Below are 56,799 nucleotides of genomic sequence, written 5' to 3'. Positions count from 1 at the left end.
TCAGCCTTGATTTGTGTCGTCGCCACGTTGGCGCCAGGAATATCGCAGGCTGCCGCTGCGAATGCGCCAGCCGATGCCAGCCAACTGCTGGCCGCTCGCCTGGAAGGATACCGGACCTTTTCCGCCAGTTTTCAGCAGAAAGTGGTGGATAAGAGCGGGGCGGTCGTACAGCATTCCTCGGGAACCATGCTGGCGAAGCGTCCCGGCTATTTCTATTGGCATACCAATCCGCCAATGGAGCAGTTCATCGTGGCGGATGGCAAGCGGGTAAAAGTCTACGACCCCGACCTGATGCAGGTGACCATTCAGGATATGGACCAGCGCCTGTCTTCAACGCCCGCCCTGTTGCTGAGCGGTAACGTCAAGAATCTGGATAAGGCCTACCGGGTGCAGCGTACCGAGCGGGCGAACGGCGTGGTGTTTACCTTGGTTCCCAAGAATCCGGACTCCCTGTTCGAGTCGCTGGCACTGCGCTTCGAGAAGAACACCCTGGTGGAGATGCGCCTGCATGACTCGCTGGACCAGCAGAGTACGCTGCAATTCAGCCATGTGGTGACCAATCAGCCGATTGCGGACAGCAAGTTCGAGCTGCAGGTTCCTCCTGGCACGGATGTTATCCAGAGTTCGAACTGATGGCCCAGCAGGAGCAGCTGTTCGCTGCCGACCCCGCATTGCAACCACTGGCGGCACGGATGCGTCCGGAATCGCTTGCCGATTATGTCGGCCAGACGCATTTGGTAGGTCCGGGTAAGCCGTTGCGACGGGCGGTTGAAATGGGGCAGTTGCACTCCATGATCCTGTGGGGGCCGCCCGGCGTGGGCAAGACGACCTTTGCCCGCCTCTTGGCAGAAACCGCCGACATTGTGTTCGTTACGCTGTCGGCGGTACTCAGTGGCGTCAAGGATATCCGCGAGGCTGTGGAACAGGCCCGGCAGCGTAAGTTAGCGGATGGCCGGGAAACGCTGTTGTTCGTGGATGAAGTACATCGCTTCAACAAGTCGCAGCAGGATGCCTTCCTGCCCCACATTGAAAACGGCACGGTGATCTTTGTGGGTGCCACGACGGAAAATCCCTCCTTCGAACTGAATAGCGCCCTTCTGTCGCGTACCCGGGTCTACGTGCTGAAATCGCTTGAGAACGGCGATATCGTGCAGGTTCTTGAGCGGGGCCTGAGCTCACCTGCCGGGTTGAATCAACGCGTTGCGGTTGATGCAGACATCCTGGCGGCGATGGCCCAGGCGGCCGATGGGGATGCCCGTCGGGCGCTGAATATACTCGAGGTGGCCGCCGATCTGGCGGAAGACGACGGTTCCGGTAAACCCCGCATCGATGCGCGTATTCTCGAGCAGGTCCTGCAGACGTCGCTGCGTCGCTTCGATAAAGGCGGGGACCTGTTTTATGACCAGATCTCGGCGCTCCACAAGTCCATTCGTGGCTCTGACCCCGATGCCTCGCTGTATTGGTTTTGCCGGATGCTGGATGGGGGTTGCGATCCGCTGTATCTGGCCCGGCGCCTGGTGCGCGTGGCGAGTGAGGATGTCGGTAATGCTGATCCGCGGGCTCTGGAAATGGCATTGAGCGCCTGGGACGTCCAGGAGCGCCTGGGGAGCCCAGAGGGGGAACTGGCACTGGCGCAACTGACCATCTATCTGGCGATGGCGCCCAAGAGCAATGCTGTCTATAAGGCCTTTAACGCCTGCCGGGCGGCCATTCGTGAACAGCCGGATTACACGGTTCCCGTGCATCTGCGTAACGCGCCCACATCCCTGCTCAAGGATATGGGGCATGGCGCGGAGTACCGCTATGCCCATGATGAGCCGGAAGCCTTTGCCGCCGGGGAATCCTATTTCCCGGAAGCGCTCGACGGTACCCGCTATTACCATCCCGTCGACCGCGGTCTGGAGAAAAAGCTGGCTGAAAAGCGCGCTTATCTCGATGCGTTAAATGCGAACAGCCCTCTGCAGCGCTATCCCAAGTCCGATAAATCCTGATCTGGCTGCCCTGAGGACATGAAGCCGGCGGCATTCCGGGCTAGAATAGCGGTTTTTCGCCAAGCCCCATGCCGGGCCTGTTCTAAACTCCCAACTCCGAAAGTGCAGGATTACCATGCTTGATCCGAAACTGGTCCGCTCTCACACCGCCACAGTCGTCGAACGGCTTGCCCGCAAACAGTTCCGATTTGATCTGGAGACCTTCGAAACTCTGGAATCCCAGCGTAAGGCGCTCCAGGTTCGCACCGAAGAGATTCAGGGGGACCAGAATCGCCGTTCCAAGGAAATTGGCAAGGCCAAGGCAGCTGGCGAGGACATTGCCCCGTTGATGGAAGCGGTCAATGCGCTGAAACAGCAGCGCAGCGAAGCGGAAGACAGCCTTCGTGATCTTCAGGAGCGTATGAATGCCTTTGTCGCGGGCATTCCGAACCTGCCGGACGATGATGTTCCGGAGGGCCGCGATGAGGAGCACAACCTGGAAGTCCGGCGCTGGGGCGAACCACGCCAGTTTGACTTCGAACCGCGCGACCATGTGGATATCGGTGAAGGGTTGGACGGGCTCGATTTTGCCAAGGCCGCGCAGATTTCACGGTCGCGCTTTGCTGTGATGCGGAAGGGGATCGCCCGTCTGCACCGCGCACTTGCCCAGTTCATGCTCGATCTTCACACCGAGGAGCATGGATATGGCGAAACCTACGTGCCTTATCTGGTCAATAGCGAGGCGCTTTTCGGTACAGGACAGCTGCCGAAATTCGAGGAAGACCTGTTCCGCATGACGGGCGACGACGGCCTGTACCTGATTCCTACCGCAGAAGTGCCGGCGACCAACCTGGTGCGCGACAGCATCATCGAAGCTGATCAACTGCCCCTGCGCTTCGTTTGCCACACGCCGTGCTTCCGCAGTGAGGCCGGTTCTTACGGCCGGGATACCCGGGGTATGATCCGGCAGCACCAGTTCGACAAGGTGGAGCTGGTGCATGTGGTGCGGCCTGAAGACTCCGAAAAGGCCCTGGAAGAACTCACCACCCACGCCGAGCGTGTTCTGCAGCTTTTGGGATTGCCGTACCGGGTCATGTTGCTGTGCGGTGGGGATATGGGCTTTTCCGCTGCGAAGACCTATGACCTGGAAGTCTGGCTCCCTGGCCAGGGTAAGTACCGCGAGATTTCGTCCTGCAGCAACACCCGCGACTTCCAGGCCCGCCGGATGCTGGCGCGCTGGCGCAATCCAGAAACGGGCAAACCCGAGCTGGTCCATACGCTGAACGGGTCCGGCCTGGCCGTCGGACGTGCGCTGGTGGCGGTTTTGGAGAACTATCAGCAGGAAGACGGCTCAGTGGTCGTTCCGGAAATTCTGCGTCCCTACATGCGCGGTGTCGACGTTCTGCGTTGAGAGACCCGCGGATAACGTTGCAAAGGAATAGCGGATGACATCTGCGGCTGAAGGTGAAGTGTTTCTGGTGGGAGCCGGGCCCGGCGATCCTGATCTGCTGACCGTGAAGGCATTGCGACTGATCGGCATGGCGGACGTGGTGCTCTATGACCGGCTGGTCTCTCCGGAAATTCTCGCCTTGATCAATAGCGGGGCCGAACGTGTCCACGTGGGAAAGGCACGTTCCAATCATTCGGTCCCGCAGCATGCGATCAATCAGTTGCTGGTCGACTATGCGCGCCAGGGAAAGACGGTCGTGCGTCTTAAGGGCGGAGACCCGTTCATCTTCGGCCGGGGAGGCGAGGAAATCGAAACCCTGGCTGAGGCCGGCATTCGGTTCCAGGTGGTTCCGGGTATTACGGCGGCATCAGGGTGTGCCGCTTATGCCGGTATCCCGCTGACACACCGCAATTACGCCCAGTCTGTCCGCTTCGTCACGGGGCACCTGCAGGATGACAGTTGCGATTTGCCCTGGCACGACCTGGTTCAGAATCGCCAGACCCTGGTCTTTTACATGGGGCTGGTCGGTCTGCCGGTGATTGCGCGTGAACTGATGGCTCATGGGATGGCGCCTTCTATGCCGGTGGCCCTGGTATCCAGGGGAACGACGCCGGAGCAGGTGGTGGTTACGGGAACACTGGACTCTATCAGCGGGCGCGTCGAAGCATCGGGCGTGCATGCGCCCACGCTCATTATCGTGGGGGAAGTGGTTCGGCTCAGGGGTAAACTGGACTGGCTGGGACTGCGAGATGAGGGTGTGGACTCACCTGACGGCACGGTGCTGAGGCGTTGATGGCGTGGACGGGAAAGGACGCACAGCGATTGTCGTCACTGTGCGTCAGGATATGACTTAGTGCCGGCCTGCGAGCACTGGTTTCAGCTTTTGATCCAGGTCGCGCAGAGCCTTTTCGGTGGTTTCCCAGTCGATACAGGCGTCGGTGACAGAAACACCGTATTTCAGGTCTTTCAGGTCCGCCGGCAACGCCTGGCTGCCCCAATTCAGGTTACTTTCCACCATCAGCCCGATAATGGACTGGTTGCCTTCGATAATCTGATGTGCAACATCCTGCATCACCAGCGGCTGTAGCGCCGGGTCCTTGTTGGAGTTGGCGTGGCTACAATCGATCATGATGGCCTGGCGCAGCCCGGCTTTTTCAAGCTCCTTCTCGCACAGCGCAACACTGACCGAATCGTAATTCGGCTTGCCGCCACCACCACGCAGGACCACGTGACCGTATTGGTTGCCACGGGTGCGGATGACTGACACCAGGCCTTGCTGATCGATACCCAGGAAGCTGTGCGGATGGGAGACGGACTTCATGGCGTTGACTGCGACTTCCAGGCTGCCGTCAGTCCCATTCTTGAAGCCGATCGCTGTCGACAGGCCACTGCTCATTTCGCGATGTGTTTGCGATTCGGTGGTACGGGCGCCGATGGCCGACCAGGAAATCGTATCCTGCAAATACTGGGGGCTGATAGGATCGAGCGCTTCTGTCGCAGTCGGCAGCCCGATTTCGGCAATATCCAGCAGCAAGCGACGACCGATGTGCAGGCCTTGCTCGATGTCGAATGAGTCATCCAGATGCGGGTCGTTGATCAGGCCTTTCCAGCCGATGGTGGTTCGCGGCTTCTCGAAATAGACGCGCATCACCAGATAAAGGGTTTCGCTCAGCTCTTCGCTCAGTTTCTTCAGACGCTGCGCATACTCGCGGGCGGCTTTCACGTCGTGAATCGAGCAGGGGCCGACGACGACGATAAGGCGAGGGTCCTTCCGGTCCAGGATGTTGTTAATAACCTGGCGGCCTTGGGTAACAGTGGCTGCGGCTGTATCGGACAGCGGCATTTCGCGCTTCAGGGCCTCCGGGGTGATCAAGGGCTCCTGGCTGGCGACATTGAGATTCTCGAGTTGTTCGCCGGACATAAGGGTTCTGTTCCTGATGATATTCCTTCACCAGAGCTGGACCGCCTTGAGGGTCTTTATTCCAGTCGGGTGTCGGGGCAATACCTGCCAAAGACAACTTTCAGGGCCGGCCGCCGCGTCGGTGCTGGCCTGAAGTGGGGCCCACAAGTCTGCTTTATTTGGCGCTTCAATGCAACGGCCCCGCATGCAGCAAGGCGCCACATGCGAGGCTTCAGTGTATGTCGACCGTCGGAATTGCCGAACTCGGTGAAGTTGATTCTCAACGCATGCTGTGCGGCAGGAAGGGGAATGCCGACAACGGTCGGCAATCGGTGCGTCTGTCGCCATTTCGGCGCTCGTATCCCTGAACGCGATATGTGTCTTTCGCCAGCGGGCTCTGCTGGCGTCGGGCGTATTTTCGTCTGTCCAGCGTTAGGTCGTACATGTATCAACTCCTTCTGATCGATGTAACATCTTTGCCTGGATTCCATGGCGGTCGCGGAATACTTCCGCATCTAACAGGCTAGCTCAATGGCGTCTTATGTGCTGGAATGATTTGGTATAAGACGCTATGCCATCATGGCAAATTCCGACAGTGGTCGCGCGGGGGGACCGATATCCTGTTGCGGTGCTGTCATTCACGAAACCTACGGGCCCGATACGATTATTCCGAGTCAGCGCGGGTGATGCCGTCAAACCGATTCCTGCGGCTATCGTCTCTGCCTGGCGTGATGTTTTTCCGCGTCTTTTCTATGACGCCGATGTGGTGAAATCCTGTGAGTCTAGCTGACGACATACTGGCTGAATTACGTGTTCCGGACTTGCCTTATCCTGTAGGCCGGAGCGCGGAGCCTGAAACTGAATGGCGACCCATTCTGGCGGACTGTTGGCGGAGCCGTTGTGACGAAACGGTCGTTCAGGTGCTAAAGGCACGTAGCGAAACATGGTCTATGCGTCAGGTAAACGCGGCCTACCTGTCAGACCGCATGATGGATGTCTTTGTTCGAAAATCCGGCCTCAATCCGGCGCTGATAAAGGCCGTCGCGCGCTTGCGCTTCTGGCTCGCCTGGAAGCTGGCAGAGCAGGGCGCCGAGGCGCTCGCTGTTACGGCGCCGATTAAACGCTGGCTGGACACGCTTGATGACCTGCGAGGCTGGAGCGATACCGGCGGGCGCTCCTCAAAGCAGGTTCTGGAGCGTCTGGAGGCGTTCTATAAGGCGGTGCAGTCAGCCTTCGACGCGAACGACGAAGGTCCGCTGGCCGCCTTTGTCGACAACTGGCATCAGGAGATGGAGGTCCAGCGCGAGCGCCGGGACAAGTTGCGCAAGCGACTGCTGGAGACCGAAAGGGGGGCAGCGCGCCAGCGAGCGGCTGAGCAACGGGCAAGGGCGCTACTGGGGCGGGTACTTCAGGGCCGACGGATTCCCGAGTTGATGACCGAATGGATCGATCGCTACTGGCAGCCCCTGCTGCGCCAGATCGCGCTCGAGCAGGGGATGGAAAGCGATGCATGGCGTCATGCCGGACGGCTTCTGGAATGGATGGTCTGGGTGGCGGATCCTGCCTTGTCGGATACCGATAGAGACCGTCTCTATCAGGTAGGCGAGCAACTGACCGACCGTATTGCCGATGTCTGGAAAGGCGTGACGGGTACCGCTTTTGACAGTGGTTACCTGGATCGCATCCAGTCGTTGCTGGTCGCGCGTTTGCAAGGGCAGGCTGTCCCGTTGGTTCAAGCACCGGTTATCGAGTTCGATGGAGCCTGGCTGGAGCCCGAAGTAACGCCAGTGCCGGGCGGGTTCGTCGGACAATGGTTTGTCGAAGGTCAGGGAGTAGGAGAGCAGCGCCGTTACCTGTTTGCGGAACTGCGCGAGTCGGGCGAATTGCTCTGGACCAATGGTAATGGCGTCAAACTGGCAGTCACCTCTGTCGAGGCGTTCCTGGGGGCCCAGGGCAGCGGCCAGCTCCGGCTATTGCCACCGCTCAACAGTTTTGCCGACGTTTTACAGGATACGTTGGCCGGCCTGGGAAAAGTGCTCGAGGCGCAGCGACAGCAGCGTAAGGCCGCAGTCGAACATGCCAGGTTGCAGGCCGAATCGTTAAAAAAGGCACGCGAGGAAGCCGAGGCCAGGGCCCGGGCAGATGCCGAGCGCCGGGCGCTGGCGGAAGAGCAGGCCCGGTTGGCGGCGGAACGCGAAGCGGCAGAGGCGGAAGCACAGGCGGAGGCCGCTGCACAGCAAAAGCGGATCAGCGAACTGTATGCCCAGATCGATGGGATCAAGCTGGGCGGCTGGATCGAATTGAAAGACGATGACGGTGAGGAGGGGCTTCGCCTCAAGCTGGCAGTGCGAATCAATGCCAGTGGGAAGTTGTTGTTCGTCGATCGCCTGGGCCTGAACCGTCGGGAGATTTTGCGTGACGAGATGCTGAAGTACCTGCAGGACGGCAAGGTCAGGATTCTCAGCGGGGGCGCGGAATTTGAGGACACACTGTCCCGTGTGGTGGGGCGCATCAGGGTAGGCAAGCAATGACCGATAAGCATCTGGAACCTGACAGCAATCGCCAGGACGCTGACTTTGCGCCGCTTCTGGACGACAGCCGTGAACAGCGCCGAGAATACCGTTTGACCGGTCGCGTGCGGGTGGAAGTGGAGGTGGAGGCCGCCGATCCGACGGCAGACCAGCCTCGCCGCCTGTTGTCCTGTGTGACCAGCGATATCTCCGCCAACGGCATCAGGGTGCATTCTCAGGAAATGCTGCCCACGGGAGCCCTCCTGCCGATGACGGTGCATGTCAACGAGCGGGCGTATCTGTTGACCGTTGAGGTCATGTGGTGTCGAGAGGAGGCTCGGGGCTATACCATCGGATTCCAGGTCTACGAATCCGATGATGCCTCTGTCCTGGAATGGAAGGAAGCGGTGGCGCACCTCCTGACATTGGGCTAGTCCAGGCGCTAGGTGGAGCTTCCCAGCGCCGTATCTGGCGCCGGGTCGTATCCCTCGGTGTGGCTACTGGGCCGGACTGGGTTGGGGCGTCGCGGGGTTGTTGTTCGTGTTCCCGCCATTCTGTTCGATCTGGTTGGTATCGAACGGTGCCATGTCCGGCATGGCTGTACCTGTGTCGTCCTTTGGCTTCTCATGGGACTTGTCGAGGGCGGCAAAACCACCTGCCAGGAACGGCTCTGCATCCCTAAGCGTCGTTTCCGGCACCTCTTCCATGGGAATGTGGCCGACTCCGGGATACACGATGAGTCGCGAATTGGCAATGTCGTCCAGCCATTTCTTGGAAATCTTCTCGGGAACCCAGTCGTCTTTGCCACCCCACATCAAGAGGGTCGGTGCCTTGATCCGGTAAAAAGGCAGCGGCTTTTCGGTGTCCGCCTGCTTCTTGATCATATCCAGCGTGCGGACGTAGATCTTCCTGGCCCCTTCGCGCTGGCTCATACGGACATAGCGATAGATATTATCATCCGTGATACGCCTCGGATCGCCGTAAACCCAGCGCACATTCAATGTCACAATCACAGGCGGCAGGCAATATTCGCCCAGGAACTCCACAGGCGGGAAGGTCGCCAGGCTCATGATCCAGGGCAGGTTCTGCGGGTAACCAAAAGGGTCGAGCAGGATCAGCCGGTCGACCCGTTCGGGGTAATCGGCGGCATAGGTGGCGGCAACGTACCCCCCGAGGGAGTTGCCCACCAGGGAGAAGTGTTCGAGTTGCAGTCGGTCAACGAACTTGGCAAAGGTGTTGACGATATTCTGCTCGCTGAAATCGTCGATATCCTTGGGGGCTCCCGTCAGCCCGTAGCCGGGCATGTCCAGTGCGATAACCCGATGCGTCTTGCTCAGGTCGCCGATCCAGCCGTCCCAGGTCTGCAGCGAAGAAAAGATGCCGTGTAACAACACGACAGGTGGCCCCTGACCGACATCCCGATAGTGAATGTTGTAACCGTTGACCTGGATGAAATGGTCGTTGTCAGACACGTACCATTTTTTCAGGTCGCTCATCGGAATATCTGCAACCCCCATGGCGTTCGCCAGGGAGGGGCTGGCTTCCAGAGCGGCGCCCATGCTGGAGCAACCACTGAGCAGGCCGGAGACCAGGCAGAGTTGGAGAAGAGCCAGGAAAATCCATTTACTAGTTGATTTCATGCGCCTTTCACCTGTTAAAGCGAGCGCGTCAATGTTACAGACTCTTACTGATCGTGACAGTGACGCAGTTCGAGTAACGTCGTGAAAAATCCGGCTTTCCCGGTGGCTGGCCCGCAGGGACAACGGATATGAGGTGGGGGCGGAAGGTCTTCCGCCCCCGGAGAGGCTTAATCCTCGAGATTACCCATGGCAGTAATGTTGAAACCGGCATCGACGTAAAGGATTTCGCCGGTAATACCGGAAGCCATGTCGGAACAGAGGAAGGCGCCGCTGTTGCCTACTTCTTCCGTCGTGACGTTACGGCGAAGGGGCGCACGGTTGGCATTTTCGGACAGCATCTTGCGGAAGCTGCCGATGCCGGAAGCGGCCAGCGTCTTGATCGGGCCGGCTGAAATACCGTTGACCCGGGTGCCATCCGGCCCCAGGCTCGCCGCCATGTAGCGTACGTTTGCCTCCAGGCTCGCTTTGGCCAGCCCCATGACGTTGTAGTTGGGCAGCACTTTCTGGGCACCCAGGTACGTCAGCGTCAGCAGGGAACCGTTGCGGCCGCGCATCATCTCCCGCCCGGCACGAGCCAGGGCGACAAAGCTATAGGAGCTGATGTCGTGGGCGATGCGGAAGCCTTCGCGAGTGGTGACATCCACATAGTTGCCTGCGAGTTCGTTGGCGGGCGCGAAACCGACGGAGTGAATCACGATATCCACGCCGTCCCAATGCTTGCCCAGCTCCTTGAAGACATTGTCGATGTCGCTATCGTTGGCAACGTCACAGGGCACAACGATCTTACTGCCCCAGCCTTCCGCAAAACCTTCGACGCGCTCGCGCAGGCGTTCGTTCTGATAGGTAAAGGCCAGTTCAGCGCCTTCCCGCTGGAATGCGGCTGCAATACCGCTGGCGATCGAATGTTTACTGGCGACACCGACGATCAGCGCCTTTTTGCCTTCGAGCATTCCCATGATTCAAATCTCCCCTGTGACTAATCCGCGTAGTATCCCACGGGAGACGCTACCGGATGATTAACCGTTCGTCTAAGGCCTTTGTTTTCAGAATCCCGGGATCGGTGACCGCGGGGTTTCGGTGTTGTCTTTCTGGTAGAAAAAGGCGGCGTCCATCAACTCCCGGGTATAGGGATGACGGGGGCTGTCGAAGACCTGACTGGCTTCGCCTTCTTCGACAACCCGGCCCTGGCGCATCACGATGAGTCGGTGACTGAGGGCTCGCACCACAGACAGGTCGTGGCTGATAAAGAGAAAACTGAGCTGGTATTTGCGCTGTAGCTCGCGCAGCAGACGAATCATTTGCGCCTGTACGGTGCGGTCGAGCGCGGATGTCGGTTCATCCAGGATAATAATGTCCGGTTGCAGAACCAGAGCTCGGGCGAGCGCGACGCGCTGGCGTTGACCGCCGGAAAACTCGTGCGGATAGCGGTGGCGGGTTTCAGGGTCGAGCCCGACGTCCTCGAGCGCCTGAATAATGCGTTGCTCGCGCTCCGCAGGCGTACCGATGCGGTGGATGCCGAGGCCTTCGCCAATGATCTCCGCAATGGACATTCGGGGGCTCAGGCTGCCATACGGGTCCTGGAAAACGATTTGCAAGGCGCGGCGGAACGGTCGGAACTGCTTCTGGTCTAGGCCATCCAGGCGTTGGTCTCTGAAGGTTACGGCGCCTTCGCTGCGGATCAGTTTCAGCAGTGCCAGACCCAAAGTGGTTTTACCGCTACCACTTTCACCGACGATTCCCAGGGTTTCCCCCCGGCGTAGCGCCAGGCTGATGTGATCGACAGCAACAAAGTAATCCCGGGCTTGTCCGAAAAGACGCTTTCCGACCGGAAAACGGACGCTAAGGTCGGTGACCGACAGCAGCGTCTCGGCGTCGTCCTCCACGGGCTTTGGCGCCCCGGAAGGCTCAGCCGCGAGGAGCTTCTGCGTGTAGGGGTGCTGGGGATTCTCGAAGAGAGCATGGCATTCGCCCTGTTCAACCACTTCACCCGACTGCATGACGACGACCGCATCGGCATAGCGCCGCACGATGGAGAGGTCGTGGGTAATCAGCAGGATGGACATGCCGAAACGGCTCTGCAGGTTCTTCAATAACTCCAACACCTGCTTCTGGACAGTCACATCAAGCGCTGTGGTGGGCTCGTCGGCGATCAACAGGTCCGGTTCGTTGGCCAGCGCCATGGCGATCATTATGCGTTGCTTCTGGCCGCCGGAAAGCTGGTGGGGATAGCTCTTGAGCCGGGAGGCCGGCTCAGGGATGCCTACCAACGTCAGCAAGTCGATGATGCGTTCGCGAGCGGCAGCGCCGGTAATGCCTTTGTGGACCGACAGTATTTCACCGATTTGCTTTTCAACGGTGTGCAGCGGGTTCAGCGACGTCATCGGTTCCTGGAAGACTACGCTGATGCGGGCGCCGCGGATTTGCCTAAGCCGTTTTTCATTGGCGCGCAGCAGGTCCTCGTCTTCGAGCAGAATACGGCCACTGGGATAGGTCATGGCCCGCTCGTCGAGCAGACGCAATATGGAAAGTGCCGTCACCGATTTCCCTGAACCGCTTTCACCCACGAGCGAGACAATCTGGTTGTGCGGAATGCTGAAACTGACCTTCCGTACGGCCTCGGTCGGGGCATTATGAAAACGGATACTGAGATCCTGGATATCGATCAATGGCAGGGCGTCGCTCATGGCGTGCTACTTCCTTGGATCAAACGCATTGCGGACACCTTCTCCGATATACACCAGCAGTGTCAGCATGATCGCCAGCGCCGCAAAGGCCGATATTCCCAACCAGGGCGCCTGAATGTTGGCCTTGGCTTCGGCGATCAGTTCACCCAGCGAGGGCGAGCCGACCGGAAGGCCGAAACCGAGAAAATCGAGAGAGGTCAGGCCAACGATGGAGCCGGTCAGGATAAAGGGAACATAGGTCAGGGTGGTGACCATGGCGTTGGGCAGCATGTGGCGAAACATAATGCCCCGGTTACCGAGGCCGAGCGCTCGGGCGGCCCGGACATATTCGAAATTTCGTGCCCGAAGGAATTCGGCCCGCACCAAGTCGACCAGGCTGGTCCAACTGAACAGCAGCATAATACCGAGAATCCACCAGAAATTCGGCGTGATGAAGCTGGACAGGATAATCAGCAGGTAGAGATAGGGAAGGCTCGACCAGATTTCCAGGAATCGTTGCCCGAACAGGTCGATCTTGCCGCCGTAGAAGCCCTGTACGGCGCCGACGGTGACCCCGATGATGGTGCTGAGCACGGTCAGGATCAGGCCAAAGACGACGGAGAGACGGAAGCCGTAGATCAGCCTCGCGAGCACATCCCGGCCCCGGTCGTCGGTCCCGAGCCAGTTGGTGGTGCTGGGCGGCGTGGGCGGTGGCTGGTTCAGGTTGTAGTTGATGGTGTCATAACTGAACCGGATCGGTGGCCAGAGCATCCAGCCGTGGGCCTTGATTTCCTTGGCGACGTCCGGGTCGCGGAAATTGGTTTCTGTCGGCAGGAAGCCGCCAAAGTCGGTCTCGGGGTAGGTCTTGAAGACCGGGAAATATAACTGGTGCTTGTACTCGAGCAGCAGGGGCTTGTCGTTGGCGATCAGTTCGGCGGCCAGGGAGAGCGCGAACAGGGCGAGGAAAATCCATAGCGACCAGTACGCCTTCCGACTCCGTTTGAAGTTGTTCAGGCGGCGCTGTTGAATCGGGGTCAATCGGGGGCGCGGGAATCGCATGTCAGGACTCCCTGCTCTCGAAATCGATCCGCGGATCGACCAGGAAATAGGTGATGTCGCTAATCAATTTCAGGACAAGCCCGATCAATGTGAACAGGTACAGGGTGCCGAAGACGACCGGATAGTCGCGGTCCAGTGTGGCTTGATAGCTGAGCAGACCGAGTCCGTCGAGGGAGAACATGACCTCGATCAGCAGCGAGCTGGTGAAGAACAGACTGACCAGCAGACCGGGAATGCCAGAGATGACAATCAGCATGGCGTTGCGGAAAACGTGCCCGTAAAGGATGCGATTTTCGTCCAGCCCCTTGGCCCGCGCTGTCACGACATATTGCTTGCTGATCTCGTCCATGAACGAGTTTTTGGTCAGGAAGGTCAGTGTCGCAAAGCCGCCAACGACATTGGCTGTCACCGGCAGCACCAGATGCCAGAAGTAGTCGGCAATCTGGCGATACCAGGGCAGGCTGTGGAAGTTATCCGATGTCAAACCCTTTAGCGGGAACCAGTCGAAATAGGTCCCGCCGGCGAACAGGATAATCAGCAGCACCGCAAACAGGAAGCCGGGAATGGAGTAACCGGTAATAATGGCCGTACTGGTCCAGGCATCGAAATGGCTACCGTCCCGGACGGCCTTGCGGATACCCAGTGGAATGGAGACGAGATAGATGATCAGCGTCGACCATAGCCCCAGTGAAATGGAGACGGGCATCTTTTCCTTGATCAGCCCAAGCACCGATTTGTCGCGGAACAGGCTGTCGCCGAAATTGAAGGTCAGGTAGTTGCGCACCATCTTGAAGAAGCGGACATAGGCAGGCTGGTCAAAGCCATACATCTTCTTGATCTTGGCCAGGAGTTCGGGCCGTAACCCCTGGCTGCCACGGTAGCTGCCGCCGTTATCCGAGGTGGATTGAAGGGTCTCAGCGCCGGTATTGGTAATGCGGCCGAGGTTGCTGGTCTCGAACCCCTTGATCTTACCCATGATCTGCTCGACAGGGCCGCCGGGGGCGGCCTGGATAATCACGAAGTTGAGCAGCATGACCCCAAACAGGGTAGGGATGATCAGCAGCAGTCGACGCAGTATATAGGTGCCCATACCGTCAGGTTCCTCTCAGATGCGGGCTCAACGAGCGGCGGACCACCAGGTATCGATATCGACACCGCTCTTGGGATAGTGCGTCGGATGCTGTATGGGGCGGTAATAGGCAACCCGGCTAACCGGAAGGAACCATTGGGGAATTGTGTAGTAACCCCAGAGCAGGACGCGATCGAGCGCACGGGTCGCCGTGACCAGGTCCTCCCGGGAGTCGGCCTTGATGATGTCGCCGACGAGTTGGTCGACCACGGGGCTGTTCACCCCCATATAGTTTGAGGAGCCGGGCGTGTTGGCGGCATGGGAGGACCACTTGTCCCGTTGCTCGTTACCGGGCGAATCGGATTCCGGCAATACCAGAATGGCCATGTCGAAATCGAAATGGTTCATACGCTCGATATACTGGCTGCTGTCGACCAGCCGAATGTTGGCATCGATACCCAGTCGCGCAAGGTTCTGGGTGAAGGGCAGAACAACGCGCTCAAAGGATTTGCTGCGCAGGAGAATTTCGAAACTCAGCGGCTGGCCGGTTTTAGCGTTGACCATCTTGCCGTTACGTATGACCCATCCGTCTTTTTTCAGGATCTCGTAGGCCGTTTTCAGGTTGTCGCGCAGTGTGACCTTGTCCGAGGTGTCGGGCGGCTCGTAGTGTTGGGTAAACACCTCTGGCGGCAACGTCTTACGGAAGGGCTCCAGTAAGCTCAGCTCCTTGCCTTGGGGAAGCCCCTGGTTGGCAAGATCACTGTTTTCAAAGTAACTGTCGCTACGCTGATATTGGCCGTAAAACAGAGCCTTGTTGGTCCAGTGAAAATCGAACGCATACGCCAGCGCTCGCCGAACCTCACGATCGGCAAACACGGGGCGCCGGGTGTTGTAGACGAAAGCCTGCATGCCCACGGGCAGGTGCTGGGGAATCTCTTCCTTCTGGATTTCACCGCTGCTGAACTTTGACCCGGAATACATGGTGGCCCAGTTCTTGGCGATGTTTTCCAGGCGAAAGTTAAGGTCTCCGGCCTTGAAAGCCTGCAATGCGACGGTGTCGTCGTTGAAATAGTCGTAGACGATCTTATCGAAGTTATAGCGCCCTTTATTGACCGGGAGGTCCCTTGCCCAGTAATTCTTGTCCCGCACATAGGTAATCGAACTGCCGGGATCGAATTTCTCGATGCGATAGGGTCCGCTGCCGACCGGGATTTCCAGTTTTGTACTGTCAAACTTGTGGTGAGCCCAGTAATGTTTGGGAAGCACCGGAATCTGCCCCAGGATCAGTGGCAGCTCCCGATTACGGGTTTTCTTGAGGTCAAAGCGGACGAGGTGACTATCGATGGCTTTGACGGATTTGACGTCGGCGTAATAGGCCTGATAGCCGGGTTGGCCTTGTGTCATGAGGATATTGAAGGAAAACACGACATCCGCTGCCGTAATCGGCTTTCCGTCCTGGAAACGCGCTTTGGGGTTGATATGAAACTCGACCCAGCTCCGGTCATTGGCGACTTTGATGCTGTCTGCCACGAGACCATACTCGGTAAAGGGCTCGTCGCCTGACGACATCATCAGCGTGTCGTAGATCCGGTTGATTCCGGCCACCGCCACGCCCTTGAGAATAAAGGGATTGAAACTGTCGTAATTGTTGCCCACCGCTGCCATTTTCAGCGTGCCGCCCTTGGGCGCTTTCGGATTTACATAATCGAAATGTTTGAAATCCGGTCCGTACTTCGGTTTGCCGTGCATTGCAATGGCGTATTGCGCCTGGGGTGCTTTGTCGGCAGCAAGAGCTGATGGGCTAAAGGGGAGGAGCGAGAAGAGCAGGGAAAGGGTGAGGGCAGCCGGTTTCGTCAGTCTCATCATGGATTCGTTTTGGTTATCGATGGAATGACCCGTAAGACCGGCCGGGCCCGGCGATTGTTCCGCAAAATCGCTCGGGACCGGTTAAATCGGTGTTAGCCGTGTGCCGGAATCAGGGGCTGTTTCGTATATCGACGTAGAGTACCAGACTTTCACCGGGACGGAGATAGTTGTCCGGGTTGATTGAGTTCCAGTCGACAATATCGGCAACATCCACGTTAAACCGGTTGGCGATACGGGACAGTGAGTCGCCGCGATGAACGCGATAACCGATCTTGCGGATCATTTCCTGGCGCGAGGGCGATGTGGAGGCCATCGCCAGGCGGGTGTCGGCTTTCAATATCACCAGCTTATGGCCGGGCATCAGCGGATCTGTCGGGGCCATGCCGTTCCATTTCGCCAGTTTACGCACACTGACATTGTGGGCCCTGGCAATATCCCACAGGGTATCGCCATGTCTGACGCGATAGTTCACGCGGGTGCGCCCGCTGGATGCATAACGTTCCTGCGTGGCTTTCAGGCGTGCGGACGCGCTGAGCGCATAGTACTTGCCATCGTGGCTGGCGACGGGAATCAGCAGGTGCTGACCCACCCGGATCATATTGGTGTGCAGGCCGTTGATCTGCCGGATCACCGAGGGTGTCGTGCGGAATTGGTGGGCAATCACGATAAGGGAGTCGCCGTTTCTGACCCGGTAATTGTGCCAGGTTACGCGTTTGTCCTTGGGCAATTCGGCGAGCGCGGTTTCAAAGGTATCTGCATCCTTGGCCGGTACCAGCAGGCGGCCGGGCCCCTTGGGATCAGTCGCCCAACGGTTGCAGCCGGGGTTGAGCAGATAGATCTCCTCAACGTCGACACCGGCCAGTTTGGCGGCCTGGGCAAGGTCGATCTGTCCATGGGTCTCGACGATTTTGAAGTAGGGTGTATCCGGCAGGGATTTCAGCGTGACGCCATATTTGGCCGGATCCTGAACGATTTTGGCAATCGCCAGCAATTTAGGCACGTAGGCACTGGTTTCCTTCGGCAGGTGCAGGGACCAGAAATCCGTGGGCTTGTGACGCCGTTCGTTGTGTTTGACGGCATTGATAACGGTGCCGGCACCGCTGTTGTATGAGGCCAGTGCGAGTAGCCATTTTCCATCGAAACGATTGGAGAGTGCCTGCAGGTAGCGTAGCGCGGCGTCAGTGGACTGCACGACATCGCGGCGACCGTCGTACCACCAGTCCTGATCGAGGCCGTAGATGCGGCCCGTCGACGGGATGAACTGCCATAGGCCCGATGCGCGGCCATGGGAGTAGGCAAAGGGGTCGAAGGCACTTTCAACGACCGGCAGCAACGCCAGTTCGCCCGGCATGTTGCGCTTCTGCAATTGGTCGGTGATGTAGTAGAGGTATCGGCTGGCGCGTTGAACCGTGCGGTTGAGGTAGCCAGGATGGCTGGCGTACCACTTGACCTGGGCCTCAATGCGGGGATTGTCGCGGTTCAGATCCAGCTTGAACGTCGAGCGCAGGTGCGCCCACAGATCCTGGGGCGCTGCAGGCGTCGTATCCACGTCACTGCTGTCCCCGTTATCCAATTTGGCGCGGGCTTTTTGAACTTCATCCTTAACGCTGGGGTCTATATTGCTGTCCAGCGTCTCGTTTTCGTCCTGCTGGCTGGCTTGGGAATCAGTATCGCTGCCGAGCGCCTCGGCGGAATCGTCGTCGGCAGCAGGTACGACGACCTGCTGGGAATTCATCAACTCGGATTCGTTGGCCGGTTGCTGTGAAGCGTCATCGGCCGTCTTGGGTGCCAGGCTGCTGCAGCCTGATAAAATGACGAGCGAACTGACGATAGCGGCAATCTTACGCATTTTTCTTGATCTTCGAGTAACAGCACATGGAAGGCCGGTGTCGTTCAAATATCCGGGCCGGCCCGGTTTGACGGAGGAGAGTACCAACAACAGGTTGCGCCTCGCGCCAGAGTCCTGCTGTAAATATAGACCATTTTTCAAAGGCTTCTGGATTCTATTTAACCCCCCGGTGAGGGTCAACCCGACCCGGGGCGCTCCATTCGGCCTTTGCGTGGCTCCCTGGAACCGTGCGTGTGGGACCAAAGCCCGCTAAAAACGATCTTTCCAGCTCCGAATAACTGCAAAAATGGATGCGGCCTGATCGGGTGAAAACGCCAGTCCCTGGGCCCCGGCATAGGTTTTTGCCGATTGTATGAGGTCATTGTCACCCCATCGCAGGAACGGATTCAGTTGTTTTTCGTTGCCGAGGGTTACAGGGAGTGTCGGTTGTCCGGCGTCACGCTTTTTCCTGCAGGCGTTCTCGAATGCCAGCAGCGCCTGATCTTCCGGGAGAACTGCTCGGGCAAAACGTACATTGGCAAGCGTGTACTCATGGGCACAATAAACACGGGTTGCATCGGGCAGAGCGACCAGCTTGGCCAGGGATGCCTGCATTTGAGCGGGCTGCCCTTCGAACAGTCGTCCGCAGCCGCAGGCAAACAGTGTGTCGCCGCAGAACACTGCGGGCGCATCATCCAACTGTGGACAGTAATAGGCGATATGATCCAGTGTGTGGCCTGGGACCGCGAGGACGTGGAATGTCAGGCCCGGCAGCACCAGGGTATCGCCGTCCTCGAGATAATGCGATGCGCCCTGGAATGGCGAGTTTTTGGGAGCGTAGACGGGAATATCCGCACTTTCGAGCAGGCGGGAGACACCTCCGACATGATCACCATGATGGTGGGTGATCAATATGCCGCGGAGGGTTAGGCGTTCCCGCTGCAAAGTCTCCAGGACCGGCGCGGCATCGCCAGGATCGACGACCCAGGCATCGTGGGTTTCGGTGTTGCTGATACACCAGATATAGTTGTCATTGAAGGCGGCGATGGCATCGACTTTGAACATGGTCCGGTCCGCTTGGTGGTATGATTTCTACCGGTATCATAAAAGAAGCCACTAGGTTACCCAAATCCACTGTCCGTAGATAGGCGACAAATGCCTCACTCAGAGCAGGCTAACCAGTCGGATCGACCCAGGATGAGCGCTGAATGCGAGAGCTTCGAGCATTGGTTCCAGTCTGCGCTGGGACGTCAGCTGCTGGCGACGGAGCGGCGAGCGGTTCGTCAGGTTCTGGAGCGGGTATTCGGTGCAAACCAGCTGGAATTGGGCGTCAGTCACCGGGTCCCTGTTGGTTCCCTGGGGCATTGCGGTCACAGAATGCTGGCCATCCCGGCCTGGGCGGATCACATGCCGGCGGGCGTGGTGGTTGCCAACCCCGAAGAGTTGCCTTTTCCCAGCGATACGCTGGACGTGGTGATCATGCATCACACCCTCGATTTCGCTCCGTATCCCCATCAGGCTTTACGCGAGGCGCACCGGGTGCTGAGGGGCAGCGGTCATCTGGTCATCGTGGGTTTCAATCCGCTCAGTTCCTGGGGCTTGTGGCGGCTTTTGCACCGCCATAAAAAGGCACCCTGGAATGGGCGCTTTATCGGCTCCCGCCGCTTGGACGATTGGCTCACGCTGCTGGATTTCGGAATGGAAATGCGGTCTTTCCAGTTTTTCCGCCCACCGTTGCAAAGTGCGCGACTGCTTCATCGCCTGTATTTTCTTGAACGGCTTATGCCAAAACGCTTTGCATTGCCGACCGGCGCCTTCTATGTCGTGCTGGCGGAAAAGCGGGTAGGGTCCATGATACCCTTGCGGCCTCGCTGGAAGCGGAAGAATGTGGTCGCCTTTCCCGTTGCCAATGGCGCTCATCGTCACCGCCTTGACGAATAACCGCTTGCGCCGAAGCGCTGTTGAGCTGTGAGGACCCGGAAGAAGAACGGATGAGTCAGACTGTCACCCTTTACACAGATGGCGCCTGCCGGGGCAATCCTGGGCCAGGAGGATGGGGCGTAGTGCTTCGCTATGGGGATGCGCGCAAGACCCTTCATGGTGGCGAGCCCGAAACGACCAACAACCGGATGGAACTGCGAGCGGCCATCGAAGGGCTGCGCGCACTGAAACGCCGTTGTGCCGTGGAGTTATATACCGATTCCCAATACGTTCGGCGTGGGGTTTTGGAATGGCTTGAGCGGTGGAAGAGCAATGGCTGGCGCACGGCCGACAGGAAGCCTGTCAAGAATGTGGATTTGTGGCAGGCGCTGGAAGAACAGGTATCGCGGCACGATGTCCGCTGGCACTGGGTCAAGGGGCATGCCGGGATACCCGATAACGAAATGGCCGACCAACTCGCGAATCAAGGCATCGATGAGATGCTCGCGACCTGAAGCTTTGGCTTCGCGCTGATATTAAAGGCAGGAATCACGAAATATGCGTCAGATCGTATTGGATACGGAAACAACCGGCCTGGACCCCCATCAGGGGCACCGGATTATCGAGATTGGGTGTGTTGAGGTCGCCGACCGTTCGCTGACGGGGCGGCATTATCATGTCTATATCAACCCCGAGCGGGAAATCGACGATGGTGCCATCGAGGTGCACGGCATCACCAACGAATTCCTGACGGATAAGCCGGTGTTCGCCGAGGTGGCTGAGGCCTTTTTCGAGTTTATCCAGGGCGCGGAATTGATCATCCACAATGCCGCGTTTGACGTGGGGTTCATCAACCACGAGTTTGCAATGCTGGCAAACAATCCCGGGGTTGTCGAAAACCACTGCCGTATCATCGATACCCTGGAAATGGCGCGGCGGAAGCATCCCGGGCAGAAAAACAACCTGGATGCCCTCTGTAAGCGCTACGGCATCGACAACAGTCACCGTGAACTGCACGGCGCCTTGTTGGATGCGGAGATTCTGGCGGAAGTCTATCTGGCGATGACGGGCGGTCAGACGGCTCTGTCCCTGGATGCCGGCAGTGACAATGAAGAAGGTGGTCAGGTGTCGGGACTCAAACGCCTGGACGCGAATCGCCCAAGGCTCCGCGTGATCGGCGCCACTGATGACGAGCAGCAGGCCCATGAGGCCATTCTGGAGATCCTCGATAAATCCGCAGGTCAGGCACTGTGGCGCCAACTTGACGGCTGACCCCGTTATTCAAAGGACCCGGCCTGTGACGCTCACAAGGTGAACAGGCCGGGCATCCCGCCTAGACAAAAAGCTCCACCAGCACGAAGCCGGCAATGCCCATCACGAAGGTATAGGGCAACGCCATCCAGACCATGCGTCCGTAAGAGAGGCGAACCAGTGGCGCCAGGGCCGAGGTCAGCATGAACAGGAAGGCGGCCTGACCGTTCGGGGTGGCAACGCTGGGCAGGTTGGTGCCCGCATTGATGGCGATCGCCAGCGCCTGCATATGCTGGCGGTCGATCACACCATGCTGGAGCGCCGTCTTGACCTGATCCATATAGACGGTGGCGACGAAGACGTTGTCGCTGATCATGGAGAGGACGCCGTTGGCGATAAAGAACATGCCCGGCTGCATCGATTTATCCAGGACCAGCACCGCATTGATAATGCCGTCGAATAAATGTTGATCGTGGATCACGCCCACGACGGCGAAAAAGACCACCAGCAACGCCGTGAATGGCAGAGCCTCCTCGAAGGCCCTGGCGATCTGGTGTTCCTCGGTGATACCGGTCAGGGACGTGGTGAGGATGATGACGGCCAGTCCGATCAGGCCAACTTGCGCCAGGTGCATAGCCAGCGCCACGATCAACAGGACGGCAACCACCGCCTGGACACCGATGGCCAGCCAGCGTTGCGGGGTCATCTTCGAGGCTTCGTGATCGGCGTAATCCTGAAGAATATTCCGAACGGTCTCAGGTAGTGGCTGGCCGTAGCCGAAGACCTTGGCCTTCTCCAGTACATAGCAAGTGATCAGTCCCAGGGCCAGTGTAGGCATGGACACCACGGCCATTGCCTTGAAGAACTGGATGAAATCCCAGCCGGCATGGGCCGCGATAATCAGGTTCTGCGGTTCGCCCACCTGCGTGCATACCCCGCCCAGGGCCGTGCCCACGGCGGCATGCATCAGCAAACTGCGCAAAAAAGCACGAAATTCGTCGAGGTGGGAGCGATGTAGTTCATTAATCTGGTCATCATCATCGCTGTCGTGTTCGTGGTGATATTCCTTTCCAGAGGCTACCTTGTGATAGACGCTATAAAAACCCGCGCACACGGTGAGGACTACGGCAGTGACCGTCAAGGCATCGAGGAACGCGGACAGCACAGCTGACGTCAGGCAGAAAAAGAGCGCCAGCAGTGTCTTGGAACGGATGCCCAGCAGGATGCGGGTAAAGGCATCGAGCAAGAGCTCTTTCATGAAGTAGATGCCGGCAACCATGAATATCAATAGCAGGATGACTTCGAGGTTGGACGAAACCTCGGTGTAGACCATCTCAGGCGAGACCAGGCCGATGATGACGGCTTCCAGAGCCAGCAGGCCTCCCGGCTGCAGGGGATAACACTTCAGCGCCATGGCGAGTGTCAGGATGAATTCGCCGATGAGTAACCAGCCCGCGATATAGGCGTCGACCTGTGCCAGAAGCGGGTTGATGACGAGGAAGGCAATTATAAGCAGTTTGTACCAGCCCGGAGAGTGCCCGAGAAAATTCTGGTAGAGGGCTTTAGCGTATATCGACATTCGATCCTGCCAGATACTGTATGAGAACAGAGGTGAAAGATACGGTAATCAGCGGAGACTGTCGACGCAAAGCGAGGGGATGTCAGGCCTGCTGCGGGTTGAGTGGCCAGGCGGTCAAATTTGGTAACGGAAAGCAAAATGATTGAAACAGGGGCTTTCTTGAGGAGCTTGAAATTTGTGTTATAAGTTAAGAATAGTTCGTGAATTTTTTGATACCCCACGGCAATAACGAAATTCTGCGTCATGGACGCAGAAGGAACCACGACCGCATCCGCAGAAACACAGTTCGGGCGCGGGGGGCTTCAGGATCTGGAATGGATGCCTCTGGCGGCGTGTGGATCTCCGATGAATAACAATGAATCGTACCCGGGACGAGGTTGCAGGGGTGGTCTGTCCTCCCGACCTCTTCCGTGATGGACAATCAGGAAGTGTCTTTTTATGGTCCAATCGTCACTGGCGACGAAATCGCACTCGTTTGAGCTGGTTAAAGGTGAGATAGAAAGCACCATCAAACAAGCTGAACAGAGTCTCGAACGCTTTCAGGAAAATCGGGAAAGTGGGGAGGACCTGCAGAACTGCGTTGATTTCATTAACCAGCTGCGTGGTATTTTTATCCTCGTCGAGTTACGTGGCGGGATGCTGTTGTGCCAGGAATCGGTGTCTCTGGCCAATGAGGTGCCTGTCGGCGCAACCGACGACAAGAACAATCTGCTGACAGCGCTGAGTAACGCGCTGTTCATCCTGCGGCGCTATGTCGAATACTATCACCGGCAGCGTGCCGACCATCCCGAATTGCTGTTGCCGATCATCAATGAACTGCGCGAGGCCCGGAAGGAAAAGCCCTATCCGGATTCCTGCTTTTTTGAGGTCGATGCCCGCAAACGTCCCGATTTTTGTGCCGGGCTGGATGTGCGTCCGCTCGTACTGGAAAACGAGGCCGATTACGAAATCCATGCCCGCCGTATCCGCCTGATGTATCAGGTTGGTTTGCTCGGGGTATTGCGCGACCGTGACCCGTTGGTGAGTCAGAAGCTGATCGGTCGCGCAGCGGAGAGCTTTAGCCGGCTGTGCAATGGCGCCCCTATGGGGCAGATCTGGTGTCTATTGCACATTGTCATGGCGACGATGCAGGATCGCCTGATGGGGTTTGAGAAGCCTCGCAAACGGCTACTCATGCGCCTCGAGAAGTATGCGCGGGAGATCGTTTACGTCGGTCGGGTCGCCATGACGAAAGAGGCACCGGACTCCCTGTTTCGGGAACTGGTGTACATCCTTTACCAGAGCGGGTCCCATAATCCGGAAGTGATGCAGATCCTCAGTGCCTATGATCTGGCACCCGCGGAATTCAACGAAGCGATGGTGTTAGCGCACCGTAAGCGGCTTTATGGGCCGGGCTCTGACGTTCTCAAATCCCTGTCCGAGGCCCTGCTGGAAGAAATCAACCAGTTGAAGGACAAGGTCGATATTATCGAACGGGGTATCGAACCGGATATCTCTGAACTGGGTAACATAGCCGTCTCCCTGGAGCGCCTGGCCAATACGCTCCTGATCCTGGATCTCAACCAGCTCAGTGAGCTGGCCAAGCGCGAAGCAGCACTCCTGCGTCAGTGGGAGCAGGATGGGCACCTGCCGGAAGAGGACAGCCTGTATGCCTTGGCCGATGCGGTGCTCAACATCGAAGAGGCTGCGCAGCAACTGGTCAATAAGGGGATTACCGAGGAAACCGATTCCCTGGCTGGCGAGGCGCGGCGCTCCGAGCAGTCTCTGTACCTGCGGGAAGCGGTCATCGTTGTGGCTGATGAAGCGAAATCAGCGCTGACATTGGCCAAGCGTGCGATTACGGCTTTCCTGGAGTCGGACTTCGATAAGATGCATCTGGCCAACGTACCGGCTACACTGCGCAGCATCTGGGGTGGCCTGATGATGATGGAAGATGCGCAGGCGGCGACACTGATTGCGCGCATAGCCACCGGTATCGACGAGCGGTTGTTGGCGGCCAAGGGTGCACCGGAGAATCGGGTGCTGGAAGCCCTGGCGGATGCACTCACATCGCTGGAATACTATATCGAAGGTCTGGGTGCCAACAGTGAGTTGAATCCCGACCTGCTGAAGCTGGCGGAAACCTCTCTGGGAGACGTTGGGCTATAAGCCCAACGGGTCTCCCGCCGCCGCACAGGGAACTCTGACGGCAGGAATCCGTAAAGCGTGGAGCTGACTTCTTTCCCCGAGATCATACTGCTCGGCCTCGCGGCCCTGGCCACTCTGGGTGGTTTGGCGTTTTTCCTGCGCCCCCGCTGGCTCATAGCATGGTTCAAAGGCATGTTTGCCTTTGGACTGATTGCTGTCGGTATCTTGATGGCCTTGCTGGCGCTGAATCTCCGTTACTACCAGTCGCTGGACCAGTTGACGCCGGTTGCCACGCTCAAATCGATTCAGGTTGGACCTCAGACGTGGCGGGTTACCGTGCAGGCGAACGGTTCGGCTCCCAAAAGCGTCACGTTGAAAGGCGATCAGTGGCAGTTGGATGCCCGGATCATCCGTTTTAGTGGGCTGTTGAGTTGGATTGGGCTTAAACCGGTCTATCAATTGGACCGGCTCAGCGGGCGCTATGTCACGCTGGAGCAGGCCAGGGATGCCGAACGCACTGTCTTCGATCTGGCGCACACGGGCGTGGTGGATATCTGGTCGATCGACCGAAAGATCGGATTGCCCTTTGTCGAGTCTCGCTATGGCAGTGCCACCTTTATGCCCCTCAAGGACGGTGCCACCTATCGGGTTCAGTTAAGCAGTACCGGCCTGGTGGCTGAACCCACCAATGCTATCGCGCAAAAAGCGGTGGATGACTGGTTCTGACAGCGCCTAGCCGGGCGATCTCTGCCTTCCTCAGGCAAAAAAAATCCCGCTTCCTGATGCTGACCGAAAACCTCTGGCGGCCGGCCGCATGAAAAGCGGGATTGGGGCGTTCTTGTCAGTCCCGGGCTTAGCCGATGCTGAACAGTTCGCCGAGTTTGGTCGCCAGCATCATATCGCCTTCGGCGCGCAGCTGGCCGGCCATGAACGCCTGCATACCGTCGGTTTCGCCGGTAACGATGCCCTGCAGGGTGTCAGCATTCATGATCAGGGTGACCGACGGGTCGCTGTGCTCGCCTTCGATCAGGATGCATTGGCCGTCATTGATGATCAGGTGGTAAGAGGTGTCGTCTTCGATATCGAACTGGAATACCAAGTCCAGGCCGCTGGCGGCATCTGCATTGAAGTTCTGCTTCAGCTGTTCGAATACATTGGATACTGACATTTTTTCGATCCTTTCTCAGGTTTATACAGCGTCTTGAACCGCGGGTGCCGCGACCTCCCACTTGAGGCCGGAGAGCCGGGAAACAGCTCAGACTGTAGGGATGCCACTCTAGGCTGTCAAGACTGATCGAACGCTTGTTTGAAAAACTTGTGCGTTATAGCGCGTTTCGGGTTTTGTGGCAATGGGGTCTGCTGGCCTGAGGCTGTCGTATATCGGAAGCGTCGGCGGCGTGGAATGGGATTCTGCGCAGGAAAGACTTGCTTTATCCGGCCCAACGAACCATGGCGACAGGGAGAGTTATCACCGGTATGATTCTGTTCGTCCTGAAGGCCGAATCGTTTTGGCCGGATCGTTCTGGTTGAGGGAGAATCATCTTGGAGTTTTTGTCGAATTACGGGCTGTTCCTGGCGAAGGTCGTCACTGTCGTTGCCGCATTGCTGGTGCTGATCGCCGCGGTTATGTCACAGCGCGGAAAGCATAAGTCGCCGGATGGTGAGATATCACTGGAGCGGCTTAATGAATCGCTGAAGACCATGACCGAACGGCTTAAGACCCAGTTGGTGCCGGACGAGCAGCGCAAAGCCGCAGAGAAAGCGCGAAAAAAAGCGGAAAAGGCAGAACGTAAACGTCTTAAGGCCGCCCAGAAAGCGCAGTCCAAACATATTGGTGCGACGCCTGAACAGGCGCGTCAGCGGGTATTCGTTCTCGATTTTGACGGTGACATCAAGGCGAGCGATACCGCTAACCTGACACGCAAAATCGACGCGGTGCTTGCGGTGGCGGATGTGCGCCAGGATGAGGTTGTGGTACGTCTCGAAAGTGCCGGCGGGTTGGTTCATTCATACGGTCTGGCAGCCGCACAGTTGGATCGTCTGCGTGCGCGGGGCCTGAAGCTGACAGCCTGTGTCGATAAAGTCGCCGCCAGCGGCGGTTATATGATGGCGTGTGTCGCCAGCCACATTTTGGCATCGCCCTTTGCCGTGATCGGCTCCATCGGTGTGGTGGCCCAGTTGCCGAACTTCCACCGTCTGCTGAAAAAGCACGATATCGATTATGAAGTGCTGACGGCGGGTGAGTTCAAACGGACGCTGACCATCTTTGGTGAAAATACCGAAAAAGGGCGTGAGAAGTTCCTGAGCGACCTGGAAGACACGCATGAATTGTTTAAGACCCATGTGTCGGAGCGGCGTCCGCAATTGGATATCGTGGCCGTGGCCAATGGTGATATCTGGTTCGGTCGGCGAGCGCTCGAAGTTCAGTTGATCGACGAACTGAAAACTTCAGATGATTATCTGCTGGAGGCCTGTGAGCGGGCAGATGTCTTCGTCGTCAATTACGAACACAAGCGCAGCCTGCAGGAAAAGCTGGGGATGGCGACCTCGAATATCGTCGAAAAGGTCACCTGGCGCGTATTGGAAGAGCTTCGTAACAGCCGCATGCATAGCTGAGCCTGCTTCTATGAGAGCGTCCTCATTGCTGGGACGCCTCCAAACTGTTGGCAATCCGCTTTAGAACGGAGCGGCCTTCATCGCTATAAGGAGCATACGATGGTGCATTTTCGAGCCTGGCGCGTCCATGAAAAGGACGGCCAATTCCAGGGTTCCATCGACATGATGACCCAGGACCAGCTACCCGAAGGTGAGGTGCTGGTGCGTGTTTCCCATTCTTCGCTGAATTACAAGGATGCCTTGTCCGCTTCCGGCAACAAGGGTGTGACTCGGGAATATCCTCACACTCCCGGTATTGATGCTGCCGGGGTTGTCGAGTCGTCGACTGTACCCGCTTTTCACGCAGGAGACCGCGTGATCGTGACGGGTTACGATCTCGGGATGAACACCGACGGCGGCTTTGGCGAATACATCCGGGTGCCGGCGGCCTGGTGTCTTCCCATGCCGGAGAGCCTGAGCGGTGCGGCGGCGATGAGTTACGGTACAGCGGGACTGACGGCGGCGCTTTGCGTCGACAAGCTGTTGAGGATGGGGCTCGCGCCTGATCAGGGACCTGTACTGGTGACTGGCGCCAGCGGCGGTGTTGGTACGGTTGCGGTGGAATTGTTGGCTCGACTGGGATTCGAGGTTGTCGCACTCAGCGGGAAGCACGACGAAGCCGGGCGCCTGAAGCAATTGGGCGCGATTGAAATCGTTGACCGGGCCGTTCTCGAAACGAGTAAGCGTCCCCTGCAGAGGGGGTCTTACGCCGGCGCCGTGGATACTGTCGGCGGAACATTGCTGGCAGAATTGCTCAAGGTGATCCGGCCAGGTGGTGCTGTTGCCTGCTGTGGCATGGTTGGCGGAATTGAGCTGCCAACGACGGTTTTCCCGTTTATTCTGCGGGGCATCAGTTTGTTGGGTGTGGACTCTGTTGAAATTCCCCTTGCAGACAAGCAGCGGATCTGGGAAAAACTCTCCAGTGAATGGCGTTGCCCGCAGACGGAGCAGGGAGCCCGCACTATTGGCCTGGAATCACTGGGTCCTGCACTCAAGGCCTTCCTGGAAGGGCACTCCCGCGGCCGTGTGGTGCTTGCTCATCAGACTGAAACGGCCTAGGGCCGTTTCAGTCTCTCCTCAGTCGATCACTGATGGCGATCGGGCTGGGATACTTCAATAGCACCAGATAAGTGTTCAGGACAAAAGTCAGAATGGCGGTGGCCTGAATCAAGACGGAACCTGTTTCGCTGATCATGCCAGTCTGGGCCGCCAGATAGGCGATCAGTAACGAAAACTCGCTGATCTGTCCCAGGCGGACGCCAACTTCCCAGGCGATAGGGGCCGGCTCCTGGATAAACATCAGGAGGCCCCGGAACACCAGCGGCTTAAGGACGAGCAGCGCCGCCGTCAATCCGAGGACGGGCCAGATCATTTTGGGGATCAGGTTCCAGTCGAGCCCGGCGCCGAGTGAGAAGAAAAACAGTACCAGAAAGAAGTCGCGCAGCGGTTTCAGGTGCTCCGCCATATATTGGGATATCGGTGAGGTTGCCAGGCTTACCCCGGCGACAAAGGCACCGATCTCCAGGGATAGGCCGATAGACTTGGCCAATTCCGCCATCCCCAGACACCAGCCGATTGCCAGCAGGAAGATGTACTCGTGAAAGCGGTCAAAAGCGCTCAGCAACCGCAGGAGTATGTAGCGGACGATGAGGAAGGCGGCGACGACCAGCAGCGGGAGCATCAACAGCGTGCGGCCGAGCTGCAGCCAGTCAAAACCGGTTTTGGCGCCGGCGATGACCAGCAGGGTGATGATGGCAATCAGATCCTGGAGTAACAGGAGTCCAACCACCAGTTCCCCCGTATGGCGATGATGCAGCACGGTGGTCGGCAGCAGCTTGATGCCGATAATGGTGCTGGAAAACATCATGGCCAGCCCCACCACCAGCGCTTCACCATTGCCGAACCCTGACAGGCGGGCTATACCGAATCCCGCCAATGCAAAGACCACAGAACTGCCGACCGCGACGGTCGAAGCCTTACGCAGCATATGCAAAAGGCTGCGCGGATGCATATCCAGCCCTAGCAGGAACAACAGGAAAATAATGCCGATTTCCGAGACTTCGGACAGCATGTTCGCGTCGCTGACCAAGTGCAGGCCATAGGGGCCGGCAATTGCGCCGATGGCGATATAAGCGATGATCAGCGGCTGTCGTGTATACAACGCTATCGATGCGAGGATGGCCGCACCGCTGAAAATCACGAAAAAGGAGGTAATGATGGGGGATGTTTCCATACAGGCGACACTTACGGCTCCGGGTCAATTTACCTTACTGGATGCGCTTGTGCCGCCGCAAGGGAAAACCGGGCTTTCCTGATAATTGGAGAGGATCTTTGCGGGGTGGTCAGGCGTTGACGCCGAAGGACCTGGCCCAACCACCAGATCCTCTTCAAGGGCGCTGGCGGTTAGGACAGGTGGTCCGGCGAAGCGGTGAAGTAGCAATCAGGCAAAGGCCACTTCGCCGGCTTCCTCGGTTACAGTGCGCTCGCGGCGGCGAAAGAGCGGTGCGGTCTGGTCGACGGCGGCCTGATAGGCTTCGCTGAAGAATTCCAGGCACTTGGCTGCCTTGTTGATGTCCTTATCCTCGCGCAGGACAAAGGCGTCGAAGCCGCAACGCTTCATGTAGAACAACTGGTCCAGCAGCACGTCGCCGACAGCCCGCAGTTCGTGACGGAAGCCATAACGCTCGCGGAGAAGGCGCCCAATGCTGTACCCGCGCCCGTCCGTGAACTTGGGAAAATTGACAGCGATGACCGGGAAGCGACGGCAATCGATTCCCAGGGCTTCCGGTTCCTCGTCACTATCGAACCAGACACCGATATCGTCCCGGGCTTCAAGCCTGTCTCTCTGTGCCAGCCAGACCGACAGGGGAACGATCACGTTGCCTTCGGGCACCTCGACCGTTTTCCCGTCGACGGGCTTCTCCAACCGTGTCCAGTGGTCGGCCGCGAGGCCGTCGACCTTAATGAGCCGGCTCATATACACGCTCCTTGAAGGGTTGAATACCGATGCGGCGGAAGGTGTCGATAAAGCGTTCTTCCGCAGTGCGGGTTTCGACATAGAGCTTGACGATCTTGTCGATGACGTCCGCCATCTGGTCCCGCGCGAACGAGGGCCCGAGAATCTGGCCGATGGTGGCATCCCGCTGGGAAGACCCGCCCAGTGAAACCTGGTAATACTCTTCGCCCTTCTTGTCGACGCCCAATACGCCGATGTTACCGACGTGATGGTGTCCGCAGGCGTTCATGCAACCGGAAATGTTCAGGTCGATATCGCCGAGGTCGTACAGGTAATCCAGGTCGTCGAATCGACGCTGGATAGCTTCTGCAACCGGGATGGACTTGGCGTTGGCCAGGGCACAGTAGTCGCCGCCGGGGCAGCAGATGATGTCGGTGAGCAGTCCCAGGTTTGGCGTGGCAAAGCCGGCGGTCTTGAGCATTTCCCACAGGCGGTACAGGTCTTTCTGGCGCACATCCGCCAATACGACATTCTGTTCGTGAGTGACCCGGATCTCGCTGAAGCTGAACTCGTCGGCCAGATCAGCGATTTTTTCCAACTGCCAGTCGTAAACGTCGCCTGGCGGCACGCCCGTTTCCTTCAGGGTCAATGTCACGACGGCATAACCCGCTTTCTTGTGGGGTTTGACGTTACGCTTGAGCCAGTTCGCAAAGGGTCGGGAGCCATTGCGCGGTTCGACCAGCTCGGCTGGCTCGTCATCCAGCGTCTGATAGTTGGGCTCATTGAAATAGGCTTTGACGCGCTCGATGGCTTCCGGTGTCAGTCGGGTCGGCGAGCCCTTGATGTGGGCCCACTCGGCTTCCACCTTCTCGGCGTAAACTTCGGGGGTCAGCGCCTTGACCAGAATCTTGATACGGGCCTTGAACTTGTTGTCGCGACGGCCATAGCGGTTATAGACGCGGACCATGGCTTCCAGATAGGTCAGCAGATCAAGTTCCGGCAGGAATTCGCGGATGACAGGGCCCACCATCGGCGTACGACCCAAGCCACCTCCGGCATATACACGGAAGCCCAGCTCGCCGAGGTCGTTACGAACAATCTCAAGACCGATGTCATGCACCTGGATCGCTGCCCGGTCGCTGCCGGGCGCGGCATTCACGGCAATCTTGAACTTGCGTGGCAAAAACGCGAATTCCGGGTGATAGGTGGACCACTGACGAATGATTTCGCAATAGGGTCGGGGATCGACGACTTCGTCGGCATTGACGCCGGCGAACTGGTCGGTGGTGGTGTTGCGGATGCAGTTACCGCTGGTCTGGTTGGCGTGCATCTCCACTTCGGCCAGCTCGGCCAGGATATCAGGCACTTCTTCCAGCTTTGGCCAGTTCAGCTGAATATTCTGGCGCGTCGTGAAGTGGGCATAACCCTTGTCGTAATCGCGCGTGATGCGGGCCAGGCGACGAAGCTGTTCGGAGCGCAGCATGCCGTAGGGCACGCAAATACGGAACATGGGCGCCAGGCGCTGAACATAGAGGCCATTCTGAAGGCGCAACGGCAGGAATTCTTCCTCACTGAGCTCACCCGCCAGGTAGCGCTGGGTCTGGTCGCGGAACTGCTTGACCCTGTCATTCAGTATTTTGCGGTCGTACTCGTCGTAGACGTACATAGTTGAACCGATCCTGGTACTGCGTTTGGAATGGGTGTCGACCGATGGTCTGGCGTCTGTCGTGCCTGAAACGTCAAGAGTCCCAGCGGCGGCCGATAACCGGCCCTTACCAATGACCGGTATTTGGTTGCGACGATACCAGCTTTGGCTTATGTCTAAAACGAACAAATTTTAATATGGTAATAGCAATAAGTAATAACTATGTGGGGTATTGCAGGAGAGGGGGCGAATTGTTGAAGAGGTTAGGTAACTGATTCCCGGTGAGGATGTTTGCTGCCAATGTTGAAGGTGATCATTTTTTATACGATTTGCGTGGGCTGCAGGCTGTTATAAAGTCCAAAATATTCCTTGAGGCGTGCTTTGAAATCGTCTAAACAGGAAAAGAGAAGGGGATTGATCCAAAGGATAAAATGGATACCAATGGTCTTTAATGCATGAGACAGGAGTCAAAGACAATGTCTAATAAGCATATGTTGAAAGATTCCACCGCGGATGCGGTCGCTGTCGTCCTGCTGGTGTTGCTGGTCGTTGCCTTTGCGGTGACGTGGGTTTCCAGTCAATAAAAGAGATTAGCTACCCTGTGTTCTGACGATCCAATGAACAATCAGGGCGATGCTTATCACGAACACCAGGGTAAAAATCAGCCCGCCGATAATAAAAGGCACGGGATTGCCGCTATTGAAGTCGGCTTCCTGGTTTTTTCGTGCCTGAACACCGAAAGCGGCGGCTGAAACGCTGCGAATGACCTGCAGCAGGCCAACGCGCTGGCGGGCGGGTTTCTGCGGTTTTTCGCCCATCGTTTGCCCCTCCTTTGCTTGTGGAACTCAATTTCCTTGAAAGCGACCGCCCCTATCACTGCGAAGTTGGTCGCTTTTTGATCAGTTTAGGAGAGTTCCCACAGGCGGGGCAACCGCCATACTGATTTATTCCGCCGGTTCGTAGGATAGAGTGGGAGCGAGCCAGCGTTCCACTTCGTCCACACGCATATTTTTGCGCTTGGCGTAGTCCTCGACCTGATCACGGCCAATCTTGCCCACCGAAAAATAGCTGGCATCAGGATGTGAGAAATACCAGCCTGAAACGGAGGCCGCCGGGAGCATGGCGAAGTGTTCGCTCAGGTGCATATCCGCATTGGCCGGCGCGTCCAGGAGACTGAACAGCGTCGCCTTCTCGGTATGATCCGGACAGGCAGGGTAACCCGGGGCGGGGCGGATGCCGCGGTAGCGTTCCTGGATCAATGCATCGCTGTCCAAAGCCTCATCGGGGGCATAGGCCCAGAACTCACGCCGCACTCGCTCGTGCATGCGTTCGGCGAAGGCTTCAGCCAGCCGGTCAGCCAGGGCTTTGACCATGATGGCGCTGTAATCGTCGTTCTGGCCTTGGTATTCGAGAGCCAGTTCATCGGTACCGATGCCACTGGTGACGGCAAAACCGCCAATATAATCCGCCTTGCCACTGTCTTTGGGGGCGACGAAGTCGGCAAGCGCCATCATGGGCTTGTTCGGCGACTTGTCGTCCTGTTGGCGCAGGTGGTGCAGGGTTGTCAGTACCGAGGTACGGCTGTCGTCGGTGTAGACCTCGACATCGTCGCCGACGCGGTTCGCCGGCCAGAAACCGATGACGCCCTTGGCGGTAAAACGTTTCTCGTCGATGATGCGTTGCAGGATGGTCTGCGCATCGTTAAAGAGTGTGCGTGCCGCTTCGCCGCGCTCGGGGTCGTCGAATATCTTCGGGTACTTCCCGGCAAGGTCCCAGGAAATGAAGAACGGTGTCCAGTCGATATACTCGGCCAGTTCCTTCAGATCGTAATCCTCGAACACCCTGAGGCCGGTAAAGACGGGTTTCGGCGGTGTATAACCGCCCCACTCGAATTGCGGCGCCCGGCTGCGGGCGGCTTCGATGGTGACAAGCTTGGCGCGTTCGCCCCGGTTACGGCGGCGTTCGCGGATTTCCTCATATTCGGTTTTCGTGGCGTCGACCAGCGCAGGTTTTTGGGTCTGGCTCAGCAGCTGGGAGGCGACGTTGACGCTACGCGAGGCGTCGGACACGTACAGCACCTGATCGTTCTTGTATTGAGGCTCGATCTTGACGGCCGTATGGGCCTTGGAGGTTGTGGCCCCGCCGATCAGCAGCGGTACATGGAAGTCCAGGCGCTGCATTTCCTTGGCCACGTGGACCATCTCGTCCAGTGAGGGCGTAATCAGACCGCTAAGGCCGATGATGTCGACGTTTTCGCGACGGGCGGTTTCCAGGATTTTCTCGCACGGCACCATAACGCCGAGGTCGATAACTTCGTAGTTGTTGCATTGCAGCACCACGCCGACGATGTTCTTGCCGATATCGTGGACGTCGCCTTTCACGGTGGCCATCAGGATCTTGCCCTTGGCCTCCTGCTTCGAGCTCTTTTCGGCCTCGATGTAGGGAATCAGGTGGGCTACCGCCTGTTTCATGACCCGGGCGCTCTTGACCACCTGGGGCAGGAACATCTTGCCTGCGCCGAACAGGTCGCCGACGACATTCATACCGTCCATCAGCGGGCCTTCGATGACCTCAATGGGGTGTGATGCCTGCTGCCTGGCTTCCTCGGTGTCATCGATGATGTGGCTGGTGATGCCCTTGACCAGTGCGTGCTCCAGGCGCTTGTTGACTGGCAGGTGGCGCCAGGCCTGATCCTCTTCCTGTTTCTTTCCACCGGCACCCCTGAAGCGTTCGGCGACTTCAAGCAGACGGTCGGTGGCGTCATCGCGCTGGTTCAGCACCACATCCTCGACACAGGCCTTCAGCTCAGGATCGATCTCATCGTAGATCACGAGCTGGCCAGGGTTGACGATGCCCATGTTCATGCCGGCCTTGATGGCATGATAGAGAAACACAGAGTGGATCGCTTCACGTACGGTATCGTTGCCGCGGAAGGAGAAGGACACGTTGGAAACTCCGCCCGATACCGATGCATGGGGCAGGTTTTGGCGAATCCAGCGGGTAGCTTCGATGAAATCAACGGCGTAGTTGTTGTGTTCGTCGATCCCGGTCGCGATGGCAAAGATATTAGGATCGAAAATAATATCCTCTGGCTTGAAGCCGATGCCTGTCAGCAGGTCATAGGAGCGCTTACAGATGTCGATCTTGCGCTGATAGGTATCGGCCTGACCGGTTTCGTCGAAGGCCATGACGACGACAGCGGCGCCGTAGCGCATGCACAGGCGGGCTCGCTCGAGGAATTCCTTTTCGCCTTCCTTCAGGCTGATGGAGTTGACCACAGACTTGCCTTGCACGCAGCGCAGCCCGATTTCGATCACCTCCCACTTGGAAGAGTCGAGCATCACCGGCACACGGCAGATATCCGGCTCGGAGGCGACGAGCTTGAGGTACGTTTCCATCACCGCCCCGGAATCGAGCATGCCCTCATCCATGTTGATATCGATGATCTGGGCCCCGTTCTCGACCTGATCGCGGGCGACGTCGAGGGCTTCTTCGTACTGCTCCTCCTTGATGAGGCGCAGGAAGCGCTTTGAACCGGTCACGTTGGTCCGTTCGCCGACGTTGATGAAGAGGACGCGGGCATCGCCGGTAAAGGGTTCCAGGCCCGCGAGACGGAGCACCGGAGGACGAACCGGCACTTTACGCGGTGCATGCTTTTCCATGGCGCGGGCTATCGCGGCGATGTGTTCTGGGCGGGAGCCGCAGCAGCCGCCGATAATGTTGAGAAAACCGTCGCGGGCAAAGCCTTCGATGATCTCCGCCATTTCTTCCGGCGTTTGATCGTATTCGCCGAATTCGTTGGGCAGGCCGGCATTGGGGTGGGCGCTGACCAGGGTGTCGGCTTTGTTGGACAGTTCCTCGATATAGGGGCGTAACATGTCTGCGCCCAGCGCGCAGTTGAGCCCGACACTCAACGGCCTGGCGTGGGCGATGGAATTCCAGAAGGCTTCCGTTGTCTGACCGGAAAGGGTACGGCCGGAAGCGTCAGTAATGGTGCCGGAAATCATGATCGGCAACTCTATACCCTGGTCTTCGAAATACTGCTGGGTGGCGAAGATGGCGGCCTTGGCGTTCAGGGTGTCGAAGATGGTTTCGATTAGGATGATATCCGAACCGCCCTCGACCAGCCCGGCAACGGCTTCGTAGTAGTTGTCCACCAGCGTCTGGAATTCGATATTGCGGAAGCCGGGGTTGTTGACGTCCGGTGAGATCGACAGCGTCCGTGAGGTCGGCCCTACTGCACCGGCCACGAAGCGCGGACGCGACGGGTCGCGGCGGCTGTATTCGTCGGCGACTTCGCGTGCGATACGGGCGGCTTCCCGGTTCAACTCCGGCACCAGGTCTTCCATGCCGTAGTCGGCCTGTGAGACGCGCGTCGAGTTGAAGGTGTTGGTTTCGATAATATCGGCGCCGGCATCGAGATACTCGCGATGGATCTCGCGGATGATTTCGGGCTGGGTCAGGCAGAGCAGATCGTTGTTGCCCTTGACGTCACGGTCGTAGTCGGCGAAACGTTCACCCCGATAATCCGCTTCATCCAGTTTGCGATTCTGGATCATGGTGCCCATGGCGCCATCCAGAACCAGGATGCGTTGCTTGAGGGCGTCGTGGAGCTGGGCTATGCGGTTATCGCGATCAGTCATGGTTCTGCGTTCCGTCTTGGATCTGCGCTGAGTGTTCGGCATCCGGGTGCGGCTGCTCTTTGGGGGCGAAATCATAGCAGATTATCACCGTTTGACGCTTCCGCCGCGATTCGATGGCTCCGGATGTGAGGGATTATGCGGTTATTTTAATTCCCGACAAAATTACTAGGTCTTTCCAAAGCATCACCGTTTTCATACAATAACGGAGCGATAGGGGAGTCTTGACGCCCGAGTGGGCTAGGCGCTCCAATTCACCTTTCTGGATGGGGACCAAAGCAATCCATGTCTACTGTAACCGTAACCGAGTCGGCTCGTGATTATCTGGCGCAACTGATCGAGCGACAGGATGTGGAAGGTATGGGGGTCCGTATGTTCGTGACCCAGCCCGGTACCAAGTTCGCAGAGACCTGTCTGGCATATTGTCCGCCGAATGAGCGGGTCCCGACCGACGAGGTGATCGATCTGGAAAAGATCACGCTCTATCTCGAGCACAATAGCGTGCCGTTCCTGGAAGAGGCTGTGGTCGACTATTCGTCTGACCGGATGGGCGGCCAATTGACGATCAAGGCGCCGAACGCGAAAGTGCCCAATATCAGTGAAGATGCGCCGTTACCGGACCGCATCAACTATATCCTGGCCTCCGAGATCAACCCCGGCCTTGCGTCCCATGGGGGCGAAGTGCAATTGGTCGAAATCGTCGACGGCTCGGTCGCCGTGCTGCGATTCGGCGGCGGGTGCCAGGGGTGCAGTGCCGTGAGCCTGACGCTCAAGCAGGGCGTTGAAAAGACCTTGGTTGAGCGGGTGCCGGAGCTGACGGCTGTCCGCGATGTGACAGATCACAGCTACCGCGATAACGCTTATTACCAGTAAGACGTCTTCTACCGTCTCCGCAGTTTGGCGGAGGGCATGATCGCATGCCCTCCCGATGATTTTTTCTGTGTTACCGACGTTCCGTCCCCCCCGTAGTCCCTGCCAGTATCTTCTGTTTATTCTCTCCAATATCGGGGTGTAAAGTCTGCCCTGGACCTGCTGTCGGGTCGGCCAATGCCCGACGGGCGAGGTTTCCTCAAACTGGGCCAATTCTGACCGATAATCCCGTGAACACACAGTAAGGGAGAGGAACGCTTGTTGGTAATGGGGGCGGTGGTGTGGTCCTTGCCGTTGGTCGCTGGATTGGTCGGTTGGTTTACCAACTGGCTGGCGATCCAGATGTCGTTCTATCCGGTTCGGTTTATCGGCGTGCCGCCCTGGTTGGGCTGGCAGGGTGTGATTCCCCGCAAATCGCGCAAAATGGCCTATATCTGCATCGACCGGATTCTCGCACGCTTCGGCAATCTCAATGAGATCTACCGGCGGCTGGAGCCCTCCCGTATCGCCGGACAGATCATTTCCCAGGTGGCGCCTCGCCTCGAAGAATATATCGACGAGATCATGTACGACCTGCAGCCGGTCCTCTGGGATAACCTGCCGATGATTGCCAAACGGCGCATCTATAAGTGGGCGGCCGCACAGTTCCCGGACCGTATTCAGGCATTGGTCGACGATTTTGGTGACGACTTCGGGGATCTCGTCGACCTCAAGGTGCTGCTCAGTCGCGAACTGGAAACCCATCCCGACCTGATGAACCGGATATTCCGTGAGGCTGGCGGGCCGGAAATCCGTTTCGTGATTCTGAGCGGCGCCACGATAGGTGCGCTGCTGGGCGCCTGCCTGATGCCTTTCGGCGATATGTTGCGCCAGGTCTGGGCATTGCCCCTTTGTGGCTTTGTGGTCGGATTCTGTACCAATTGGCTGGCGCTCAACCTCATTTTCCGCCCACTGCATCCCAGGCGCGTGTTCGGTTTACGGGTACAGGGGCTATTCCTGCAGCGGCAGGCGGAGATCTGTGATGTCTGGAGCCGCCTTGTCGCCCAGGAGCTGTTCACCGTGGAGAAGGTGGCCTACGCCATGTTGCATGGCGCTCAGGGTGCACGAACCCGGGCGATCATTCAGCGTAACCTGCGTCCGTTGCTGGATCGCTCGATGGTGATGAAGCTCGTTGCGCAGGTAACCGTAGGCGTAGCCGGCTACAGCGAACTCAAGAAGGCGATGAACAGCAAGGCAGTGGACGCCACAGCGGATGTTTTCCACGATCCGGATTTCAACCGGGACCGGGCAGATGTGGTGGCAGTGGCGATCAGCGAGCAGATGAAATCGCTGACGTCCGAGGAATTCCAGGATGTGTTACGTCCGGCGTTTCAGGAAGAAGAGTGGCAACTGATGCTGGCGGGCGGCGTGTTAGGGGCGCTCGCCGGGCTTTTTCAATGGGCCTTTCTGCTTTACGGGTAAGGTGTCGGCGAACCAACGGGAATGGCATATGTCAGCGTGGGCTTTGATGATGGTGCAGATTACGGTGCAATCGATTTTGACGGTGGTGTTGGTGTGGCTGACGCTGTGGCTGTTTCACCGCCTGATCCTGCGCCCTTGGATGGAAGCTAAACTTAAGGAAATCAAGGTATTGGGGGGCGATGTCGATCAGAAGGTCGCCAGTGGGGTCGAGGAGGGCATCGGTCGTGCACTCAGGCGCTTGCCCGAGAGCACGATCCGCGGCACGACCCGACAGATGATTCGCATGGGCAACGACCTGATGGAAGGCGGGCTCAGTACCTTGCTCGGATCGCCTTCGGACCTGAAGCGGCCGCGTCGCACCGGGAGCGATGACGGGGTTCGCTAGAAGCGCGAACGGTCCCGCGTTTGCCAGAGCCCCTCGGCCATTGCCAGCGCCTCAGCCTGTGTGTTCGCCCGTCCGCTTTCCTTGAGGGCGAGGGCGGCCGTGCCGACGATGGCGCCGGTCGCATACTCGTCCTCCAGGGTGCCGTTCCAGACGGCTCGCATCTGCCCGGCTCCGGGATTATCCGGTTTCACATGGCGGCGCTCGAACATGGGCGGCCAATCCTCCTGCGCGATGCTGCCCTCCCGGGCAAATGACTGGTACACCGTCAGGGATGTGTCCGGGTTGCGTTCGATTTCTCCCCCTTCACCTTTGATGACCGCAGCGCGCTCGTAGCCGAGCAGTTGACTAGCGGCCTGATGTAACGGCGCATAAGGCGGATGGAAGATACCCTGCATGACCAGGGGGGCATCCAGGGGGTTGAGCAGTCTCGCCAGTGAGTGTACGGGCGACCTCAGGCCAAGGATGGGGCGCAGGTCGATCAGCTCGGACATGGTCGGCAGGACCTGTTCCAGCGGCAGGTAGCAGAATCCCTGAAGGTCGATAAGGCGGGCGGCGTCGTACCAGTCCGTGGCCACTTCCAGTCCCAGTTCGCGAAGGATATCCGAGGTGTAGATGCGTCCGGGAGTATGTCCTTCGTCACCATGAATAAACACCCTAAGGCCTGCATCTGCCAGCAACTGTATGGCGAAGATGAACCAGGGAGCATGGCGTCGCTTGCCGGCATACGAAGGCCAGTCGATATCGACGGTGATGGGTGCTCCGGGCCGACAATAGTCACGTGCGGCATCTGCGAAGCCGGCGAGTTCCTCGGGGACTTCCTCTTTCACGCGCAGCAGCATCAGAAAGGCGCCGAGCTGCACCTGTTCGACTTCGCCTTTCAGGATCATGCTCATGGCATGGCGGGCTTCTGCCCGGGACAAGGCGCGCGAACCCCGCTTTCCTTTGCCCAGAATGCGTACATAGGGGGCGAAGGGATGCTCGCCGGGTTTGGGCTCGGGTAACGAATTAGACGTTTCGTCTTGAGACATGGGGGCCCTCACAGGCAGTTGGTGGGGCGGGGCAGGCCAGCGATCCGGCAGGCGCGTTTGGCCGGGCTACCCGGAAACAGTTGCATCAGATAAATGCTGTTGCCCTTGTCGTCACCCAGGGATGTCCGTACGGCCTTGACAAAAATCCGCATTGCCGGCGCCAGGTCGTGTTCTTCATAAAAACGTCGCAGTACCTGGATGACTTCCCAGTGGGCATCCGTCAGTTCCAACTGATCCTGTTCGGCCAACACTTTTGCGATTTCCGGCGTCCAACTGGTGGGGTCGGTCAGAAAACCGTCTTTGTCCGTTGAGGGAAGGCTCATTGTCTTACCAGGAAACGACGTTGTCGAAACGGGTGGTGAGTTCGACAAAGGCGTCGTAGTCAATCTGTTGGATGCCGCTGGGAAGGCGGGCTGTCAGGCTGCGGGCAGCCACATCCGGTGTCAGCGCCCATAAAGGCAGTCCGTCCTCCAGCGCCTGTCTCCAGTCCGGGTTTACAGCACAGAAAACGCCGTTTTCCAGCAGCAGGATGCCATGAGGGCCGGCTTCACTCGCGGAGGCGGCGGCCAGACACTGGCGAGCGCGCTCGCGGTCCGGGGTTTTATTCAATAGGTGAAGTGTACTCATCCGAACTGCAGGACCCGGTCAAAGCTGTTCATCATGGTGTCCACCTGCGAGGCCCCGGTCAGGGTGACCGGTACGCCGGTAGCGTCAGGATCAATGCCATATCGCTGCATATCTTCCCGAATCGCCAGGATGGTTTCCACCCCGTAGAGCCCGGCAGCACCGAGATTTTTGGCCAGATTCTTTTGTTCGATCGCATCCGGCCGTTGGTCTGCGGCGAGCCCGTTCACTGCCGCGCCCCGCAACAACAGCGTAACGGACTGGTCGAAGGCGGCCAGGGCGAGTGCGACATCCAGCGCTTCGCGGCAGGCCAGGCTGCCGTATGGCGCGGCGTCAACGACAATCAGGTAGCTGGGTTGGCTCATGCTTCGATCCAATCAGGGTGTCAGGCCGGTCCGAAGTGGATCAGGCGATCTGCGTCGTTGCCGGCCGAAACCAGTTCACCGAGTCCGGCGATTTGCCAGGGGGCGGTCACATTGAAGTGGGCCTTTTCATAGCGTCCCGCCTCCCGTTCGTCGATCAGGCCCCGGCGAAGGGCGGATGCCACACAGACAATGGCTTCCACGTCCTCCTGTTCGATCCAGGCGCTCCAGCGCCGATACCAGTTGGCTTCGTCACTGGGGGGAGTGCTCAGGGCATTCGCCAGATGGACGCCATCGCCGTAGAGGAACACCCGGATGACGTCGTCGCCACGCTTGCGTGCCGCCTCACAGAAGGACAGGGCGGTTTGCGGGGCCTGGCTGCTGTAGGGCGCGCCGGTAATCAGGATAGCGAACTTCATGGGCATGCCTGTAAGACGGTGTCGATACGATGTGGGGTGCACACTTTGCAGACAGTATAACGAAAGACGGAGCCCATGAGGGCTCCGTCCCGGTTCTCTACGCCGCGCTTAGTTGCGTGAAGCGCCCAGGATCTGGAGCAGGCTGACGAAGAGGTTGTACAGTGCTACGTAAAGCGTGACGGTCGCGATGATGTAGTTACGCTCACCGCCGTGAATGATCTCGCTGGTCTGGTAGAGGATAACGACCGACGAGAACAGCGTGAAGCCGGCTGCGATGGCCAGGTGCAGGACAGTCGTCTGGACAAAGATGCCCAGCAACACAGCGCCCAGCAGGACAAAGAAGCCTACGGTGATGAAGCTGGCCAGGAAGCGGAAATCCTTTCGGGTGATCAGTGCGATAGCCGACAGGCCAACGAAAGCGATAGCGGTGAGCGTCAGGGCGTTGGCCACGACGGTCATGGCACCCGCCTTGGCGAACATGCCAATGATCGGACCCAGGGTGTAACCCATGAACCCGGTAAGCGCGAAGACGCTCAGCAGGCCCCAGGGACTGTTCTTCAGGCGATAGGTCACGAACAGCAGCCCGTAAAAGCCTACCAGGGTGACCAGCAGCCCGGGCGGTTGTGCGCCCATGCTGAACCAGGCGACGAGCGCCGAGAAACCAACGGTGAGCCCCAGCAACATATAGGTGTTGCGCAGAACGGAAGCGGCGCTGGGGGCCATACTCCGGGAGCTGTCGATACTACCGTAACCCGTCGCAAGGCGGGCCCGGTCGCGGGAAAGCTCATTCTGTTGTCTGTCTTGCATGTGTTGCTCCTGACTGGACTCAATCTACAGCCATAATAAGGCCAAGCCGAAAACTTTCAATGCTTTGTGGCCAACTTGTAATCTCCGGCGTTGACAGGCTGAGGGAATTCAGTATCATTCCCGTGCCGCTGCTGAGCGGCAGTCTTCGTATTACGACGTGAAAAAGTTTCTGGAGGGATGGCAGAGCGGTTGAATGCACCGGTCTTGAAAACCGGCAAGGGTTTATAGCCCTTCCAGGGTTCGAATCCCTGTCCCTCCGCCAAACGAAAAGCCCAGACGAAAGTCTGGGTTTTTTTTTGGGGGTTTATCGTGGGAAACGGAGGCTTCCTGACACGGCCGGCGCGGTGCTATTTTCTCCTTTGCCCAGCATCAGTCCTTTCCTGCGCCTTCGCAGGGGCGTACGCTGTCGAACAAGGCCACTCCTGAAGCCGGGCTGCGCTGACAAAGTTTGTGATGTCTCTGTGGGACGGCTGGGTCCGGCGATTATTGGTTTGTAATAATGTGGCTGCTAGAATGCGCCCGCCAGACAGGTCGAAGGGTGTCTCCCGGTTTTGTTAAGGAGCGTGTCCGAGTATCCAAACCGGGTGCATTATTCGACTATACTGGCATAACCCTGAAATGGACTTACGGGTAGTGGCACGGTCCCAGCATCTGGCGACCGATGACTGGCCACCGGTCGAATGGCAATGAGGTGCAGCGTTGATCAAGGTCCTTGTCGTAGACGACCACGAGTTAGTGCGTGCCGGCATCACACGAATGCTACAGGACAGCACGGATATCGAAGTAACCGGAGAAGCGTCCTCCGGTGAGGAAGCGGTCGACCATGTGCGGGAAACCCGTCCCGATGTGGTCTTGATGGATATCCGCATGCCCGGCATCGGGGGCCTCGAGGCCACCCGCCGAATTCTTCGTATCGATGACGATATCAAGGTGATCGTCGTCACGGCCTGCGCCGACGATCCCTATCCGACGCGGGTCATGCAGGCCGGCGCCACGGCTTATGTGACCAAGGGTGCGGACCTGCGCGAAATGATCCGGGCTATCCGCATGGCGCATACCGGCCAGCGTTACATCAGTCCGGAAATTGCCCAGAAGATGGCGTTCAAGCAGTTGGGCGACCAGCAGGAGCCGGAACAGTCCGCATTCGACCGCCTGTCCGAGCGGGAATTGCAGATCGCCATGATGATCGTTGACTGCAATAAGGTTCAGGAAATTTCCGACAAGCTTTGCCTCAGTCCCAAGACCGTCAACAGCTATCGGTACCGCATATTCGAGAAACTGGACATTTCCAGCGACGTGGAGCTGGCGTTGATGGCGGTGAGGGTCGGATTACTGGATGCCAACAAAGTCTGAAACCCCGGTTTTCGACCACAAAGCCTACCTGTCCCGCCTGACCGAAAGACCCGGCGTCTACCGAATGCTCGACGTGGCGGGCGATATCCTCTACGTCGGCAAGGCCCGCAACCTGAAAAATCGCGTCAGCAGCTACTTCCGCCAAAGTGGCCTGTCGATCAAGACGCGCGCCCTGGTCAGCCGAATCGCCGATATCGAAGTCACGGTGACCAACAGCGAAACCGAGGCGCTGCTGCTTGAACAGAATCTGATCAAATCGCTGCGCCCGCCTTATAACATCCTGTTGCGGGACGACAAGTCCTATCCCTATATCTACCTGTCGTCTCACGAAAAATACCCGTCGCTGACCTTTCGCCGCGGCAGGAGCAAGCGGGCCAAGGGGCAGTTTTTCGGGCCTTTCCCCAGCTCGGCTGCGGTTCGCGAGAGCCTGAATATCCTGCAGAAGTTGTTCAAGATCCGCCAGTGCGACAACAGCTACTTCAACAACCGTACCCGGCCTTGCCTGCAATACCAGATCAAGCGTTGCACCGCTCCCTGCGTCGAATATATCTCGCCGGAGGAGTATCAGCGGGATATCCGCCATGCGGCGATGTTTCTGGAGGGGCGTAATCCTGCCATCATGGATGACCTGCTGGCGGCGATGAAGGCGGCGGCAGAGGCCTTGGAATTCGAAAAGGCCGCTCGTTACCGGGATCAGATCAACAATCTCCGGCATGTCCAGGAACAGCAGTCCATCGAGGCGGCCGGAGGCGATGCCGACATCGTGGCGCTGACCCAGGATGCCGGTGTGGTCTGCGTGGTGGTGATTATCGTGCGCGGTGGCCGGGTGCTGGGTACCCGCCATTATTTCCCGCGCTATTCGCTGGAGCAGGATGATGGTGAGCTGCTGAGCGCTTTCCTGGGGCAGTACTATCTTGCCGGTGATGCCCAGCGGGAGATTCCTCATGACATCCTGGTCTCGGTGGCGTTGCCCGAGGCGGAATTGCTATCCCAGGCCTTGTCCCAGGCGGCTGGCCGTGAAGTGAGTGTGCGCGGTAACGTGCGCGGTGAGCGGCGCCGTTGGCTGGATCTCGCCAAGACCAACGCCCAACAGACCCTGATCAGCCATCTGGCGAGCAAGGAAACGGTCTACCGCCGCATGCTGGCTCTGCGGGACCTGCTCGAGCTGGAGCAGATTCCCCAGCGCATGGAATGTTTCGACATCAGCCACAGCCACGGCGAAAATACCGTGGCTTCCTGTGTGGTCTTCGACGAGAACGGGCCGCTGAAGTCGGACTACCGTATCTACAACATTGAAGGCGTTACCGCGGGCGACGACTATGGCGCCATGCGCCAGGTCCTGACACGGCGCTATCGCAAGGTGGCGCAAGGTGAGGGCAAGCGTCCCGATCTGGTGTTCATCGACGGCGGCAAAGGGCAGTTGAACGTTGCCAGGGAAGTATTCGAATCGCTAGGGATTCAGGATATACCGCTGATTGGGGTCGCCAAAGGCGTAACCCGCAAGGCGGGGATGGAAACCCTGGTGGATGCGCTGACCGACGAGAGCTTCCGGGTTGCACCGGACTCGCCGGCGTTGCATCTCATCCAGCATATCCGCGACGAAGCGCACCGCTTTGCCATTACCGGCCACCGGCAGCGCCGGGACAAGAAACGGCGACAGTCCACCCTGGAAGGTATCGAGGGTGTAGGCCCCCGAAAACGCCGTGACCTGATACACTACTTCGGCGGCATCCAGGAGATCCGCAAAGCCAGCATCGAAGAAATCGCCAAAGTCAAAGGCATCGGCAGCGGTTTGGCGGAAGCCATCTACGCAGCCCTGCATAATGAGTGAACCGGATGAATTTGCCGAATATCCTGACCACTTCCCGAATCATCATGATTCCTGTGTTTGTGGTCCTGTTTTACGTTCCTGCCGGCTGGCATTTACTGGCGAGTGCCGCCATCTTCGCCCTGGCCGCCGTCACTGATTGGCTCGATGGTTACCTGGCAAGGCGCTGGGACCAGATGACGCCCTTTGGGGCCTTCCTCGATCCGGTTGCCGACAAGCTGATGGTGGCTGTCGCCCTGGCGGTTCTCATCGAAGAGCACCACAACCTGCTGCTGACACTGCCGGCCATGATCATTATCGGCCGCGAGATCGTGATTTCCGCACTGCGGGAATGGATGGCCGAAATGGGCAAGCGGGCGAGCGTGGCGGTGTCCTTTATCGGCAAGATCAAGACCTCGGCGCAGATGCTCTCCATTATCATGCTGCTGGCGAATCCGCCTCATACGGCCCTGTCTGGTGTCGGCGTCGTCTTGTTGTACTTTGCAGCGACACTGACGTTGTGGTCGATGATCCTCTATCTGCGGGCTGCCTGGCCGGACCTTTTTCCGCGGATGATCAAAGAATAATCAATCAGTTAGCGAAAGGCACTCAGGGGACATCAATCGGTAAAAAAGGTTGACACCCCACGGGGATTCATTATCATAAGCGCCACTTTCGCAGAGCACTTGATCAGGGCACTGCAGAAAAGCGGGAATAGCTCAGTTGGTAGAGCACAACCTTGCCAAGGTTGGGGTCGCGAGTTCGAGTCTCGTTTCCCGCTCCAGATTTCAGAAAACCCCGGCACAAACCGGGGTTTTTGCCTTAAAAGGCGCGGTGGCAGAGTGGTCATGCAGCGGACTGCAACTCCGTGTACGCCGGTTCGATTCCGACCCGCGCCTCCATTTCCTTCAAAGATCCCCAGCTAGCCCGGTAGGGCGCAATAACTGAAAGGCATTGCGCCGCATGAGTCTCGGTCATAATTCGATGACCGTTTCAGACGCAAGTGCGCTCTTTTCCCGCATCTTTGAACGCAAAACGGCCGCCAAGCCGTCACTGGCTCTTTGTCTGAGCCAGATCCAGCCTGAACAGCCGTTGCTTACAGCGTGCTTATTTACGTTACTTCAACAATTCCAATACGGCATGTGCCGCCGCTTCCGAGGACGCCGGGTTCTGGCCGGTGACCAGATGACCGTCAGTCACGGCATGGCTCTGCCAGTCTGCGGCTTGGCTGTATTCGCCGCCGTTGGCTTTCAGCATGTCTTCCACCAGGAAAGGCACGATCTCGGTGAGACCGACAGCCGCTTCTTCTGTATTGGTGAAGCCGGCGACACGCTTGCCTTTGACAAGGGGCTGGCCGTCAGGCGCCTTGGTGTGACGCAGCACGCCGGGCGCATGACAGACTGCACCCACGGCTTTGCCGTCGGCGTAGAAGGTTTCGATCAGGCGAATCGAATCGGCATCTTCGGCCAGGTCCCAGAGGGGGCCATGTCCACCGGGGTAGAACACCGCGTCGTAGTCGTCAGCGTTAACGCTGGCGAGGGGCTGGGTGTTGGCCAGGGCTTTCTGGGCGTCTGCGTCCTGACGGAAGCGTTCTGTGGCCGCGGTCTGGGCGTCCGGTTCGTCGCTTTTCGGGTCGAGTGGCGGCTGACCGCCTTTCGGTGACGCCAGGGTGATATCGGCGCCCGCATCCTTGAAGACGTAATAGGGCGCGGCGAACTCTTCCAGCCAGAACCCGGTTTTGTGTCCGGTGTCGCCGAGTTGGTCGTGTGAGGTTAATACCATCAAGATTTTCATTCAGAACTCCTTTACGGTCTGGGAAGGGCAAGGCCTGCGGGCCAGGCCCATCCGGGGGTGTGATCAGCTGTCGGCGCCGACGCGTATGACCAGCTTTCCGAAGTTTTTGCCTTCAAGCAGGCCCATAAAGGCCTTCGGTGCGTTTTCCAGACCGTCGACGATCTGTTCGCGATACTGGATCTTTCCTGCGCTCAGCCATTCGGTCATATCTTTGGCGAACTCGTTGTAGCGATGTCCATAGTCGTCGAAGATGATGAAACCTTTGATGGTGAGGCGCTTGGTAAGAATGTTGCGCATCAGCACGGCGGTGCGGTCAGGGCCTTCGGGTAGTGATGTCGCGTTGTAATACGAAATCAGGCCGCAGACCGGAATGCGAGCGGCGGTGTTCAGCAGGGGCAGCACAGCGTCAAACACCTTGCCGCCGACGTTTTCGAAATAGATATCGATTCCCTGCGGGCAAGCCTTTGCCAACTGCTCGGCGAAGTCGTCGGCGTAGTGGTCGATACAGGCATCGAATCCCTGTACTTCAACCGCATGGCGGCATTTTTCCGCGCCGCCGGCGACACCCACCACTCGACATCCCTTGATTTTGCCGATCTGGCCGACTGTGGCGCCAACCGGACCTGTGGCGGCGGCCACGACCAGCGTTTCTCCAGCCTTCGGTTTGCCGATATCCAGCAAGCCCATATAGGCGGTGAAACCGGGCATGCCGAGGATGCCCAGGGTGTAGGAGGGATTCGTCGGCGCCTTGCCCAGTGGCGTCAGGCCGGTGCCGTCGGAGAGGGCATAATCCTGCCAGCCACTGTAGGCCAGCACCCAGTCCCCCTCGGCATAGTCGGGATGTTCGGAGGCGACAACGCGGCTGACCGTGGCGCCCACCATCACTGCGTCAATCTCGACCGGTGCGGCGTAGGAAGGCGCATCGCTCATGCGGCCACGCATATAGGGGTCCAGCGACAGGTAAACGCTGCGCAACAGGACTTCGCCGCTTTTGGGCGTCGGAACCGGAGCTTGTTCGAGCCGGAAATCCTCTGGACTCGGTGCACCCTTGGGGCGTGAGGCCAGCACGATCCGGCGATTGGTTTCGCTTGTCTGTGTCATCGTTAATCTCCTTTGGATCCGGTTTTAGAGGCAGGCTTCGAGGACGCGGCGACTGGTCGCCAGGTCGACATCGCGGTGTTCGCCGAGTTTGACCATGCCGTGGGTTTTCAGTTGCTCGACCAGCGGCTCGACAACGTCGCTCCCCAGGTTGTAATCGCTCAGGCGGGTCTTGACGCCCAGCGATTCAAAGAAGTCCCGGGTACGGACGATCGCCGCATCGATACGCTGCTCTTCGTCGCCGTTGGTCAGACCCCAGACCCGCTCTGCATACTGCAGCAGCTTTCCGCGTTTGGCGTCGCGGCGTTCCTGGAGCATGGCGGGGAGTACGATGGCCAGCGTCTGGGCATGATCGAGACCGTGCAGGGCGGTGATTTCGTGGCCGACCATGTGGGTGGCCCAGTCCTGGGGAACACCGACGCCGATCAGTCCGTTCAAGGCCAGGGTCGCAACCCACATCAGGTTGGCGCGCACGTCGTAATTCTTCGGATCGCTCAGGGCTAAGGGGCCCAGTTCGATCAGGGTGGTGAGCAGCCCTTCGGCAAAGCGATCCTGTACCGGTGCATTCGCCGGGTAGGTCAGGTATTGCTCGGCGATGTGGACAAAGGCATCTACGACACCATTGGCGACCTGACGGGGCGGCAGGGTGTAGGTCTTGGTGGGATCGAGAACGGAGAACTGGGGGAAGACCAGGGCGTTCTTGAACGGCAGCTTGGTTTTGGTGGCTTTACGTGTGACGACACTGCCGTCGTTCATTTCGGAACCGGTAGCGGGCAGGGTCAGAACCGAGCCGAACGGCAGCGCCTGGGTGATTTTCCGGCCGCCTGTTTCAAGGATGCCCCAAGGATCGCCGCTGTAATTCACTGCGGCTGCCACGAACTTGGTGCCATCGATGACGGAGCCGCCGCCGACGGCCAGCAGGAAGTCGAGCTCTTCAGCACGGACCTGTTCTACAGCCCGCATCAGCGTCTCGTAACTGGGATTGGGTTCAATACCGCCAAAATGCTTAACATGGCGCTCACCCAGTGCGGCCTCGACTTCCGCCAGCGTGCCGTTGCGACGGGCGCTTTCGCCGCCGAACAGGATCAACACCCGTGCCTGTTCCGGCACCAGGCGGTTCAGCTCTGCAATGCGGCCTTCGCCAAATACAATCCGGGTGGGGTTATAGAATTCGAAATTTTGCATGTTTTATCGGCTCCTCATGAGCAAGTGAAGCGGTCTAAGCGCGTTTAATAGACCAGTCGTCTAGATTTGCGTGCTAAAAATACCCGCCATAAGGCGGGCATTCAGTTTTTTGACAGTTGATCGCCCAGTAGTTGGCGCGTCATCTCCAGGGCCTGCTTCAGTGGCTCGCTGGTACGATGTAGCTTGGTCAGCAAGCTGGCGCCCAGCCATAGCTCATAGAGCAGGGTGGCGACCGGTAGGGGGTCCAGAACCGGGAGCGACTTATCGGCAACGCCGGCCTCGATACAGCCCGCGAGGCGGCCGATGATCTGGTCGGTACCATCGCGCAGCGTGAGGCGCATCGATTCCGACAGGTCGGCAACTTCCGCGCTGAGCTTGACCACCAGGCATTGCTGCTCGTGGCAGGGGCCGTTATAGCTGCCGAGCCAGTGTTCCCAATACCCCATCAGGCGCTCACGCGCCGGCCGGCTGTCATCGTTGAAGCTTTGATCGACCAGGGCAAGGTAGTGTTTGAAGTAGTCTTCCAGCAGAGACTGACCGAACTGCTCTTTGGACTTGAAGTAGTGGTAAAACGACCCCTTGGGTACGCCCGCGGTCTGAAGGATTTCATTCAGACCCACACTGGAAAATCCCTTGCCCGCCATAATGCGGTGCCCGGTATCCAGGATATGTTGTCGGGTGTCGTCGTAAGCCGTTTTCATGGCGGCCATACTACGCAGGATTAGACCAGTCGTCTAGTGCTTTTTGAAAGGGAACCACAGGGATGGTGGATAAAGACCGGGCGTGACTCGGGGAATTCGAGTCACGCCCGGCGTCGATCAGCCTACGGTTACCGCTTCCAGGGCCTGATCGATATCCGCCAGGATGTCATCGATATGCTCGATGCCGACAGAAATCCGAACCAGATCCTCAGAGACGCCCGCAGTTTTGAGTTCATCCGGGCTGAGCTGGCGGTGCGTGGTCGTGGCCGGGTGGCAGGCGAGAGACTTGGCGTCGCCAATGTTCACCAGACGCAGGATCATCTTCAGCGCGTCGATAAATTGCGCACCGGCCTCCCGGCCGCCCTTGATGCCAAAGCTGAGAATGCCTGAAGCCTTGCCGCCGGTGATCTTCTGGCAGTTGGCGTAATAGGGACTGTTGGGCAGCGCACCATAGTTCACCCAGGCGACTTTCGGGTGCTGCTCCAGATGGGTAGCGACCTTGAGGGCGTTTTCGCAGTGGCGTTCCATCCGCAGGCCCAGGGTTTCCAGGCCCTGCATCAGCAGGAAGGCGCTATGGGGCGAGAGCGCGGCGCCGGTGTTGCGCAGCGGCACGACGCGGCAGCGACCGATATAGGCCGCCGGACCCAGGGCTTCGGTATAGACCACGCCGTGGTAGGACGGATCGGGCTCGTTCATGATCGGGAAGCGGTCCTTGTGCTTGGCCCAGTCGAACTTGCCGGAATCGACGATGATGCCGCCGACGGTGGTGCCGTGGCCGCCGATATACTTGGTCAAGGAATGAACGACGATGTCCACGCCCAGGTCGAAGGGGCGGCACAGGTAAGGCGTTGCCACGGTGTTGTCCACGATCAGCGGCACGCCGTGCTTATGGGCGATATCGGCCAGGGTTTTCAGGTCGACGATGTTGCCGGCCGGGTTGCCGATGGATTCGCAGAAGACGGCCTTGGTCTTGTCGTCGATCAGCTTTTCGAGGCCGTCAAAATCATCGAAAGAGGCCATTCGCACGTCGATGCCCTGGCGCGGAAAGGTGTGCGCGAAGAGGTTGTAGGTGCCGCCATAGAGTTGGGTCGTGCTGACGATGTTGTCGCCGGCCTCGGCAATACATTGTATTGCGTAAGTGATCGCCGCCATGCCCGACGCCAACGCCAGGGCGCCCACGCCACCTTCCATCGCAGCGATGCGCTGTTCGAGCACGGCCGTCGTCGGGTTCATGATGCGGGTGTAGATATTCCCCGGCACCTTCAGGTCGAACAGGTCAGCACCGTGCTGGGTGTTGTCGAAGGTGTAGGAGGTGGTCTGGTAAATCGGTACCGCCGCCGACTTGGTGGTGGCTTCCGATTCGTAGCCGTGGTGCAGGGCGAGAGATTCGAGTTTCATGGGTTGTCCATTCATCCGTTGATTATCGTTTTTTCTGCGAGCGGCGATACCGGCAACGAGGCCGCACACCGGTGGAAAGACCAACGTTAGCGCCTGTAGGGACGTGGGTAAAGAGCCAAGGATCAGGACTGTGGCGCCAGTTAAGGAACTCTTAGGGTTTGCTTAGCCAATATTTAGCAACGCTTGCATGCGCGGGGCCATAAGATGCCTTCCATGCCGGACGCCATCAACGACCACCGGCCCCAAAAACGTAGATTCAAGGAGGGATAACCCATGCAAGCAATGATTCCGCGCTACGATATGTACGCCTTCATCCACAAAGCCTTGCGCGCCTTTATGACCGATACCCTGTTATCGATGGGCCGCATGGACTGTGAGGATGATGCCGATACCGCTGTCACACTGGGCCAGGTCCGAGGTTTGCTCGAGATGTGCCGCGCTCACCTGGATCACGAAAACCGCTTCGTCCACACGGCCATGGACGCCCGGGCACCGGGTTCGGCAGACCGGGCTGAAAAGGAACACCGCGAACACCTTCGCGTGATAGACCTACTGGAGACGGATGTCTTCGCCGTCGAGCATAGCCACGGGGAGAAGCGCGAACACGCCGCGGGCCAGCTGTACCGTCAACTGGCCGTGTTCGTGGCGGAGAACCTGGAACACATGCAAATGGAAGAAACCGATAACAACCGTGTGCTCTGGGCGCTCTACACCGATGAGGAATTACGGGCGATCGAGGGCGCTATCGTGGCGTCTCAGCCGCCTGAGAAAATGATTGCCACCCTGCGTTGGATGTTACCGGCACTCAATCCTTCCGAGCGGGGCCTGCTGATTGGAGGTATGCGTCAGGGGATGCCGGCCGAGGCGTTCCACGGCATGCTGGAGGTACTGCGCCCGCTGCTGGGCAGTGGCGACTGGTGCAAGCTGGAGCGCGTGCTGGCCTGATTCATGGGGTGACCGTGGAGTCGTCGCGCGGCACATCAACCAACCGCACGGGGCGCAGGACCACCAGGCGAAATCTGCCGCGCCCCGTTTTTTCAATGCGGAGGCAGTGACTACGCTCTGCCAGTCGTCGCTGCAGCAGGATCAGTCTGGCTTCCAGATTGTCGTCGATATCCGGTAGGCCGAGGGATCGGTCCAGGCGCAATTCCCGGTTACTGTAGTCTGTGCGTTGTTCGTTCACATAGCCCTGCAGTAAGCGCCAGAGAATGGCACCTGCCACGCCTTTGATCAGGTAGTCTTCTTCTATAAAGAGGCTATGGTCCCCCGCGTAATGACGCACGACCAGTAAGGGGCCTGCGCCTGGCATGATGGCTTGAGGCGGCGCCTCGTCCTCGTCCTGGCATTCGCCCGTTTGCTGCAATCCCAGCGTCGCCAATCCCAGTTGAACCGCAATGGAGACCAGCGCATCCTCATCATCGTAGGTGAAGCGCAGGTCTTCGGGGCTCTCCACATAGAGCACCCCGCGCACACTGCCCGCCGAGAGGATCGGTACAGCAAGCTGGCTGTGCGGTTCGGTCAGCCCGGGGAAGGGGATTGCGGTTTCAAGAAGCTTGAGGTCTCCGTCTGCCATGGCCTGGTTGCGCATGGCGAGGCTGTAGCTGTACTCGGATGTCATGTGGTTGATGCGGATCGGCGTCTGGTGCTCGGCCGCGACGCCGATGACTCCGCAGCCCAGCGGGATTTCCGATCCAACGCCTGAAGCCTGGTATCCCCGGCTCGCCACCGTAAACAACTTCTGGGCCTGCTGATCCAGCATCAGCACCATGCTGTAGTGGATATCCAGATCGTCTTCGAGATCGGCGAGCGTTTGATCGAGCAGGCTGGACAGGTCGGTACAATTGGCTATCCGCAGGGACAGTCTGCGCACGGTCGACAGGCCGTTGCGCGGTCGTGCCGGTGCCGCGACGGTTGCTCCCGGCACCTGCTCGATATCCAATACCCGGTAAACATCGGCCCCTTGCAGCCTGAACACACCGCTCATGCCGGTGTGGGAGGCAATCCCGGCCAGCTTGGCCTTCATGCTCTGGAACAAGGCGCCCTCGGCTTCGGTTCGCAGGTAGAGCAGGGCCAGCCGGTAACGTGCAGCGGTATCCGGGTGGATCACGTAGGCCGTGACATGGGGGTTGGCCAGGATGTTTTCGCGGGTTTTGTTGAAGAATTGGAACGACAGGCCCACATGCTCGTTGTCGATGTAGGTCATCTGCGAGACATAGGTGATATTGGGCTCGCCAGTCGCATCGCAAGTGGCCAGCGCACAGGGAATCACCCCTTCAAGACAGCCCCGGATCATGTCCAGCCTGACGGTCACGGTACATTCTCCATACGGTGTCCTGCCCGCGGTCCGGGCGTCTGTTCGAAGACCGCGTCCGGCAGGAAACGCACTGCGTCTACATTCTCCCAAACGACCTGAAAGAAAGTGCGCAGCATGGTATCCGGAAACCCCATGCCAACCAGCTCTTCGCGGATTCGTGTCAATTGGCGTTCGATTAAAGGATGCTCTTCCGCTTCACACGGCCGCACCTCAACGAGCTCGCCCTTGATTTGAATGGTTTGGTGGGTGAGTGGACGAGAGAAGACGACGGCCAATCGCCGGCATTTTTGAAGATCGCGCAGGAGATCCAGTGCCTGCTCCCGAAGCAGAAACAGGACCACGGTGGCATCGTCCAGAACCCGGCACGCCAGGCACCGGGTCAGCGACGGCACATGACGGATATCCCGTGACGCCAGACTAATGGACAGCCCCTGCTGCATAAAGGCGGTCAGCGCCGGACTCAACAGGGGCGCCGGCTCCCCCTGCATCTTTGACATGACCGTTAATCCGAGGAGGAATTGGCTAAATTATGAACGTAATGCGAGGCATTAGACTATCTGCAGAATGAGAAAATTTTCGGGCAGGCGCGATGGACGACTCGGCAGGGAAGGGCGCTGCGGCGCAAATGCCCGGGTTTGCCGGGAAATTTGGGGCATCTTCGAAATTGCTTTTAAAGACCTCGCCTTATACAATTTCGCCGCTTCAAACACTTCGTCAAAGGCGCGCCCCAGGCGCAACGCCTCTCCCCAAAGGCCCGGGTGGCGAAATTGGTAGACGCAAGGGACTTAAAATCCCTCGGAGGGTTACCTCCGTGCCGGTTCGACCCCGGCCCCGGGCACCAGTAAAATCAAAAGCTTAAGAGCATTTTTCGCTTCTGTGGATCGCTGAGAAAACAAGGACTTTATACCGGTGTAGACGTGGTGTAGACACTTTGGGAGGCAGTTTTGTTCTACGCAATACCAAATTTGGCAATTTCCCGGTTCAGGTATACGAAGCTTTCATCAGTTAACTAAACGAATGAGTTGCTGTTCGAGCTCAGCGGAAGCATATACTATTCAAATTGACTGTCGCTTACATCGTCACGAGCGGTCTTGAAAGAGACTACTCTTTTTAAGTCCGTTTTGGCTGTTGAACAGTAATCCAATTTTCATCGGCTGCAGGGCGCGAAAGCATCGAAGAAACTGCGGCAGACGAACCTACGAAGCCTCAAAAGTGCCCATTATTTTAGTAAGTGAACCATCAAGCGGGTGTTTTTTGGTCAACTGCTCACAGGACGTGCTATCTAATAATGGAATTATCCGATCTCAAAAAAATTCTACAAGACCATTTTACTGATGGCCTCGCTATTGTCGTTGGTTCTGGGCTTTCGGCTGCCGAAGGGATTCCAGGCATGTGGGACTTGGCTCAGCATCTCTTATCTGTGGTGCCAGCGAGTCTACCAGTTGGCAGTGAAAGTGCTTGGTCTGCGATTGAAGCTGATCTCAAGGCTGGCATTGACTTAGAAAGCGCACTTCTTAAAACGGCGCCGCCAGACGCACTAGAGGCGATAATCGTTACGGAAACGGCTGGCCTGATAGAGTCGTATGAGGCAAAAATTCTTGAGGAGGTCTTGGCTGGAACCAGGGAGCTTCGATTTAGTTCGCTCCTCAAGCATATCGTAAAGCCGTCCTCTGGTGTGCCGGTTGTGACGACGAACTATGATCGGCTCGTAGAGGTAGCGGTGGAATTCTGCGGCATGGGTGTTGACGTCTTGTTCTCCGGCCAGAATATTGGCAACTTTGACCCCAAAGAAAGCAAGGCAAGTCTATGTCGCGGAGTCAAGAAAACCAAAAGCTTTGTTTATCTTACTTTTAAACAACACATAACGGTTTTAAAACCTCATGGAAGCTTGGATTGGTTCCTGCGCAATGGTGAGCCAATCCGCTGTACGTTGGGGCAACTTGGGAGAAAGCTCTTAATCACGCCAGGAGTGAATAAATTTCGTGGTGGTTATGACAGGCCATTTGATGCCCACCGCGAGAGAGCGAATCGAGAGATCGATAAAGCGTCCAGATATTTGATTCTGGGTTATGGCTTCAATGATGACCATTTACAAGTCCACCTGGATCATCAACTCCGGTCCGGGAAGCCCGCTGTCCTCCTAACTAGATCCTTGTCGTCAAACGCCAAGAGGATTGCAGCCGAAAGTCCAGGGATGACGACGATTTTCCGAATTAATGACGACCAGTTCGGGATTCTTAATTCCGGTAATGAACTCGCTTTCAATGGACCGCCAATCTGGGATCTTGGCATTTTTGTGAAAGAGGTTTTAGAGCCATGACCAAACCTGCACTTTCCTTCACCGAAGAAGTGAATCGCCACCAATTCTCTAGACACTTCCCAGCCGTTCCTGATGACGCCGCTCATACTCTACTGGCGATAACTGCTCATTAGAACCATGGCGGCGTCGGTTGTTATAGAACATC

Annotated in this window: 51 protein-coding genes and 4 tRNA genes (1 of these 55 only partly in view); 25 read left to right on the top strand and 30 right to left on the bottom strand. The window is 58.1% G+C overall.

What is annotated here, in order from left to right:
• From lolA to cobA, 4 genes are all read left to right on the top strand, one after another.
• Positions 1-633 carry the 3' portion of an outer membrane lipoprotein chaperone LolA gene (gene lolA / locus CLR77_RS15350; RefSeq protein WP_097461567.1) on the top strand. It extends 51 nt beyond the left edge of the window, so 633 of the gene's 684 nt are visible here — the last part of the coding sequence; its start codon lies off the left edge, out of view; its stop codon occupies positions 631-633.
• Positions 633-1,991 (top strand): replication-associated recombination protein A, encoded by a 1,359-nt coding sequence (locus CLR77_RS15345; protein ID WP_097461566.1) that lies wholly within the window; start codon positions 633-635, stop codon positions 1,989-1,991. Before lolA ends, CLR77_RS15345 begins: the two co-directional genes overlap by 1 nt.
• Before the next feature lie 115 nt (positions 1,992-2,106).
• The gene (serS, locus tag CLR77_RS15340; protein ID WP_097461565.1) at positions 2,107-3,381 is read left to right on the top strand and encodes a serine--tRNA ligase; all 1,275 of its coding nucleotides are present in this window, start codon (positions 2,107-2,109) and stop codon (positions 3,379-3,381) included.
• Positions 3,382-3,415: 34 nt separating this feature from the next.
• Entirely contained in the window at positions 3,416-4,213 is a 798-nt protein-coding gene (cobA, locus tag CLR77_RS15335; protein ID WP_097461564.1) for a uroporphyrinogen-III C-methyltransferase, read from the top strand.
• A 57-nt stretch (positions 4,214-4,270) separates the two neighbouring features.
• Here the strand turns inward: cobA and CLR77_RS15330 are convergent, their stop codons facing one another.
• Positions 4,271-5,341, bottom strand: a complete 1,071-nt coding sequence (locus CLR77_RS15330; RefSeq protein ID WP_097461563.1) for a 3-deoxy-7-phosphoheptulonate synthase — start codon at positions 5,339-5,341, stop codon at positions 4,271-4,273.
• A gap of 259 nt (positions 5,342-5,600) precedes the next feature.
• Entirely contained in the window at positions 5,601-5,765 is a 165-nt protein-coding gene (locus CLR77_RS20145; RefSeq protein WP_158227221.1) for a hypothetical protein, read from the bottom strand.
• Positions 5,766-6,270: 505 nt separating this feature from the next.
• Between CLR77_RS20145 and CLR77_RS15325 the strand changes: the two genes are divergently transcribed.
• Both CLR77_RS15325 and CLR77_RS15320 read left to right on the top strand, forming a co-directional pair.
• Complete coding sequence (locus CLR77_RS15325) at positions 6,271-7,851, top strand: DUF1631 family protein (RefSeq protein ID WP_097461562.1); 1,581 nt, start codon at positions 6,271-6,273, stop codon at positions 7,849-7,851.
• Complete coding sequence (locus CLR77_RS15320; protein WP_097461561.1) at positions 7,848-8,264, top strand: PilZ domain-containing protein; 417 nt, start codon at positions 7,848-7,850, stop codon at positions 8,262-8,264. The genes CLR77_RS15325 and CLR77_RS15320 overlap by 4 nt, the downstream gene beginning before the upstream one ends.
• Before the next feature lie 63 nt (positions 8,265-8,327).
• Here the strand turns inward: CLR77_RS15320 and CLR77_RS15315 are convergent, their stop codons facing one another.
• The 8 genes from CLR77_RS15315 to gloB form a co-directional block, all read right to left on the bottom strand.
• The gene (locus tag CLR77_RS15315; protein ID WP_097461560.1) at positions 8,328-9,470 is read right to left on the bottom strand and encodes an alpha/beta fold hydrolase; all 1,143 of its coding nucleotides are present in this window, start codon (positions 9,468-9,470) and stop codon (positions 8,328-8,330) included.
• Between the two features lie 167 nt (positions 9,471-9,637).
• Complete coding sequence (locus CLR77_RS15310; RefSeq protein ID WP_097461559.1) at positions 9,638-10,426, bottom strand: enoyl-ACP reductase FabI; 789 nt, start codon at positions 10,424-10,426, stop codon at positions 9,638-9,640.
• An 87-nt stretch (positions 10,427-10,513) separates the two neighbouring features.
• Positions 10,514-12,154: an ABC transporter ATP-binding protein gene (locus CLR77_RS15305; RefSeq protein WP_097461558.1), complete on the bottom strand. Its 1,641-nt coding sequence runs from the start codon at positions 12,152-12,154 to the stop codon at positions 10,514-10,516.
• 6 nt (positions 12,155-12,160) lie between these two features.
• Positions 12,161-13,192, bottom strand: a complete 1,032-nt coding sequence (locus tag CLR77_RS15300; protein WP_097461557.1) for an ABC transporter permease — start codon at positions 13,190-13,192, stop codon at positions 12,161-12,163.
• A gap of 1 nt (position 13,193) precedes the next feature.
• Complete coding sequence (locus tag CLR77_RS15295; protein ID WP_097461556.1) at positions 13,194-14,282, bottom strand: microcin C ABC transporter permease YejB; 1,089 nt, start codon at positions 14,280-14,282, stop codon at positions 13,194-13,196.
• A 27-nt stretch (positions 14,283-14,309) separates the two neighbouring features.
• Positions 14,310-16,127 carry an extracellular solute-binding protein gene (locus CLR77_RS15290; RefSeq protein WP_097461555.1) on the bottom strand — a complete coding sequence of 606 codons (1,818 nt, stop codon included), beginning with the start codon at positions 16,125-16,127 and terminating at the stop codon, positions 14,310-14,312.
• 109 nt (positions 16,128-16,236) lie between these two features.
• On the bottom strand, positions 16,237-17,976 hold the full coding sequence (locus tag CLR77_RS15285; protein ID WP_097461554.1) for a lytic transglycosylase: 1,740 nt from the start codon (positions 17,974-17,976) through the stop codon (positions 16,237-16,239).
• 249 nt (positions 17,977-18,225) lie between these two features.
• Positions 18,226-19,020 carry a hydroxyacylglutathione hydrolase gene (gene gloB / locus CLR77_RS15280; RefSeq protein WP_097461553.1) on the bottom strand — a complete coding sequence of 265 codons (795 nt, stop codon included), beginning with the start codon at positions 19,018-19,020 and terminating at the stop codon, positions 18,226-18,228.
• 132 nt (positions 19,021-19,152) lie between these two features.
• Between gloB and CLR77_RS15275 the strand changes: the two genes are divergently transcribed.
• From CLR77_RS15275 to dnaQ, 3 genes are read left to right on the top strand one after another with little or no spacing between them, the layout of a single operon-like run.
• Complete coding sequence (locus CLR77_RS15275; protein WP_158227220.1) at positions 19,153-19,896, top strand: class I SAM-dependent methyltransferase; 744 nt, start codon at positions 19,153-19,155, stop codon at positions 19,894-19,896.
• A gap of 50 nt (positions 19,897-19,946) precedes the next feature.
• Positions 19,947-20,390 (top strand): ribonuclease HI, encoded by a 444-nt coding sequence (gene rnhA, locus CLR77_RS15270; RefSeq protein ID WP_097461551.1) that lies wholly within the window; start codon positions 19,947-19,949, stop codon positions 20,388-20,390.
• A 43-nt stretch (positions 20,391-20,433) separates the two neighbouring features.
• Complete coding sequence (gene dnaQ / locus CLR77_RS15265) at positions 20,434-21,147, top strand: DNA polymerase III subunit epsilon (RefSeq protein WP_097461550.1); 714 nt, start codon at positions 20,434-20,436, stop codon at positions 21,145-21,147.
• Positions 21,148-21,208: 61 nt separating this feature from the next.
• Here the strand turns inward: dnaQ and nhaB are convergent, their stop codons facing one another.
• Positions 21,209-22,705 carry a sodium/proton antiporter NhaB gene (gene nhaB / locus CLR77_RS15260; RefSeq protein WP_097461549.1) on the bottom strand — a complete coding sequence of 499 codons (1,497 nt, stop codon included), beginning with the start codon at positions 22,703-22,705 and terminating at the stop codon, positions 21,209-21,211.
• A gap of 438 nt (positions 22,706-23,143) precedes the next feature.
• Here nhaB and CLR77_RS15255 point away from each other — a divergent pair, with 438 nt between their 5' ends.
• Together CLR77_RS15255 and CLR77_RS15250 are read left to right on the top strand one after the other, a co-directional pair.
• The gene (locus CLR77_RS15255) at positions 23,144-24,853 is read left to right on the top strand and encodes a chemotaxis protein (RefSeq protein WP_097461548.1); all 1,710 of its coding nucleotides are present in this window, start codon (positions 23,144-23,146) and stop codon (positions 24,851-24,853) included.
• A 57-nt stretch (positions 24,854-24,910) separates the two neighbouring features.
• Positions 24,911-25,558, top strand: coding sequence for a hypothetical protein (locus tag CLR77_RS15250; protein WP_227519949.1), 648 nt, complete (start codon positions 24,911-24,913; stop codon positions 25,556-25,558).
• 127 nt (positions 25,559-25,685) lie between these two features.
• On the opposite strand, the gene CLR77_RS15245 is transcribed toward CLR77_RS15250, so the two are convergent.
• Complete coding sequence (locus CLR77_RS15245; protein ID WP_097461547.1) at positions 25,686-26,000, bottom strand: SCP2 sterol-binding domain-containing protein; 315 nt, start codon at positions 25,998-26,000, stop codon at positions 25,686-25,688.
• A 374-nt stretch (positions 26,001-26,374) separates the two neighbouring features.
• Between CLR77_RS15245 and sohB the strand changes: the two genes are divergently transcribed.
• Together sohB and CLR77_RS15235 are read left to right on the top strand one after the other, a co-directional pair.
• Positions 26,375-27,448 (top strand): protease SohB, encoded by a 1,074-nt coding sequence (gene sohB, locus CLR77_RS15240; protein WP_097461546.1) that lies wholly within the window; start codon positions 26,375-26,377, stop codon positions 27,446-27,448.
• Positions 27,449-27,547: 99 nt separating this feature from the next.
• The gene (locus CLR77_RS15235) at positions 27,548-28,546 is read left to right on the top strand and encodes a YhdH/YhfP family quinone oxidoreductase (RefSeq protein WP_097461545.1); all 999 of its coding nucleotides are present in this window, start codon (positions 27,548-27,550) and stop codon (positions 28,544-28,546) included.
• A gap of 7 nt (positions 28,547-28,553) precedes the next feature.
• Here CLR77_RS15235 and CLR77_RS15230 read toward each other — a convergent pair whose 3' ends face one another.
• The 5 genes from CLR77_RS15230 to metH form a co-directional block, all read right to left on the bottom strand.
• Entirely contained in the window at positions 28,554-29,720 is a 1,167-nt protein-coding gene (locus CLR77_RS15230; protein WP_097461544.1) for a cation:proton antiporter domain-containing protein, read from the bottom strand.
• A 207-nt stretch (positions 29,721-29,927) separates the two neighbouring features.
• Positions 29,928-30,464 (bottom strand): DUF934 domain-containing protein, encoded by a 537-nt coding sequence (locus CLR77_RS15225; RefSeq protein ID WP_097461543.1) that lies wholly within the window; start codon positions 30,462-30,464, stop codon positions 29,928-29,930.
• Positions 30,448-32,109, bottom strand: coding sequence for a nitrite/sulfite reductase (locus CLR77_RS15220; protein ID WP_097461542.1), 1,662 nt, complete (start codon positions 32,107-32,109; stop codon positions 30,448-30,450). The genes CLR77_RS15225 and CLR77_RS15220 overlap by 17 nt, the downstream gene beginning before the upstream one ends.
• A gap of 569 nt (positions 32,110-32,678) precedes the next feature.
• Positions 32,679-32,906, bottom strand: a complete 228-nt coding sequence (locus CLR77_RS15215) for a DUF2970 domain-containing protein (RefSeq protein ID WP_097461541.1) — start codon at positions 32,904-32,906, stop codon at positions 32,679-32,681.
• A gap of 126 nt (positions 32,907-33,032) precedes the next feature.
• The gene (metH, locus tag CLR77_RS15210) at positions 33,033-36,731 is read right to left on the bottom strand and encodes a methionine synthase (protein ID WP_097461540.1); all 3,699 of its coding nucleotides are present in this window, start codon (positions 36,729-36,731) and stop codon (positions 33,033-33,035) included.
• Between the two features lie 282 nt (positions 36,732-37,013).
• On the opposite strand from metH, the gene nfuA reads away from it, so the two are divergent.
• From nfuA to CLR77_RS15195, 3 genes are all read left to right on the top strand, one after another.
• On the top strand, positions 37,014-37,601 hold the full coding sequence (gene nfuA / locus CLR77_RS15205) for a Fe-S biogenesis protein NfuA (protein WP_097461539.1): 588 nt from the start codon (positions 37,014-37,016) through the stop codon (positions 37,599-37,601).
• 264 nt (positions 37,602-37,865) lie between these two features.
• Positions 37,866-39,059: a hypothetical protein gene (locus CLR77_RS15200; RefSeq protein ID WP_097461538.1), complete on the top strand. Its 1,194-nt coding sequence runs from the start codon at positions 37,866-37,868 to the stop codon at positions 39,057-39,059.
• Between the two features lie 28 nt (positions 39,060-39,087).
• Positions 39,088-39,444 (top strand): hypothetical protein, encoded by a 357-nt coding sequence (locus tag CLR77_RS15195; RefSeq protein ID WP_097461537.1) that lies wholly within the window; start codon positions 39,088-39,090, stop codon positions 39,442-39,444.
• Here the strand turns inward: CLR77_RS15195 and CLR77_RS15190 are convergent.
• From CLR77_RS15190 to CLR77_RS15165, 6 genes are all read right to left on the bottom strand, one after another.
• A complete protein-coding gene (locus CLR77_RS15190; RefSeq protein WP_097461536.1) occupies positions 39,441-40,472 on the bottom strand; it encodes a glycosyl transferase family protein in 1,032 nt (343 codons plus the stop codon). The two genes, CLR77_RS15195 and CLR77_RS15190, sit on opposite strands and share 4 nt — an antisense overlap.
• A gap of 8 nt (positions 40,473-40,480) precedes the next feature.
• Entirely contained in the window at positions 40,481-40,795 is a 315-nt protein-coding gene (locus CLR77_RS15185) for a TusE/DsrC/DsvC family sulfur relay protein (protein WP_097461535.1), read from the bottom strand.
• A gap of 4 nt (positions 40,796-40,799) precedes the next feature.
• Positions 40,800-41,099 (bottom strand): sulfurtransferase complex subunit TusB, encoded by a 300-nt coding sequence (tusB, locus tag CLR77_RS15180; RefSeq protein WP_097461534.1) that lies wholly within the window; start codon positions 41,097-41,099, stop codon positions 40,800-40,802.
• The gene (locus tag CLR77_RS15175) at positions 41,096-41,461 is read right to left on the bottom strand and encodes a DsrE family protein (protein WP_097461533.1); all 366 of its coding nucleotides are present in this window, start codon (positions 41,459-41,461) and stop codon (positions 41,096-41,098) included. Before CLR77_RS15175 ends, tusB begins: the two co-directional genes overlap by 4 nt.
• 20 nt (positions 41,462-41,481) lie before the next feature.
• Positions 41,482-41,877 (bottom strand): sulfurtransferase complex subunit TusD, encoded by a 396-nt coding sequence (gene tusD, locus CLR77_RS15170; protein ID WP_227519947.1) that lies wholly within the window; start codon positions 41,875-41,877, stop codon positions 41,482-41,484.
• 108 nt (positions 41,878-41,985) lie between these two features.
• Entirely contained in the window at positions 41,986-42,600 is a 615-nt protein-coding gene (locus CLR77_RS15165; RefSeq protein WP_227519973.1) for a Bax inhibitor-1/YccA family protein, read from the bottom strand.
• A gap of 255 nt (positions 42,601-42,855) precedes the next feature.
• On the opposite strand from CLR77_RS15165, the gene CLR77_RS15160 reads away from it, so the two are divergent.
• The 6 genes from CLR77_RS15160 to CLR77_RS15135 all read left to right on the top strand — a co-directional run bounded on the left by CLR77_RS15160 (position 42,856) and on the right by CLR77_RS15135 (position 46,746).
• Positions 42,856-42,946, top strand: a tRNA-Ser gene (locus CLR77_RS15160).
• 437 nt (positions 42,947-43,383) lie between these two features.
• The gene (uvrY, locus tag CLR77_RS15155; RefSeq protein ID WP_097461530.1) at positions 43,384-44,037 is read left to right on the top strand and encodes a UvrY/SirA/GacA family response regulator transcription factor; all 654 of its coding nucleotides are present in this window, start codon (positions 43,384-43,386) and stop codon (positions 44,035-44,037) included.
• Positions 44,021-45,868 (top strand): excinuclease ABC subunit UvrC, encoded by a 1,848-nt coding sequence (gene uvrC, locus CLR77_RS15150; protein ID WP_097461529.1) that lies wholly within the window; start codon positions 44,021-44,023, stop codon positions 45,866-45,868. The genes uvrY and uvrC overlap by 17 nt, the downstream gene beginning before the upstream one ends.
• Before the next feature lie 5 nt (positions 45,869-45,873).
• A complete protein-coding gene (gene pgsA / locus CLR77_RS15145; protein WP_097461528.1) occupies positions 45,874-46,431 on the top strand; it encodes a CDP-diacylglycerol--glycerol-3-phosphate 3-phosphatidyltransferase in 558 nt (185 codons plus the stop codon).
• A gap of 121 nt (positions 46,432-46,552) precedes the next feature.
• A tRNA-Gly gene (locus tag CLR77_RS15140) sits at positions 46,553-46,628 on the top strand.
• A gap of 44 nt (positions 46,629-46,672) precedes the next feature.
• A tRNA-Cys gene (locus tag CLR77_RS15135) sits at positions 46,673-46,746 on the top strand.
• A 214-nt stretch (positions 46,747-46,960) separates the two neighbouring features.
• On the opposite strand, the gene CLR77_RS15130 is transcribed toward CLR77_RS15135, so the two are convergent.
• The 5 genes from CLR77_RS15130 to CLR77_RS15110 form a co-directional block, all read right to left on the bottom strand.
• Positions 46,961-47,638: a type 1 glutamine amidotransferase domain-containing protein gene (locus CLR77_RS15130; protein WP_097461527.1), complete on the bottom strand. Its 678-nt coding sequence runs from the start codon at positions 47,636-47,638 to the stop codon at positions 46,961-46,963.
• A 63-nt stretch (positions 47,639-47,701) separates the two neighbouring features.
• Complete coding sequence (locus CLR77_RS15125; RefSeq protein WP_097461526.1) at positions 47,702-48,739, bottom strand: NADP-dependent oxidoreductase; 1,038 nt, start codon at positions 48,737-48,739, stop codon at positions 47,702-47,704.
• 24 nt (positions 48,740-48,763) lie between these two features.
• On the bottom strand, positions 48,764-49,921 hold the full coding sequence (locus tag CLR77_RS15120) for an iron-containing alcohol dehydrogenase (RefSeq protein ID WP_097461525.1): 1,158 nt from the start codon (positions 49,919-49,921) through the stop codon (positions 48,764-48,766).
• 101 nt (positions 49,922-50,022) lie between these two features.
• Positions 50,023-50,622, bottom strand: a complete 600-nt coding sequence (locus tag CLR77_RS15115) for a TetR/AcrR family transcriptional regulator (RefSeq protein ID WP_097461898.1) — start codon at positions 50,620-50,622, stop codon at positions 50,023-50,025.
• Positions 50,623-50,739: 117 nt separating this feature from the next.
• Positions 50,740-52,020 carry an O-acetylhomoserine aminocarboxypropyltransferase/cysteine synthase family protein gene (locus tag CLR77_RS15110; RefSeq protein ID WP_097461524.1) on the bottom strand — a complete coding sequence of 427 codons (1,281 nt, stop codon included), beginning with the start codon at positions 52,018-52,020 and terminating at the stop codon, positions 50,740-50,742.
• A 273-nt stretch (positions 52,021-52,293) separates the two neighbouring features.
• On the opposite strand from CLR77_RS15110, the gene CLR77_RS15105 reads away from it, so the two are divergent.
• A complete protein-coding gene (locus CLR77_RS15105) occupies positions 52,294-52,965 on the top strand; it encodes a hemerythrin domain-containing protein (protein ID WP_097461523.1) in 672 nt (223 codons plus the stop codon).
• Position 52,966: 1 nt separating this feature from the next.
• On the opposite strand, the gene CLR77_RS15100 is transcribed toward CLR77_RS15105, so the two are convergent.
• Together CLR77_RS15100 and CLR77_RS15095 are read right to left on the bottom strand one after the other, a co-directional pair.
• Positions 52,967-54,331, bottom strand: coding sequence for a GAF domain-containing protein (locus CLR77_RS15100; RefSeq protein WP_198962792.1), 1,365 nt, complete (start codon positions 54,329-54,331; stop codon positions 52,967-52,969).
• On the bottom strand, positions 54,328-54,831 hold the full coding sequence (locus CLR77_RS15095) for a hypothetical protein (protein ID WP_097461522.1): 504 nt from the start codon (positions 54,829-54,831) through the stop codon (positions 54,328-54,330). Before CLR77_RS15095 ends, CLR77_RS15100 begins: the two co-directional genes overlap by 4 nt.
• 255 nt (positions 54,832-55,086) lie before the next feature.
• Between CLR77_RS15095 and CLR77_RS15090 the strand changes: the two genes are divergently transcribed.
• Together CLR77_RS15090 and CLR77_RS15085 are read left to right on the top strand one after the other, a co-directional pair.
• Positions 55,087-55,175 (top strand) — tRNA-Leu (locus CLR77_RS15090).
• A gap of 447 nt (positions 55,176-55,622) precedes the next feature.
• A complete protein-coding gene (locus CLR77_RS15085) occupies positions 55,623-56,654 on the top strand; it encodes an SIR2 family protein (protein ID WP_097461521.1) in 1,032 nt (343 codons plus the stop codon).
• The last annotated feature ends 145 nt before the right edge of the window (positions 56,655-56,799 follow it).

Source organism: Mangrovitalea sediminis (assembly GCF_002514725.1).
Taxonomy (GTDB): domain Bacteria; phylum Pseudomonadota; class Gammaproteobacteria; order Pseudomonadales; family Oleiphilaceae; genus Mangrovitalea; species Mangrovitalea sediminis.
Note: the sequence above shows the minus strand (reverse complement) of the source record. Positions and strands in the feature narration are given on the sequence as shown.

Bases quoted from the DNA above. Each gene is read 5' to 3' on its own strand.
- CLR77_RS15345 (WP_097461566.1), top strand. From the start codon at position 633: ATGGCCCAGCAGGAGCAGCTGTTCGCTGCCGACCCCGCATTGCAACCA.
- serS (WP_097461565.1), top strand. From the start codon at position 2,107: ATGCTTGATCCGAAACTGGTCCGCTCTCACACCGCCACAGTCGTCGAA.
- cobA (WP_097461564.1), top strand. From the start codon at position 3,416: ATGACATCTGCGGCTGAAGGTGAAGTGTTTCTGGTGGGAGCCGGGCCC.
- CLR77_RS15330 (WP_097461563.1), bottom strand. From the start codon at position 5,341: ATGTCCGGCGAACAACTCGAGAATCTCAATGTCGCCAGCCAGGAGCCC.
- CLR77_RS20145 (WP_158227221.1), bottom strand. From the start codon at position 5,765: ATGTACGACCTAACGCTGGACAGACGAAAATACGCCCGACGCCAGCAG.
- CLR77_RS15325 (WP_097461562.1), top strand. From the start codon at position 6,271: ATGCGTCAGGTAAACGCGGCCTACCTGTCAGACCGCATGATGGATGTC.
- CLR77_RS15320 (WP_097461561.1), top strand. From the start codon at position 7,848: ATGACCGATAAGCATCTGGAACCTGACAGCAATCGCCAGGACGCTGAC.
- CLR77_RS15315 (WP_097461560.1), bottom strand. From the start codon at position 9,470: ATGAAATCAACTAGTAAATGGATTTTCCTGGCTCTTCTCCAACTCTGC.
- CLR77_RS15310 (WP_097461559.1), bottom strand. From the start codon at position 10,426: ATGGGAATGCTCGAAGGCAAAAAGGCGCTGATCGTCGGTGTCGCCAGT.
- CLR77_RS15305 (WP_097461558.1), bottom strand. From the start codon at position 12,154: ATGAGCGACGCCCTGCCATTGATCGATATCCAGGATCTCAGTATCCGT.
- CLR77_RS15300 (WP_097461557.1), bottom strand. From the start codon at position 13,192: ATGCGATTCCCGCGCCCCCGATTGACCCCGATTCAACAGCGCCGCCTG.
- CLR77_RS15295 (WP_097461556.1), bottom strand. From the start codon at position 14,282: ATGGGCACCTATATACTGCGTCGACTGCTGCTGATCATCCCTACCCTG.
- CLR77_RS15290 (WP_097461555.1), bottom strand. From the start codon at position 16,127: ATGATGAGACTGACGAAACCGGCTGCCCTCACCCTTTCCCTGCTCTTC.
- CLR77_RS15285 (WP_097461554.1), bottom strand. From the start codon at position 17,976: ATGCGTAAGATTGCCGCTATCGTCAGTTCGCTCGTCATTTTATCAGGC.
- gloB (WP_097461553.1), bottom strand. From the start codon at position 19,020: ATGTTCAAAGTCGATGCCATCGCCGCCTTCAATGACAACTATATCTGG.
- CLR77_RS15275 (WP_158227220.1), top strand. From the start codon at position 19,153: ATGAGCGCTGAATGCGAGAGCTTCGAGCATTGGTTCCAGTCTGCGCTG.
- rnhA (WP_097461551.1), top strand. From the start codon at position 19,947: ATGAGTCAGACTGTCACCCTTTACACAGATGGCGCCTGCCGGGGCAAT.
- dnaQ (WP_097461550.1), top strand. From the start codon at position 20,434: ATGCGTCAGATCGTATTGGATACGGAAACAACCGGCCTGGACCCCCAT.
- nhaB (WP_097461549.1), bottom strand. From the start codon at position 22,705: ATGTCGATATACGCTAAAGCCCTCTACCAGAATTTTCTCGGGCACTCT.
- CLR77_RS15255 (WP_097461548.1), top strand. From the start codon at position 23,144: ATGGTCCAATCGTCACTGGCGACGAAATCGCACTCGTTTGAGCTGGTT.
- CLR77_RS15245 (WP_097461547.1), bottom strand. From the start codon at position 26,000: ATGTCAGTATCCAATGTATTCGAACAGCTGAAGCAGAACTTCAATGCA.
- CLR77_RS15235 (WP_097461545.1), top strand. From the start codon at position 27,548: ATGGTGCATTTTCGAGCCTGGCGCGTCCATGAAAAGGACGGCCAATTC.
- CLR77_RS15230 (WP_097461544.1), bottom strand. From the start codon at position 29,720: ATGGAAACATCCCCCATCATTACCTCCTTTTTCGTGATTTTCAGCGGT.
- CLR77_RS15225 (WP_097461543.1), bottom strand. From the start codon at position 30,464: ATGAGCCGGCTCATTAAGGTCGACGGCCTCGCGGCCGACCACTGGACA.
- CLR77_RS15220 (WP_097461542.1), bottom strand. From the start codon at position 32,109: ATGTACGTCTACGACGAGTACGACCGCAAAATACTGAATGACAGGGTC.
- CLR77_RS15215 (WP_097461541.1), bottom strand. From the start codon at position 32,906: ATGGGCGAAAAACCGCAGAAACCCGCCCGCCAGCGCGTTGGCCTGCTG.
- metH (WP_097461540.1), bottom strand. From the start codon at position 36,731: ATGACTGATCGCGATAACCGCATAGCCCAGCTCCACGACGCCCTCAAG.
- nfuA (WP_097461539.1), top strand. From the start codon at position 37,014: ATGTCTACTGTAACCGTAACCGAGTCGGCTCGTGATTATCTGGCGCAA.
- CLR77_RS15200 (WP_097461538.1), top strand. From the start codon at position 37,866: ATGGGGGCGGTGGTGTGGTCCTTGCCGTTGGTCGCTGGATTGGTCGGT.
- CLR77_RS15195 (WP_097461537.1), top strand. From the start codon at position 39,088: ATGTCAGCGTGGGCTTTGATGATGGTGCAGATTACGGTGCAATCGATT.
- CLR77_RS15190 (WP_097461536.1), bottom strand. From the start codon at position 40,472: ATGTCTCAAGACGAAACGTCTAATTCGTTACCCGAGCCCAAACCCGGC.
- CLR77_RS15185 (WP_097461535.1), bottom strand. From the start codon at position 40,795: ATGAGCCTTCCCTCAACGGACAAAGACGGTTTTCTGACCGACCCCACC.
- tusB (WP_097461534.1), bottom strand. From the start codon at position 41,099: ATGAGTACACTTCACCTATTGAATAAAACCCCGGACCGCGAGCGCGCT.
- CLR77_RS15175 (WP_097461533.1), bottom strand. From the start codon at position 41,461: ATGAGCCAACCCAGCTACCTGATTGTCGTTGACGCCGCGCCATACGGC.
- tusD (WP_227519947.1), bottom strand. From the start codon at position 41,877: ATGAAGTTCGCTATCCTGATTACCGGCGCGCCCTACAGCAGCCAGGCC.
- CLR77_RS15165 (WP_227519973.1), bottom strand. From the start codon at position 42,600: ATGGCCCCCAGCGCCGCTTCCGTTCTGCGCAACACCTATATGTTGCTG.
- uvrC (WP_097461529.1), top strand. From the start codon at position 44,021: ATGCCAACAAAGTCTGAAACCCCGGTTTTCGACCACAAAGCCTACCTG.
- pgsA (WP_097461528.1), top strand. From the start codon at position 45,874: ATGAATTTGCCGAATATCCTGACCACTTCCCGAATCATCATGATTCCT.
- CLR77_RS15130 (WP_097461527.1), bottom strand. From the start codon at position 47,638: ATGAAAATCTTGATGGTATTAACCTCACACGACCAACTCGGCGACACC.
- CLR77_RS15125 (WP_097461526.1), bottom strand. From the start codon at position 48,739: ATGACACAGACAAGCGAAACCAATCGCCGGATCGTGCTGGCCTCACGC.
- CLR77_RS15120 (WP_097461525.1), bottom strand. From the start codon at position 49,921: ATGCAAAATTTCGAATTCTATAACCCCACCCGGATTGTATTTGGCGAA.
- CLR77_RS15115 (WP_097461898.1), bottom strand. From the start codon at position 50,622: ATGAAAACGGCTTACGACGACACCCGACAACATATCCTGGATACCGGG.
- CLR77_RS15110 (WP_097461524.1), bottom strand. From the start codon at position 52,020: ATGAAACTCGAATCTCTCGCCCTGCACCACGGCTACGAATCGGAAGCC.
- CLR77_RS15105 (WP_097461523.1), top strand. From the start codon at position 52,294: ATGCAAGCAATGATTCCGCGCTACGATATGTACGCCTTCATCCACAAA.
- CLR77_RS15095 (WP_097461522.1), bottom strand. From the start codon at position 54,831: ATGTCAAAGATGCAGGGGGAGCCGGCGCCCCTGTTGAGTCCGGCGCTG.
- CLR77_RS15085 (WP_097461521.1), top strand. From the start codon at position 55,623: ATGGAATTATCCGATCTCAAAAAAATTCTACAAGACCATTTTACTGAT.